Consider the following 56898-nt stretch of genomic DNA (forward strand, 5'->3'; position numbering starts at 1 on the left):
GGAGTGGTAGTTCAGTTGGTTAGAATACCGGCCTGTCACGCCGGGGGTCGCGGGTTCGAGTCCCGTCCACTCCGCCAAACCTGAAAAGGGTCACAGATTCGTCTGTGACCCTTTTTTTATTTGTGCTGTTCTATCGATGTGACCTTTCAGTGCTTGATGCTGACCTGCGCTGATGGCATGCCATCCAGCGCAGCGACTTTTGTTGAGTCGTTCAGACCGGATTGCTTGGTTACCCGGTCTGGCAGGCAAGCCACTCAGCGTGGGGCCAGGCGGATCGCACCATCGAGTCGGATCACTTCACCATTGAGCATGTCGTTCTCAATGATGTGCTGGGCCAGGCGGGCGTAGTCATTGGGTGTGCCCAAGCGAGAAGGGAAGGGCACGCTGGCGGCCAGGGCATCTTGCACTTCTTGTGGCATGCCGAACAGCATGGGGGTGCCGAAAATGCCTGGGGCGATGGTCATGTTGCGGATGCCATTGCGTGCCAGGTCGCGCGCGATCGGAAGGGTCATGCCGACCACGCCACCCTTGGAGGCGCTGTACGCAGCTTGGCCGATCTGCCCGTCGTATGCCGCCACAGAAGCCGTCGAGATGAGCACCCCACGTTCTCCGGTGGATTCGGGTTCGTTCTTGCACATGGCATCGGCCGCCAGGCGGATCATGTTGAACGTGCCGACCAGGTTGACCATGATGGTCTTGGAGTAGACGGCCAAGGCGTGGGGGCCATTTTTGCCAACGGTCTTTTCTGCGGGGGCGATGCCTGCGCAGTTCACCAGTCCCACCAACTTGCCCAAAGAGGTGGCTTTGGCCACCACGGCTTGGCCATCGGCCTCCTGGCTGACGTCGCATTTGACAAAGGCACCACCGATTTCGCGTGCCACCGCCTCGCCTTTATCGGCTTGCATATCGGCAATGACCACGGTTGCGCCGTTGGCAGCCAGCATGCGTGCTGTGCCTTCGCCCAAACCCGAGGCGCCGCCCGTGACGATGAAAACCCGATCCTTGATCTGCATGTTGTCTCCTTGATGGGAAGTGATGAGTGACGTTTACGTAAACGTCAATTATGGCATTGCCAACCCTGCGGGCAAGTTCTTGACGGCACAATGCCGGGCTTGCCCTGATGACGCGTCCTGTGCGCTTGATGGGCTCGTTTGCATCTGTTCGTTTTGAATCTTTCCATGAAATCTGTCTTGAATGCCTTGATGCAGGCCGTGCCTGCGCGCGCCCGTTGCGGGGTGCTCGGCCTGTGTGCCGCGCTGTTGCTGGCCGCCTGTTCGACGGCGCCTGAAATCAAACCAGGCACTGCCCGCAGTGACGGCAGCACTATGCCTGTGCCGCCCGCTGTCCCAGAGCCGCCACCCCGTCCTCCCCTGAAGGTCGGTCTGGCTTTGGGAGGGGGGGCGGCCCGCGGTTTTGCCCACATTGGCGTGATTCAGGTGCTGGAAGAAGCGGGCATCAAGCCTGATCTGGTGGTGGGTACGTCGGCGGGCAGTGTTGTGGCCGCGCTTTATGCCAGCGGCAAGACCGGGCCCCAGATGCAGCAGGTGGCTGAAACCATGGAAGAAGCGGCTATCACCGACTGGACGCTGCCCTTGTTCAGCCGGGGCATGCTCAAGGGCGAAGCCCTCGCACGGTATGTGAACGGCTTGCTGGGCAATCGCTCGATCGAGGACATGAAACTGCCGCTGGGCGTTGTGGCGACCGATCTGCAGACCGGGCAGGGCGTGTTGTTCCGCCGAGGTAACACAGGCACGGCGGTGCGTGCATCAAGTGCTGTGCCGTCGGTCTTCCAGCCGGTGAGCATTGGGGGTCATGATTATGTGGATGGCGGGCTGGTGTCGCCTGTGCCCGTGCGCTACGCCCGGCAGATGGGGGCCACCTACGTGGTGGCTGTGGACATCTCCAGCCCGCCTGAGGGCAATCAGGCCAATGACTCGCTGCAGATCCTGCTGCAAACCTTTGCCATCATGTCCAAGAGCATCAACAACTGGGAGCTCAAGGAGGCCGACCTGGTGGTTCGGCCGGCATTGTCGGGCGTGAAGAGCGCCGATTTTGGCGCTCGTCGCCGCTCCATTGAGGCAGGCCGTCTGGCCATGCAGCAGGCTTTGCCAGGCTTGAAGGCGGCGTTGGCAATGGCCCGTCAGCCCTGAATGGTGTTGCTGCGGGAGGGATCAATGCACAAAAAAAGCCCAGTCACTGACTGGGCTTTGAATGGATCCCTGAGCCGAAGGCATCGAAAAGACCCGAGGAGACAACTGCGAAACCAGGCTCCGAATTCTGTGGTCCCGCTGGCTTGCGCCAGCGGAGAACCATCAACGCTTCTTGGCAGCGGTGGTGCCGGTCTTGGCGGCGTTCACAGCGGTGGCAGCCACGGCGTTGAAGTTGGCTTCAGCCACGTCGGAAGCTTGCTTGACGGCCTTTTGCACCGATTCAAAAGCGTTGTTGGCAGCAGCCACAGCGCTCTTGATCACGGCCACGGCGGTTTCAGAGCCGGCGGGGGCGTTCTTGGAGGCGTTGTCCACCAGGCCCACGAACGACTTTTGAACTTCGCTGGTCTTGGATTCGACGGCCTTGCCGAACTCGGCGCCAGTGCCCGAAGCGATGTCGTACAGATGACGGCTGTAAGCAGCGGTCTTTTCAGCCAGGGGCTGGAACAGGCTGGCTTGCAGAGCCAGCAGTTCTTGGGCGTCCTTGACGTTCAGCACGGCTTGGGTGTGGCTGGCGGCTTCTTGCAGAGCAGCGCGCGAGGCGGTCACGTTCAGTTCAACCAGCTTTTCGATGCCTTCGAAAGCCTTGGTGGTCAGGCCGAACAGGGTTTCAACGTTGGCCTTGTGAGCAGCCAGGATTTGTTCAGTGGTCAGAGACATAGGGACTCCTATTAAAAAATGTGAATTGGAATTTCCTCTGCCCTGAACCGACTTAGTCATGTTGCAGTGCAGCATGGGTTGAAGTATGCGGGTGCTAATTCGCCTTGGCAAGTGTTTTTTGCTGCGTTGCAACAATTTAGATCTCATTTTCTAATTACTCACATCGGACACCAACGTTTCATGCAAGCCTTCTACGCGGATCACTTTGTCCTGCCATTGCCCGAAGGGCACCGCTTCCCAATGCAGAAATATCGCCTGCTCAGGGACCGTCTGGTGGACGAGTTGCCCGAGGTGGTGCTGTGCGAGGCACCTCGGGCGACCGATGGCGAACTGGCCCTGGCCCACGATCCGGCCTATGTCGACGCCGTGCAGACGGGCAGCCTCTCGGCGGCGGCTCAGCGCGAGATCGGTTTTCCCTGGAGCGAGGCCATGGCCGAACGTTCGCGTCGCTCGGTCGGTGCCACGGTGGCCGCCAGCCGCATGGCTTTTTCAGAGGGCATCGCCGCCAACCTGGCCGGGGGGACGCATCACGCCGGGGTGGCGCAGGGCGGCGGGTTCTGTGTGTTCAACGATCTGGCGGTGGCCGCCCGTCTGATGCAGGCCGAATGGTTCCGGCGCTCCAGGCGCGCACTGCAGGTGCTGGTGATTGATCTGGATGTGCACCAGGGCAATGGCACGGCGGCCATTTTTCGGGACGATCCGACGGTCTTCACCCTCTCGCTGCACGGCGAAAAGAACTTTCCGTTTCGCAAGGTTCCCGGAGATCTCGATGTGGACCTGCCAGACGGCTGTCGCGACGATGAGTACCTGCAGGCCCTGGAGCACGCCTTGCAGGAGGTGGAACACCGCTTTGATCCGGGTTTTGTGCTGTACCTGGCCGGTGCCGACCCACATGAGGGCGATCGTCTGGGGCGCCTCAAGTTGAGCCATGATGGTCTGGAGGCCCGTGACCGCAGGGTGTTCAGCTGGGCTTTCGAACGTGGCCTGCCCCTGGCCTTTGCCATGGGCGGTGGTTACGGCCACGATCTGCAGACCACAGTCCGTGCCCAGTTCAACACTTACCATGTGGCTGCGCAATTTCATGCGCGCTGGCAAAATCGTCGGCGATGAACACCGATGCCAACCCCACCGCTGCGGCCCGGCCCAGCCCTGAGCCCCGCAGTGCCTACGCCGCCTTTCGCACCATCACCACCCGCTGGATGGACAACGACGTTTACGGCCACGTCAACAACGTCGTCTACTACAGTTGGTTTGACACCGCGGTCAACGCCTACTTGATCGAGCAGGGGGTGCTCGACATCCATGCCGGCAGCACCATCGGTCTGGTGATCGAGACCCAGTGCAACTACTTTGCGCCCCTGGCTTTCCCGCAGAACATCGAGGCTGGCATCCGTGTCGCCCGGCTGGGCAGCTCCAGTGTGCGCTATGAGGTGGGCTTGTTTGCCGAGGGTGAGGCCTTGTGTGCGGCCAAGGGGCATTTTGTGCACGTCTACGTCGACCGGGAGACCCGCCGTCCGGTGCCTGTGCCCGAGCCCTTGCGTGCGGTCCTGACTGGCTTGAAGCGTTGAGGGACGGCAGAGTCGCCGCAGGCATTCGCCGCTCGGCAAGACTGCCTTTGCCCATCGCGCAGGCCCACTCGGCGCAGGCTCTCCCGCAGGTGCCACAATGAGGGTTGGCAAGGGCCTCGAGCCCCTCAAGACAACAGAGACAGATTCCCCGCTGTGCACCGTGGCCTTCCACCCGGCGCACCCCGAACCGCTGCGGCAGGCCAGCCGCGACACACCATGATCATCACCAGCCTTCTCGACACCGACCTGTACAAGTTCACCATGATGCAGGTGGTGCTGCACCAGTTTCCGGGGGCTCAGGTCGAGTACCGGTTCAAGTGCCGCAATCCTGGCGTCAACCTTGCGCGCTACGCCAACGAGATCCGCGACGAGATCCGCTCGCTGTGCAGCCTGCAGTTCCAGGATGCCGAACTGGCCTACCTGCGCTCGATGCGTTTCATCAAGAGCGACTTTGTCGATTTTCTGGGCCTGTTCCGGCTCAATGAAAAGTACATCACCATCACGCCGCTGCCCAGCGACGAGATCGACATCACGATCCGCGGGCCCTGGCTGCACACCATCCTGTTCGAGATCCCGGTGCTGGCCATCGTCAACGAGGTCTACTTTCGCAACACCCAGCCCGTACCCGACTTTCCGGAGGGGCGCCGCCGCCTCGACGTGAAGATCGCCCAGTTGCAAGGTGAAGGCCTGTCCAACCTCAAGATTGCCGACTACGGGACCCGGCGCCGCTTTTCGCGGGCTTGGCACGAAGAAGTGCTGCGCGTGCTGAACAGCCGCCTGAGTCATCAGTTCGCGGGCACCAGCAACGTGCTGGCCGCCATGCGCCTGGGCATCACCCCGCTGGGCACCATGGCCCACGAGTACCTGCAGGCCTGCCAGGCCCTGGGGCCGCGCCTGCGCGACAGCCAGGTGTTCGGGTTCGAATCTTGGGCCAAGGAGTACCGCGGTGACTTGGGCATTGCGCTCAGCGACGTCTACGGCATCAATGCCTTCCTGCGCGACTTCGACATGTATTTCTGCAAGCTGTTCGATGGCGCGCGCCACGACAGCGGAGACCCCTTCGCCTGGGGTGAACGCCTGATCGAACACTACCGCAACAACCGTGTCGACCCATGCACTAAGACCCTGATCTTCAGTGACGGCCTGACCATCCCGCGCACCATCGAGCTTTACCAGCAGTTTCGTGGCCGCTGCCTGTTGGCCTTCGGCATCGGCACCAACCTGACCAACGACCTGGGCTGCGAGCCCTTGCAGATCGTCATCAAGATGACCCGCTGCAACGGCCAGCCGGTGGCCAAACTGTCCGACAGCCCCAACAAGAACATGTGCGACGACGAGAAATACCTGGCCTACCTGCGCCAGGTGTTCGAGATCGCCCCGCCCTGAATCCACACGCCCACGGGGTGCTGGGCGGCCTTGATGCCTGGCCAGCACCATTTTTGCCCAACCGCCTGCCCGCAGCCCGCACGTTGATTGCCATGTCCAAACCCAAGATCCTGGTGGCCCGCGCCATCTTCCCTGAAACCCTGGAACGCCTCAGTGCCCATTTCGAGGTCGACGCCAACCAGGCCGATGTGCTTTTCACCCCGGAGGAGCTGAAGGCCCGCCTGGCCGACAAGCAGGGTGTGTTCACCACGGGCAGCGAGCGCATTGATGAGGGGCTGCTGGCCGCTTGTCCCGCCCTCAAGATCTGCGCCAACATGGCGGTGGGTTTCAACAATTTCGATGTCGACGCCATGACGGCCCGTGGCGTGCTGGGCACCAACGCCCCCGACGTGTTGACCGAGACCACCGCGGATTTCGGCTTTGCCCTGCTCATGGCCACGGCACGCCGCGTGACCGAAAGCGAGCACTTCCTGCGCCGTGGCGAGTGGACCCGCTGGAGCTACGACATGTTTGCCGGTACCGAAGTGCATGGCAGCACCCTGGGCATCATCGGCATGGGCCGCATCGGGCAGGGCATTGCCCGCCGTGGTGCTTTGGGTTTTGGCATGGACGTGATCTACCATAACCGTTCTCGCCTGTCGCCCGAGCTTGAAGCCGAGTGCAAGGCCCGCTATGTCGGCAAAGAAGAGTTGCTGCGCCGCGCCGACCACGTGGTGCTGGTGGTGCCCTACAGTGCCGCTTCGCACCACACCATCGGCGCGCCGGAACTGGCCTTGATGAAGCCCAGTGCCACGCTGATCAACATCGCCCGCGGCGGCATTGTGGACGATGCCGCGCTGGCTGTGGCCTTGCGTGAGCGCCGCATTGCGGCTGCCGGGCTTGACGTGTTTGAGGGCGAGCCCAAAGTGCACCCGGATCTGCTCACGGTGCCCAACGTGGTGCTGACGCCTCACATCGCCAGTGCCACGATCAAGACGCGCCGCGCCATGGCCGATCTGGCCGCCGACAACCTGATCGGCTACCTGGTGCACGGCAAGCCCCTGACCCCGCTGAACCCGGCCGTCTTGGGCGCCTGACCCCGGCAGCATGGTGGACCTGTTGATTTTCGGCGCCCTGTATGGGCTCCTGCTCGTCTTGCTGCTGGTGCTCCTGTTGCGCCGCCCCCCTCAGGCGGCCGAGGCGGTGTTGGAAGCCATCGCGGCCAGCGCCGAGCGCACCGAGCGTGAGCTGCGGCGTGAATTGGCGGACAGTGCCCGCGGCACCCGCCAGGAGCTGAGCCAGTCGTTGGCCACCTTCCAACAGACCCTGTTGCGCCAGGGTGCCGAGGCCACCCGCACCCAGAACGCCCAGCTCGACGCCTTTGCCCAGCAACTCACCCTGCTGCAGAAATTGCTCACCGACACCCTCGCCCAGCAGGTGCAAGGCCTGAGCGAGGCCAACGCCCGTCGCCTGGGCGAGCTGCGCGCCACCCTGGAGGCTGCTCTGGCCCAGTTGCAGCAAAGCAATGCCGCCAAGCTCGACGAGATGCGTCAGACCGTCGACGAGAAGTTGCAAAGTACCCTCGAAGCCCGCCTGGGGCAGAGCTTCAAACAGGTGGCCGATCGGCTTGATCAGGTGCACAAGGGGCTGGGCGAGATGCAGACCCTGGCCCAGGGCGTGGGTGATCTCAAACACCTGCTCACCAACGTCAAGACCCGCGGCATGTTCGGCGAGGCGCAACTGGCTGCCCTGCTGGAGCAGGTGCTGGCCCCCGACCAATACGCCGAGCAGGTGGTTACCCGCCCCGGCAGCCGCAACCCGGTGGACTTCGCCATCCGCCTGCCCGGGCGGTCCGAGGATGGCGCGCCGCTGTGGCTGCCGATCGACGCCAAATTCCCCAACGAGGACTACGAGCGCCTGCTCGATGCCCAGCAGCGTGCCGATGCGCCCGCCGCTGAACTGGCTGCCCGGGCCCTGGAGCTGCGCATCCGCACCGAGGCGCGCTCCATCGCAGAAAAGTACATCGAGCCCCCCCACACCACCGACTTCGCCATCCTGTTCCTGCCCTCGGAAGGCCTGTATGCCGAAGTGTTGCGCCGCCCGGGCCTGATCGAGGTCTTGCAGCGTGAGCACCGCATCACGCTGGCCGGGCCCACCACACTGATGGCCATGCTCAATTCGCTGCAGATGGGGTTTCGCACACTGGCCCTCGAGAAGCGCTCCAGCGAAGTCTGGCAGGTGCTGGGGGCCGTCAAGACCGAATTCAACAAGTTTGGTGAGGTGCTCAGCAAGGTCAAGGAGCAGACCCAGACCGTGCTCAACACGTTGGACCGGGCCCAGACCCGCAGCAATGTCATGAACCGGGCCCTCAAGAAGGTCGAGGCCTTGCCCGACCCCGAGGCCGCGCGCTGGCTGCCTGAGTTGGCCCAGCCCGGTGCACTGCCGTCACCAGACGCACTGGATGGGGGAGGTGAGCCCTCTTGAAGCGTCGTCTCAACCAGGAACTGGCCCGGCTGATCACGGCCCAGGTCTGCATCCATGCCGCCATGGCGGGCATGCGCATGGCCACACCCTTGCTGGCCTTGCAACAGGGCTACAGCGCGGCCTCGGTCGGGGTGCTGCTGGCGCTGTTCGCTCTGACCCAGGTGTTTCTGGCCTTGCCCGCAGGCCGCTTTGCCGACCGCCATGGCCTGCACCGGCCCCTGGCCATCTGCGTGGGCGTGTCCTTTGCGGGATCGGCCGTGGCGGTCGCCTGGCCGCACTTTGCGTCTTTGTGCCTGGCGGCGCTGTGCACCGGGGGGGCCGCCGGGGCCGCCGTCATTGCCTTGCAGCGCCATGTGGGGCGCCTGGCCGAGGGGCCGACCGAGCTCAAGAAAGTCTTCAGCTGGCTGTCCTTGGGGCCGGCGGTGTCCAATTTTGTGGGGCCCTTCTTTGCCGGCCTGATGATCGATCACTTCGGCTATCGCGCCGCCTTTGGTCTGATGGCCTTCCTGCCCCTGATGTCCTGGTGGTGGTCGCGTTCGGTGCGGGCGCTGCCCGCCGTGGAGCCACCGCCTGAGCACCGCCAGCGGCCGGCCTGGGAGCTGTTGCGCGACGTGGGCTTCAGGCGCCTGCTGCTGATCAACTGGTGCCTGTCCTCTTGTTGGGATGTGCACACCTTTGTCGTGCCCTTGCTGGGCCATGAGCGCGGGCTCAGTGCTTCGGTGATCGGCACCATCCTTGGGGCGTTTGCCGTGTCGGCCTCGGGCGTGCGGATGTTGCTGCCCCTGTTTGCCGAGCGCGTGCACGAATGGGCCGTGATCATGACGGCCATGTTGACCACGGCCTTGCTGTTCGGGGTTTATCCGCTGCTGCAAGGCCCCTGGGCCATGGGCCTGTGCTCGGTACTGGCTGGCTTTGCCCTGGGTTCGGTGCAGCCCATGATCATGAGCACCCTGCACCAGATCACACCCCACGATCGCCATGGCGAGGCGCTGGGCCTGCGGCTGATGACCATCAATGCATCCAGTGTGTTGATGCCCATGCTGTTTGGCTCAGCCGGCGCGCTGGTCGGGGTGGGGTCGGTGTTCTGGGCCTCGGGCCTGCTGGTGGGCGCCGGCTCCAAATTGGCGTGGGGCATGCGTGACGGGCCACATCATCCCTGACGGATGGGGTGTCGTGGGGCTTCGAGCCCCCCGGCTGCCGCGCAAGCCCTGCAACTCAAAGCCCGTAAAAAGCCTGGATCTGCTGCCAGGCCTGCAGTGGCTCGTCGGCGAAATGGAACAAGGCCAGGTCTTCCGGTGAAATGGTGCCTTCTTCGACCATCACATCAAAGTTGATCAGGCGCTTCCAGTAATCGGTGCCGAACAACACGATGGGCACGGGCTTGGCCTTGCGCGTCTGCACCAGGGTCAGCACTTCGAACAGTTCGTCCAACGTGCCAAAGCCCCCCGGAAACGCCACCAGGGCCTTGGCGCGCATCATGAAGTGCATTTTGCGCAGCGCGAAGTAGTGGAACTTGAAGCACAGACTGGGTGAGATGTAGGGGTTGCCTTTTTGCTCATGGGGCAGGGCGATGTTCAGCCCCACGTTCAGGGCGCCCATGTCGTGTGCCCCACGGTTGGCGGCCTCCATGATGCCGGGGCCACCGCCGGTGCAGATGTAGAGCCGGTCTTCCTTGGGGCGCTTGTCGCTCTCGGCGGCGACCAGGCGGGCGAACTGCCGGGCCAGATCGTAGTAGCGTGAATTGCGCACTGCCTGAACGGCTCGGGCAATGGCCCGTGGTTCGCCAGCGGCCTGGGCCTTGTCGAGTGCTTCCTGGGCTTCGTCTGGGGCCAGGTAGCGGGCGCTGCCAAACACGACCACCGTGTTGTTGATGCCCTGGGCCGCATGGGCCAGGTCGGGCTTGAGCATCTCCAACTGAAAGCGGATCCCCCGCGTCTCGCGGCGCAACAGGAACTCCGGGTCTGCGAAGGCCAGACGGTAGGCGTCTTCGTCAAGCGAATAGCCGTTGTTGGCATGGTTTTGCAGTTCGGCCCAGGCATCAGCCAGGCGACGGTCATTGAGTTGGGTATTGGCTTCCATGGAGATTCATTGTGCCGCTGCTTTATGCGTTTTATGTGCAGTGCACAACGGTTTTTGCTTAGGCGCCACAGGGTGGTTGACTGCTATGCTGCCACCCATGACAAATGCGGCTGCAGGGGCCGGCGCTGCAGGCGCGCCCCGTTTTTCCGAGCTGTTGCAACAGCGCGCCTTCATCCGGTTCTGGTTCACGCGGCTCAGCGCCACCACAGGCAATCAGATGCTGATGGTGGCCGTGGGTTGGCAGATGTATGAACTGACGGGCCAGGCCTGGGACCTGGGCCTGGTGGGGCTGTACCAGTTTCTCCCCGCATTGCTGCTGACCCTGGTGGCCGGCCATGTGGCCGACCGGGTGCACCGGGCCCGCATTGTGGCCGCCTGCGTGCTGGCGCAGGGCCTGGTGGCTGCTGTGCTGGTGGTGGCCACGTTGGGTGGCTGGGTCAGCCGCGACTGGCTGCTGTGGCTGTCGGTGGTGCTGGGCACGGCGCGGGCCTTCCAGATGCCCGCCCAGCAGGCCCTGACCCCCGTGCTGGTGCCGCCGGCCATGCTGCCTCGGGCCATGGCTTTTTCGTCAGCCGGCATGCAGGCAGCCATCATTGGCGGCCCCGCGTTGGGCGGGGTGATCTTTGTGGCCGGCGCCACCGCGGTGTACCTGTGTTGCGCGGCCCTGTTCGCCTTGGGCATCGTGCAGATCCTGCGGGTGCACTATGAGCACGACCCGCCGCCCCAGGAGCCGGTGTCCTTGGGCACGCTGATGGCCGGGGTTCGTTTCATCTGGGAGCGCAAGGTGGTGCTGGGGGCGGTGTCACTCGACCTGTTTGCGGTGCTGCTGGGGGGTGCTGTGGCCCTGTTGCCGATCTATGCCAAAGACGTGTTGCACGTCGGACCCTGGGGGCTGGGCCTGCTGCGTGCGGCGCCCGCAGCCGGCGCCCTGCTGATGTCGGTGCTGCTCACGCGCTGGCCCATGGACCGCCATGTGGGGCGCAAGCTGTTGCTGGCTGTGGCGGTGTTCGGTCTGGCCACGCTGGTGTTCGGTGTGTCCACCAGCCTGTGGCTGTCGCTGGCGGCGCTGGCGGTCTCCGGTGCTGCAGACATGGTCAGCGTGGTGGTGCGCCAGACCCTGGTCCAACTCGAAACCCCGGACGCCATGCGCGGCCGCGTGAGTGCGGTCAACTCGGTCTTCATCGGGGCCAGCAACCAACTGGGCGAATTCGAATCGGGGGCCACGGCTGCCTTGCTGGGCCCGGTGGGTTCGGTGGTGCTGGGCGGGGTGGGCACCGTGCTGGTGGCCGCTTTGTGGTTCAAGGGCTTTCCGCAACTGGCGCAACGTGACCACATGCAGGCCCGTCGCTGAGTACCGCTGTTTTCACCGTCAACAAGGGTTTTGAACATGAACGATTCCAAGCAGTCTGCGGCACCGTTGTTCGAGGTGCTGCCACGCGATCTCAGCGCCTATCGGCAAGGCAATGTGGGCATTGACTATGTGCACCGCTTCGAGTCGGGCCGCCCTGGCCCGCACGTGCTGATCAATGCCCTGACGCACGGCAATGAGTTGTGCGGCATGGTGGCCGCCACTCATTTGCTGGACAGCGGCGTGCGGCCTCTGCGGGGCACGCTGACGGTGTCGTTTGCCAACGTCGCCGCCTACGAGAGCTTCGACATCGAACGCCCCTTCGACAGCCGCCAGTTGGTGCACAACCTCAACCGCGTCTGGTCGGCCGCCGAGCTGGAGGGCCGCGAGGACAGCCCCGAGTTGCGCCGGGCCCGTGAGCTGCGGCCGGTGGTGTCTGCCGCTGACCATATTCTGGACATCCACTCGACCAGCCAGGATGTGCAGCCCTTCTGGGTGTACCCCGCCTATGCGCGCAATGCTGAAGTGGCCTTGGCCGTGGGCCTGCCGCCGGTGCACATGGTGATGCCCAGCGGCCTGGGTTCGGGCACCCCGCTGATCCAGCACGGGCGCCACGGCGAGGCGGCCAGCGATGCCGGCGCTGCCTTGGTGGTGGAATGCGGCCAGCACTTTCTGCAGTCGGCTGCCGACACCGCCACCGCAGCGGCCCTGGGCTTTCTGGCCCATTTCGGCCTGGTCGAGGCCCCCAACGGGGCCGTCCGCGAACGGCCCACCCCCCGGCGCTTCGAATTGCTGCAGACCTGCCTGGTGCAGACCTCTGATTTCGCCTTCGCGCGGCCTCTGGTCGGTTTTGAAAGCTTTGCCCAGGGTGAACTGATCGCCCGCGATGGCCCGCACGAAATACGGGCCCTGTGCGATGACTGCACCGTGATGATGCCCACCCGGGCCCCGGTGGTGGGGCGCGAAGCGGTGTACCTGACACGCCCCCTCTGAGCGGCGCCTCAACGGCCTTTCTGCAGGGTGAACTGCGCCATCGAAGCGCTCAGGCGGGTGGCCTGCTCGGTCAGGCTCTGAGCGGCGGCGGCGCCTTGTTCGACCAACGCGGCGTTCTGCTGGGTCATCTGATCCAGTTCGCCGATGGCTGAACTCACCCGGTGCAGTTCCTGCGTCTGCTCGGCGGTGGCGGCGCTCACTTCGGCCATCAGCGCGCTCACCTGCTGCACGCTGGCCACCAACTCATTCATGGTGTTACCCGCTGTGCCGACCAGGGTGGTACCGTCGCGCACCTTCTCGACGCTGGCACCGATCAGGTGCTTGATTTCGTGGGCCGCCGCGGCGCTGCGCTGGGCCAGGCTGCGCACCTCACCGGCCACCACGGCAAAGCCGCGGCCTTGTTCACCGGCCCGGGCGGCCTCGACGGCGGCGTTCAAGGCCAGGATATTGGTCTGGAAGGCAATGCCGTCGATCAGCCCCACGATTTCACCGATCTTCTGGCTGCGGGCCTGGATTTCGTTCATGGTGCCCACCACCTGCTGCACCACCGCCCCTCCGCGCCCGGCCACCTCGGTGGCAGCCCGCACCAGCGCCGTGGCCTGGTGGGTGTTCTCGGCATGGGTGCCGACCATGTGGCTGAGCTGGTCCATGCTGGCGGCGGTTTGTTGCAGCCGGCTGGCGGTGTGCTCGGTGCGTTGGCTCAGGTCCTGGTTGCCCAGGGCCACTTCAGCACTGGCCGTGTGGATGGACTCACCCGCATCGCGCACTTCCACCACCACCTGGTTGAGGGCGCCCACCATCCGGTTCAGGGCTTGCAGCAGGCTGCCGATCTCGTCCTGGCGCTGGTGGTCCATGCGCACGGTCAGGTCGCCCGCAGCCACGCGGGCCGCGGCGCGCGAGGCCTCGGCCAGCGGCTGCACGATGGAGCGGCGCAGCAGCCAGGCACAGGCCGCTGCCAGCAACAGCACTGCGGCAACGGCGATGGCGCTGATCCATTGGGCGCGTTGGGCATTGGCGATCATGCTGTCGGCATCGGCGCGCGCGCTGGCTTCCGACAGGCTCAGCAAGGTGTCCAGGCTGGTCAGGTAACTCTTCAGCACGGCCGCGTGATCGCTGATTTCCTTCTGGCTGATCACCTTGGACTCCAATGCGTTCTGCACCAGTTGTTGGCGCAGTTGCACATAGGCTGTCCGTTGCTTGAGGGCGCTCTCGACCGCCTGCTGGGTGGCGGCATCGGCACTGCCCGCCTGCTGCTGAATCGATTGGACCAGCGCATCGTCATGTTGCGCCTCGCTGCGCATTTCATTGGCCACCGGAAACACATCGTTCGAGCCCGTGGCCCGCAGCGCCAGTTCACCCAGCTTGATCGACTGGGTCTTCCAGTCGCGCACAGCGCGCTCCAGCGGCCAGCGTTGCTGGGCCAGACGCTGGGCCTGGGTGGTGGTGGCATCGCCGGTCAACCAGGTGGTTGCCCCCAGCAGGGCCACCGCCAGGCCCAGCAAGCCAAAGCTCAGGCCCAGCTTCTGGCCGATGCTGAAGCCATGGCGCGTGGTTGGGAGCGGCGGTGCTGAGGGCCCCGGGTTGTGGCTCAAGGGGCTGTTGCCTGGCTCAGGGCTCAGGCGGGGGTGGGCGTGCGAGGCGATGAGTTGGGTCATGCGAAATCGGGCGGGAGGTGGGATGGAATCAACAAAAAAGAAACTGCCAGAACCATGCCAGGTGAGGGGGTGGGAGGGTCGTGGCTGGGGCCTCAAAGCAAACAGCCCCAGGTCGCCAGGGCAAGGCGACGCGGGGCTGTTGACCCAAGGCCGGGAGGGGCTATTTCTCTTTGCCCATCACCAGATCCGGCAGGATGGTGACGATGTCAGGGAACACTGTGATCAGCACGATGCACACCACCAGGCAGGCAAAGAAGGGGATTGCGGCCTTGGCGATCACGTTGCTGTCCTTGCCCGTCATGTTCTGCAACACGAACAGGTTGAAGCCCACCGGTGGCGTGACCTCGGCGATCTCAACCAGCAGCACAATGAAGATGCCGAACCAGACCAGATCGAAGCCCGCCTTCTGGATCATGGGCAGCACCACCGCGCTGGTGAGCACGATCATGCTGATGCCGTCCAGGGCCGTGCCCAACACCAGGTACACCACCACCAGCACGCTGATCAGCGCAAAGGGCGACAGGTGCATCGACTCGACCCACTCGGCCAGCTCGCGCGGGATGCCGGTGAACGCCATGGTCTTGGTCAGGAAGGCGGCGCCTGCCAGGATGAACATGATCATGCAACTGGTGCGCGTGGTGCCCATCAGCCCTTCCTTGAAGTTCTGCCAGGTCAGCGAGCGGCTCCACAAGGCCAGGCCCAGTGAGCCCATCACGCCGTAGGCTGCGCATTCGGTGGCGGTGGCATAGCCGGCAATCAGCACCCAGCAGATGAACACGATCAGGGCCGCACAAGGGATCAGGTTGCCCGATTGGCGCAGCTTCTGCATGAAGCTGCTGGGCGGGTCGGCTGCAGGCACCTTGTCGGGGTGGCGCAGGCTCCACCAGCCGATGTAGCCCGAGAACAGACCCATCAGCAAAAAGCCCGGCAGAAAGCCAGCCAGAAAGATGCGGATGATCGAAGCATCTGCCGCCACCGCGTACACCACCATGGTGATCGAGGGCGGAATCAGAATGCCCAGTGTGCCGGCCGTGGCCAGCGAGCCCAGGGCCAGCTTCTCGTCGTAGCCGCGTTTCATCAGTTCAGGCAAGGCCACTTTCGAGATCGTGGCGCAGGTGGCTGCAGACGAGCCGGACACCGAGCCAAAGATGCCGCACCCCAGGATGGTGGTGTGCATCAGGCGGCCTGGAACCCGGTTGAGCCAAGGGCGCAGGCCCTCGAACATTTCTTCGCTGAGCTTGGTCCGGAACAGGATTTCACCCATCCAGATGAACAGGGGCAGGGCCGCGAGCTCCCAGCTGGCATTGCTTTCCCAGAAGGCTGAGAACAGGTTCTTGCCCGGCGCCGTGCTGGTGAAGAAAGCCTGACCGACCCAGCCGCAGATGGCCAGTGTCATGGCGATCCAGACGCCGCCCGACAGCAGCACCATCATGAGCAGCAGCAAGATGCCACCCACCATCAATATATCCATGTTGTACTTTCGTTATGGAGGGGGACGTGCTCAAACTTCGGACGAGAAGTCGCCGCGCGCATGGCGCTCTTCGACCTCGCGCACAAAGGTGGGCACGCCGCCGCGCAGCACGATCAGCAGTTCGTCCACCACGGCCACCAGCAGCAGCACCGAGCCGATGGCAAAGCTCATCTGCGGGATCCACATCGGGATGGGCAGCAGGCCTTGGGCAATGTCGTTGAACTCCCAGCTTTCGTAGGTGAACTGGCAGGCCGACCAGGCCAGGTAGGCCGTGGCCACCGAGCCGATCACCAGCGACAGGATCTCCAGCATGCGGCGCTGGCGGCTGGGTACCTTTTCCAGCAGCAGCGTCACACGCACAAAATCGCCGTGCTTGAAGGCATGGGGCATGGCAAAGAAGGCCGCAGCGGCACAGAACCAGGCCACCACGTCGTTCATGGCGCCGGTGCGCACGCCGAATTCACGCAGCACGCTCTGCGCGATCATCAGCAAGCAGATCAGCGCGATGAAACTGGCGCCCAGGGCGCCGCTGGCAAGGTAGAGGCGGTCGAGAAAGCGTCGCATCATTTCTTGGCCGCAGGGGCGGACTTGCGGTAGGCGGCAACAATGGCTTCACCGTCCGGGCCAGCCCGCTTGATCCAGTCGCTCAGCATGATGTCGCCCACCTGCTTGAGGTCAGCGGTCAGCTTGGCCGGCGGCGGCATGATCTTCATGCCCTTTTCGGCCAGGGCCTTTTTGTACCAGTCGTTCTTTTCCTGGCTCAAGGCCCAGCCGCGGGTCTCGGCCTCAGCGGCGGCCTTGGTCACCGCGGCCTGGGTGGCGGGGTCGAGGGCATCAAAGGATTTCTTGTTGACGATGATGGCGTCCTTGGGCAGCCAGGCCTGGGTGTCGTACCAGTACTTCAGGCTTTCGTAGGTCTTCGAGTCATAGCCCGTCGAGCCCGAGCTCATGTAGCTTTCAATCACGCCGGTGGCCAGGGCCTGCGACAGCTCGGCGGCCTGGATGGTCACGGGCTGGGCGCCGATCAGCTCAGCCACCTTGGCGGTGGCCGGGCTGTAGGCGCGCCACTTGATGCCGCGCAGGTCGGCCACCGAGGCGATCTCTTTCTTGGTGTAGATGCCTTGCGGGGGCCATGGCACGGTGTAGAGCAGCTTCATGCCCTGGGCATTCAGCAGCTTTTCCAGCACGGGCTTCTGGGCGTCATACAGGCGCTTGGATTCGGCGTACGACGAGGCCAGGAAAGGCACGCCATCGGTGCCGTAGATGGGGTTTTCGTTTTCGAAGTTGGCCAGCAGGATCTCACCGATCTGAGCCTGGCCCCCTTGCACGGCGCGCTTGATTTCGTTGGCCTTGAACAGCGAGGCATTCGCGTGCACAGTCAGCTTGAGCTTGCCGCCCGTGGCTTTGTCCACGTCCTGGGCAAAGTGGCTCAGGTTTTCGACATGAAAGTTGTTGGCGGGGTAGGCGGTGGGCAGATCCCATTTGGTCTGCGCCATGGTGGCGCCGGACGCCAGCACCAAACTGAGAGCCGTGAAAGAGAAATAGCGACGCTTCATGTGTGCTCCGGAAAAAAGTTTGACGTGAATGTAATCGGCCGGCAGATCGGCATCATGGGGGTAATTACTTAATGTCAATAAAACGTTAGTAAATTGTCATGGTGCTGCCTACAATCTGAGCATGCAACATCAATGCCAACCGGGAGGATGACCATGACAGCCAAGCCCACCGCTTCCCCCGCAGGCGCCACCGAGCGCGCCCTCATTGTGTCCTCTGCGCATCTGGTTTCCGAGCAGAGCGCCGAGATGAGCGAGTTCGAGTTCGGGCTGGTGGTGGCTGGCAATGCATTCCACCGCTGGATCGTGCATTGCATGAGTGCCGCCGGGCTGAAGGACCTGACCCCGCTGGATGTGTTGGTGTTACATCACGTGACACATCGTGCCCGCAACAAGCGCCTGGCCGACATCTGTTTCATCATGAATGTCGAGGACACCCACCTCATCAACTACTCGTTGAAGAAGCTGCAGAACCTGGGGGTGGTGATGGCCAGCAAGAACGGCAAAGAAGTGACCTACGCCTGCACCGAAGAAGGGCTGGCCCGGGTGGCCCGCTACCGGGAGATCCGGGAGTCGTGCCTGATTGGTGCCTTGCAGGCCGACGATGCACTGAATCGGGACATCGGCGATCTGGCGCGGCTGCTGCGCGTGCTCTCGGGCATGTACGACCAGGCAGCCCGAGCGGCGGCCTCGCTGTGAACCCCATGGCAGCGCCAAGACGGCTGGGCTTGATCCTGCTGGACACGCGCTTCCCGCGCTTGCCGGGCGACTTGGGGCGGCCCGACAGCTACCCCTGGCCCGTGATCACTCAGGTCGTGCCAGGCGCTGTGCCGGCCCAGGTGGTGTGCTCGGCGCAGGCCTTGCGTGACAGCGGGCTGGCTGAACGTTTTGTGGCAGCGGCGCGCCAATTGGTGGCTGACGGGGCGGATGCCATCACCACCAGCTGCGGCTTTCTGGTGCTGCTGCAGGCGCAGCTTCAGGCCTCGGTTCCCGTGCCGGTGCTGAGCTCCAGCCTGCTGGCCTTGCCCGCGCTGTTGGTCCGCCAGCCCCGTGTGGGGGTCTTGACCATCCGCGCCGATCGGCTGGGCCCCGAGCACCTGAGGGCCGCGGGGGTGCCTGCCGACCGCCTGGGCCACGTGGTCTTGCAAGACCTGCCCGAGGACGGGCATTTTGTGACCTCGATTCTGGGCAATGCCATCGCCCTTGACGAAGCCCGTGCCCGCCTCGAGGTGGTGCAGGCGGCGCAGGCTTTGCAGGCCCGGGCCCCGGATCTGCGCCAGGTGGTGTTGGAATGCACCAACCTGCCGCCCTATGCCCAGGCTGTGGCCGACGCCACAGCCTGGCAACTGAGTACCTTGCTGCAATCCCGTCGCCTGTTGGGCGATCGGGCGCTGGCGCAAGCCCCCTTCATCAACCCACTTGAAGCCGACTTCTGACCATGCAAGCCTCTGTCTCGACCCCTCCCCATCGCTGGCAATTCTGGATTGATCGTGGGGGCACCTTCACCGACATCGTGGCGCGCAAGCCACTGGCTGATGGGGGCTTTACCCTGGTCACGCACAAGCTGCTGTCTGAAAACCCCGAGCAATACCGCGATGCGGCGGTGGCGGGTATTCGCCATCTGCTGGGCTTGAAGGCCGGCGAGCCGATCACGCCCGAGCAGGTTGAATGCGTGAAGATGGGCACCACCGTGGCCACCAATGCGCTGCTGGAGCGCAAGGGCGAGCCCACGCTGCTGGTGACTACCCGGGGCTTTCGCGATGCCTTGCGCATCGCCTACCAGAACCGGCCGCGCCTGTTTGACCGCCACATCGTATTGCCCGAGTTGCTGTACACCGAGGTCATCGAAGCCGACGAGCGTGTGGGTGCTCAGGGTGAGCTGGTGCAGGCGCTCGACGAAGCCCGTCTGCGCGCCGACCTGCAGGCCGCTCACGACCGGGGGCTGCGCAGTGTCGCGATTGTCTTCATGCATGGGTACCGTTACACCGCCCATGAGAAAGCCGCCCAGGCCCTGGCGGCCGCGATCGGCTTCACGCAGATCAGCAGCTCGCACGAAACCAGCCCGCTGATGAAATTCGTCAGCCGTGGCGACACCACGGTGGTGGACGCCTACCTGTCGCCCATCCTGCGCCGCTATGTGGACCAGGTGGCCTCTGAAATGCCGGGTGTGCGCCTGTTCTTTATGCAGTCGTCGGGCGGTCTGACCGATGCCCACGTGTTCCAGGGCAAGGATGCGATCCTTTCCGGCCCGGCCGGGGGCATTGTGGGCATGGCCCGCACCGCCGGGTTGGCAGGTCATGACGATGTGATCGGTTTTGACATGGGGGGCACCTCCACCGACGTCAGCCACTTCCGGGGCGGCCTGCAAGGTGAATTTGAGCGTGAGTTCGAAACCCAGGTGGCTGGGGTGCGCATGCGCGCGCCCATGATGAGCATCCACACCGTGGCGGCTGGTGGCGGCTCGATCCTGCAGTTTGATGGCGCGCGCTTCCGGGTGGGCCCTGAAAGCGCCGGGGCCAACCCCGGCCCGGCCAGCTACCGCCGTGGCGGCCCCTTGGCCGTGACCGATGCGAACGTGATGGTGGGCAAGGTGCAGCCACGCTATTTCCCGTCGGTGTTCGGCCCGCAGGCCAACGAGCGGCTGGATGCCGAGGTGGTGCAGCAGCGCTTTGCCGAGCTGGCCCAGCGCGCCGGACGCACGGCCGAAGAGGTGGCCGAAGGCTTCATCCAGATCGCGGTACAGCAGATGGCCAATGCGATCAAGAAGATCTCGGTGGCGCGGGGCTATGACGTCACCCGCTACACCCTGCAGTGCTTTGGCGGTGCGGGCGGGCAGCACGCCTGCCTGGTGGCCGATGCCCTGGGCATGACTCGGGTGTTTGTGCACCCGCTGGCCGGTGTGTTGTCGGCCTATGGCATGGGCCTGGCCGACCAGAGCCTGATCCGCGAACAGGCGGTGGAATCGCGTCTGCAGGCCGAGGCCCTGCCCGACATCCAGGCCCGGCTGGACGCCCTGGCCCAGGGGGCCGAGACCGAGCTGGGCCGCCAGCAGGTCAGCGCCGGCGGCATCACCACCCACCGCCGCGTTCATGTGCGCTATGAGGGCAGCGATTCGGCCCTGGTGGTGGCGTATCGGCTCGGCGACACGGCTGAGCAGACGCTGGCGGCCATCCAGGCGGGCTTCGAGCAGGCTTACCGGCAACGCTTTGCCTTCCTGATGGTGGGCAAGGGCCTGGTGGTCGAGGCCGTGTCGGTCGAATCGGTGGTGGCTGGCGATGCCCCTGCCGAGCCGCGCCATGCCCTGAACCCGGTGCGCGAGGTGCCGCGCCGCGAAACCGTGCGCATGTACTCGGGTGGCCAGTGGCACGATGCCGCCCTGGTGGTGCGTGAAGACCTGCGTCCGGGCGATGTGATCCCGGGGCCGGCCATCATTGCCGAGAAGAACGCCACCACCATCGTCGAGCCGGGTTGGGAGGCCGCGCTCACGGCCCTGGACCACCTGGTGCTGGAGCGCCGGGAGGCGCGGGCCATCACCTACGCAGCCGGCACCACGGCCGATCCGGTGCTGCTGGAAGTGTTCAACAACCTCTTCATGAACATCGCCGAGCAGATGGGGTTGCAACTGCAGAACACCGCCTATTCGGTGAACATCAAGGAGCGGCTGGATTTCAGCTGTGCCTTGTTCGATGCCGCAGGCAACCTGATTGCGAATGCACCGCACATGCCGGTCCACCTGGGTTCGATGGGCGAGAGCATCAAGACCGTCATTCGCGAAAACGCCGGTCGCATGCAGCCCGGCGACGTGTACGTCCTGAACGACCCTTACCACGGCGGTACCCACCTGCCCGATGTGACGGTGATCACCCCGGTCTACCTGGCCCAGGCCGCCGACGAGCAGCCGCTGTTCTATGTGGGCTCGCGTGGGCACCACGCCGACATCGGGGGCATCACGCCCGGCTCGATGCCCCCGTTCTCGACCCGCATCGAAGAAGAGGGCGTGCAGATCAACAACTTCAAGCTGGTCGATCGTGGTGCCTTGCGCGAGGCCGAAATGGTGGCCCTGCTGCAAAGTGGCGAATACCCCAGCCGCAATCCGGCCCAGAACCTGGCCGATTTGAAAGCGCAGATCGCTGCCAACGAAAAAGGCGTGCAGGAGCTGCGCAAGATGGTGGCCCAGTTCGGGCTGGACGTGGTGCAGGCCTACATGGGCCACGTGCAGGACAACGCCGAAGAATCGGTGCGCCGGGCCATCACCCGCCTCAAGGACGGGCGCTTCACCCTGCCGCTGGACAATGGCGCCCAGATCGCCGTCAGCATCCGCGTGAACGGGGCCGAGCGCAGCGCCGAGATCGACTTCACCGGCACCAGTGAGCAGCAGATCAACAACTTCAACGCCCCCACGGCGGTCTGCATGGCCGCGGTGCTGTACGTGTTCCGGACCCTGGTGGACGACGACATCCCGCTCAATGCAGGCTGCCTGAAGCCGCTGAAGGTGATCATCCCCGAGGGCTCGATGCTGAGCCCCCGCCCGCCGGCCTCGGTGGTGGCGGGCAATGTGGAAACCTCCACCTGCATCACCAACGCCTTGATTGGCGCCCTGGGCCTGATGGGGGCCAGCCAGTGCACGGTGAACAACTTCACTTTCGGCAACGCACGCTACCAGTACTACGAAACCATCAGCGGTGGCAGCGGCGCCGGTGCGGTGTTTGATGCCCAGGGCCAGGTCGCGGGCGGCTTCGACGGCACCAGCGTGGTCCAGACGCACATGACCAATTCGCGCATGACCGATCCAGAGGTGCTTGAGTTCCGCTACCCGGTGCGCCTGGAAAGCTACGAGATCCGCCAGGGATCGGGCGGTGCCGGGCGCTGGCATGGCGGCAACGGTGGCGTCCGCCGCTTGCGCTTCCTGGAAGACATGACCGCCAGCATCCTGTCCAACGGCCGCCTGCGCGGTGCCTTTGGCATGGCCGGTGGCGAGGCCGGTGCCGTGGGCGTGAATCGCGTGCTGCGCAGCGACGGTCGTGTCGAGACACTGGAGCACATCGGCCAGGCCGAGATGAAGGCCGGCGATGTGTTCGAGATCCAGACCCCCGGCGGCGGTGGCTACGGCGTGGCCGACGCGGCCCGCTGAACAGGCAAGGCCACCATGTTCGGCACGGTCTTGCTCACAGGCTTCGAGCCCTTTGGTGGGGACCCGCTCAACCCCTCCTGGGAGGTGGCGCGCCAACTGGACGGCTGCGTGCTGGCCGGCGGGCAGCGTGTGCAGGCGCTGCAACTGCCCTGTGTTTTCAGCACGGCGTGGCCGGTGCTGCGCCAGGCCATCGAGGCCGGGCCTGCCCCCTTGCTGGTCATGGCGCTGGGCCTCGCGGCCTCACGCACCGAGTTGTGCATGGAGCGGGTCGCGCTGAATTGGGTGGATGCGCGCATCCCCGACAACGCGGGTGAGCAGCCGTTGGATCAGCCCATCCTGCCCGAGGCACCGCTGGCCTGGCGCAGTCGCCTGCCGGTGAAGGCCATGGTGCAGGCCATGCAGGCCGTGGGCGCACCTGCGGCGGTGTCCTATACCGCCGGCACCTTTGTGTGCAATCAATTGCTGTTTCTGTTGAGTGACTACCTGGAGCAGCACCCGGGCCTGCGTGGGGGCTTCATGCATGTGCCGCCGTTCGGCCATGAGGCAGGGCAGGGGGGCGTGCCCATCGATGTGCAGCTCAAGGCCGTGCAAGCGGCTCTGGAGGCCGCGCTGGCCCACCAGCACGATGCCGTGATGGTGGGGGGTACCCTCGACTGAAGGGGCCCGTGGGGTCAGATGGCCCCGTTTGGGGCTGCGGCCTCACAGCGCTGAACAGCATCAGGGCTTGCTGCCCTCCGGCTCGGGTGTGCCGGGGTAGGCCTGACCCTGCACAGTCAGTCCTTGATGTGAAAGCTGCCGGGCCCGGCGCGGGCCGATACCAGGCACGCGGCGGATCAGTTCCGACCAATCGGCGAAGGGGCTTTGCTGGCGCTGGCTCAGGATTTTTTGCGACAGGGCCGGCCCCACATGCAGCAGGCTGTCAAGCTGGGCCTCGCTGGCCTGGTTGATTTCGAGCTCGGCATGGGCCGTTGTCCCCAGAAACAGGCTCAGGGCCCAGGCGCCGAGCAGGGTGCGAATCAGTGGCCGGCAGCCGTGCCGCAACAGATTGGACATGGGGGGCTCTCCAGGAGGTGGCGAAGCCTTTGATTAGAGGCGTGCTGCTGCCCCCCTGGGGGCTTGCACCGCCACGCCAATGGTGTGCGGTTGAAAACCCCGTTCAAGCGTCTTTCAGACAACGCCCGAGTGGACACTCAGCTCACAGTTCCTCGACCCGCTGGGCCGGGTAGCTGTCCCAGGATTGGCAGCCCGGGCATTGCCAGAAGTACTGCTTGGCTTCAAAGCCGCATGCCGCGCAGCGGTAGCGGACCAGCGGCTTGGCCGCGTGGTCGAGGGCGCGTTGCACCTGGGGGTGGAACTGCTCGTGGCTGAGCTGCTCCCCGGCCAGCCAGCGCGCGGCGGCCACCAGTGAAGGCTCTTTGTCCAAGTGTTGCACGTAGCGCTCGCGGGCCACTTCACTTGGTACGCCCTGGGCCTGGCTCAGGGTGACCAGCGCTTCCAGCAGGTCCAGTGAAGGGTGTTCCTGGTAGATGGCGTCGAGCTGGGCCAGGGTCTCCGGGCCGCGCTTGGCGGCCTGGGCGCAGTCAGCCCACAGGGGCGCTGCCAGCGAGAGGTGGCTGGGGGCCACGCGGGCCATGTGCTGCAAGGTGTCGCAGGCGTCGCTGTGCAGGCCTTGCAGGGCCTGCAGGCGGGCCGTTTCGATGTAGGCGCGCGGGGCCTCGGGGGCTGTGGTGCGGGCTTCCGCCAAGCGTTCCAGCGCGCCCGGCACATCCTGTTGCGCCACCAGGCTGAGGGCCTGCTCACACAGGTAATGGGCCTGGCGGGCATTGAAGCGACCTTGGCCAGCCTGGTCCATGCGCTGGGCAATGCCGGCAGCCTGGGGCCAGTCGCGCGAGCGTTCGCAGATGGCCAGCAGGGCCAGGCGGGCCTGGCTCTCGAAGGGGGTGCCCTCCAGCTTGTGCAGCGCCGCTTCGGCACGGTCCAGCAGGCCGGCTTTCAGGAAGTCGAGGGCCAGCGCGTGCTGAGCACGCTCACGGTCGGTGCGGCTCAGGTCGGCGCGGCTGAGCAGGTGCTCGTGCACGCGCACGGCGCGTTCGTACTCGCCACGCCGCCTGAACAGGTTGCCTAGGGCAAAGTGCAGCTCCGAGGTGTCCGGATCGTTTTGGACGGCTTCGATGAAGGCGTCGATGGCTTGATCCTGTTGCTCGTTCAGCAGAAAGTTCAGGCCCTTGAAATAGGCTTTGGGCGCCTGGCGGTTTTCCAGGCGCAATTGGCGGATATCGAAGCGTGAGGCGCCCCATCCCAGCACAAAGGCCAGCGGCAGGCCCAGCAAGAGCCAGCTGAGATCAAATTCCATGAGGGGGTTCGTGCTCGTCGACAGAGGGTGGGGGGGCCACCGGGGCTTGAGGAGGGGCTGCCTGGGCGGCCGGCTGTTGGGCGGTTTGATCCTGGTGCTTGCGTGCGGCACTGCGGTGTTTCCACCATCGGGGCACCATGCCCAGCACGCCCGCCACCACACCCAGCGTGAAGGCGGACAGTACCACCAGAACCAGCGGCGCCCGCCATTGGGTGCCGAAGAAGAAGTGGACGGTTGCGTCTTGCTGGTTGTTCAGCGCGAAGGCAAACAGGGTAAAAAAAATGGCTGCCTTGAGCAGCCACATGAGGTATTTCATTCATCTCCTCAGTGACGAGGAGATTCTAACGAGGGATGACCGGCATGCAGGCCTTGCTGCATCGTCGGGGCATCACTTCGGGTCACTTGGGCTCTTGGCCCAGTTCCTCGGTGCGCTTGTCCACGGCTTCACGCAGGGCCTTGCCCGGCTTGAAGTGGGGCACGCGCTTGCTCGGGATGGCCACGCTTTCGCCGCTGCGCGGGTTGCGACCCATGCGGGGCGGGCGGTGGTTGATCGAGAAGCTGCCGAAGCCACGGATCTCGATCCGGTGGCCACGCACCAGTGCATCGCCCAGGGCGTCAAGAATGGTCTTGACGGCGTGTTCGGCGTCCCGGTGTGTCAATTGGCTGAACCGGTTGGCCAGCTCTTCAACAAGGTCGGATCGGGTCATGGGTTCAGTCTGAAAAAGAAAAAGGGCCGGTTTTGCAACATGTGCAAAACCGGCCCCGGGGCCGGCTGATCCGTCAGGATCAGTTGTTGCCGCCGTCCAGCTTGGCGCGCAGCAGAGCGCCCAGGCTGGTGGTGCCGGCGCTTTCGCGGGCCGATTGCTGGCTCAGCGAAGCCATGGCTTCTTGCTGGTCAGCAGCGTCCTTGGCCTTGATCGACAGCTGGATGTTGCGGGTCTTGCGATCCACGTTCACCACCACAGCGGTCACTTCGTCGCCTTCCTTCAGCACGTTGCGAGCGTCTTCCACGCGGTCACGCGAGATTTCGCTGACGCGCAGGTAGCCGACGATGTCTTCGCCCAGATCGATTTCAGCGCCACGGGCATCAACCGTCTTGACCTTGCCGGTCACGGTCTGGCCCTTGTCGTTCACGGTCACGAAGGTGGTGAACGGGTCGGAGTCGAGCTGCTTGATGCCCAGGGAGATGCGTTCGCGGTCCACGTCCACGGCCAACACGATGGCTTCGACTTCTTGGCCCTTCTTGTAGTTGCGGACAGCGGCTTCGCCAGCTTCGTTCCACGACAGGTCGGACAGGTGAACCAGGCCGTCGATGCCGGCAGCCAGACCCACGAACACGCCGAAGTCGGTGATCGACTTGATCGGGCCCTTGACGCGGTCGCCGCGCTTGGTGTTTTGCGCGAACTCTTGCCACGGGTTGGCCTTGCACTGCTTCATGCCCAGGCTGATGCGGCGCTTGTCTTCGTCGATTTCCAGAACCATGACTTCGACTTCGTCGCCCAGGGTGACCAGCTTGCTGGGGGCGATGTTCTTGTTGGTCCAGTCCATTTCGGAGACGTGCACCAGGCCTTCGATGCCGGGTTCGAGTTCAACAAACGCGCCGTAGTCGGCGATGTTGGTGATCTTGCCGAACAGGCGAGTGCCTTGCGGGTAGCGACGGTTGACGCCCATCCAAGGATCGTCGCCCATTTGCTTGAGGCCCAGGGACACGCGGTTCTTTTCGGTGTCGAACTTGAGGATCTTGGCAGTGATTTCTTGGCCGGCTTGCACCACTTCGCTCGGGTGGCGGACACGGCGCCATGCCATGTCGGTGATGTGCAGCAGACCGTCGATGCCGCCCAGGTCAACGAATGCACCGTATTCGGTGATGTTCTTGACCACGCCATTGACGATGGAGCCTTCTTTCAGGGTTTCCATCAGCTTGGCGCGCTCTTCGCCCATCGAGGCTTCGACCACGGCACGGCGCGACAGCACGACGTTGTTGCGCTTGCGATCCAGCTTGATGACCTTGAATTCCAGGGTCTTGTTTTCGAAGGGCGACAGGTCCTTGATCGGACGGGTGTCGATCAGCGAACCCGGCAGGAAGGCGCGGATGCCGTTGACCAGGACGGTCAGACCGCCCTTGACCTTGCCGCTGGTGGTGCCGGTGACGAATTCGCCGGATTCCAGGGCCTTTTCCAGGGCCAGCCACGAGGCCAGACGCTTGGCCTTGTCGCGCGACAGGATGGTGTCGCCGTAGCCGTTTTCGATGGCGTCGATGGCCACCGACACGAAGTCACCCACTTGGACTTCGACTTCGCCCTTGTCGTTCTTGAACTCTTCCAGAGGCACATAGGCCTCCGACTTGAGGCCAGCGTTCACGACCACGAAGCTGTGCTCGATGCGCACGACTTCGGCGGTAATGACTTCGCCTGCACGCATTTCAGAGCGTTGCAGAGATTCTTCAAAAAGGGCGGCAAAAGATTCAGACATGAAATTTCCTAGTCCGCAAGCAGGAAATGCGAAGGCACCATTGCCATCGCTAGGGGCTGATTGCGGCGGTTTTTTGCGGGCTGACCCGCGGGTTACGTTGACGAACCCCACCGCCTGTGCGCTGACGCGCGAAGGGGGCTGTGGGGGCCTTCACCGGCCGTGCTATGTCAATGACAATGACAATGACAATGACAATCGCACGGCTCGGTTTTGCTCAGGTGGCGGCTGTGGGGCCGATGGCCTGGCGTTGCAGCCAGCCTTTCAACACCTGAGACACCGATTCTTCGATGGTCAACTCGGAGTTGTCGAGCAACTGCGCATCAGGCGCGGGCTTCAAAGGGGCGACAGCCCGGTTTTGATCCCGGGCGTCACGGGCTTCGAGGTCCGCGCGCAACTCGCTGAGATTAGCAGAGATCCCTTTTGAAATCAATTGCTTGTAGCGGCGCTCGGCGCGGCATGCCGCGCTGGCCGTCATGTAGAGCTTGTAGGGGGCGTCTGGAAAGATCACCGTGCCCATGTCGCGGCCGTCAGCCACCAGACCCGGCAGGGCGCGGAAGCTGTGCTGCAGGTCCACCAGGGCCAGGCGCACTGCGGGCAGGGCCGAGACCTTGGAGGCGTTCATGCCGGCTTCTTCGGTGCGGATGGCTTCGGTCACATCGTCGTTGCCGAGCCACACCTTGCCATCGTCAAAGCGCACCGGCAGGGTGCGGGCCAGCTCGGCAATCGCTGTTTCGTGCTCGGTGCTGATGGTCAGGCCGGCGCGCAGCGCGGCCAGCGCGGTGATGCGGTACATGGCCCCCGAATCCAGAAAGTGGTAGCCCAGGCGGGCGGCCACCGCCGCTGCCACGGTGCCCTTGCCCGAAGCCGTGGGGCCGTCGATGCAGATCACCGGGATGCGTTGGGCCGGGGTGCTGACCAGGTCGAACAAGGCCTCGAAATAGTCCGGGAAGGTCTTGGCCACGCACTTGGGGTCTTCGATGCGCACGCTGACGCCATCGGGGTTGAAGGCCGCCAGCGAGAAGCACATGGCCACGCGGTGGTCGTCGTAGGTGTGGATGCTGGCGCTGCGCCATTGGCCTGCAGGCAGCGGGTGCACGCGCAACCAGTCGGGGCCTTCTTCAACCGTGGCGCCCAGCTTGCCCAGTTCGGCTGCCATGGCGGCGATGCGGTCGGTTTCCTTGACACGCCAGCTCGCGATGTTGCGCAAGGTGGTGGGGGCGTCGGCATACAAGGCCATCACGGCCAGTGTCATGGCAGCGTCGGGGATGTGATTGCAGTCGAGGTCGATGCCCTTCAGCGGCCAGTGTTGGCGCGAGATCTCCAGCCAGTTGGCCCCGCCATCCACCTGGGCGCCCATCAGGCGCGCCGCCTCCACAAAACGGATGTCGCCCTGGATCGAGTCCAGCCCCACGCCCTGGATACGCACCTTGCCGCCCACCTGATGGGGCTGGGCCAGGGCGCCCAGCGCCACAAAATAGCTGGCCGAAGAAGCATCGGCTTCGACGTGGATGTCACCGGGCGACCGGTAGCGGCTGCCCGCCGGGATCGTGAAGCGGGCCCAGCCCTCGCGCTGCACCTGGATGCCGAAACGTTGCAGCAGGTTGAGTGTGATCTCGATGTAGGGCTTGCTGATCAGCTCGCCCACCACCTCGATCACGATGTTCTGCGTGGCCGCCAGCGGCAGGGCCATCAGCAAGGCCGTGAGGAACTGGCTGGACACATCGCCTCGCACGGGGATGGGGCGATCGAGCTGAAGCTTGGGCGGGTGGATGTGCAGCGGGGGGTAGCCCTCATTGCCGGTGTAGTCGATCTGGCAGCCGAGCTCGCGCAGGGCGTCGACCAGGTCGCCGATCGGGCGCTCGTGCATGCGCTTCACGCCGCTCAGCTCGAAATCACCGCCCAGCAGGGCCAGCGCGGCCGTGAGCGGACGCATGGCGGTGCCGGCATTGCCCATGAAGAGCTTGGCCTGGCGTTGACCCAGTTGCCCGCCCAGGCCGTCGATCTCGAGCACGCTGCCTTGCTGGCGCAGGCCGCAGCCCAGAGTGCGCAGCGCATCGAGCATCACGCGGGTGTCGTCCGAATCGAGCAGATCATGGATGCGCGTGGTGCCCGCACTCAGGGCCGCCAGCAGCAGCACGCGGTTGGAGATGCTTTTCGAGCCGGGCAGGGTGACGGCGCCGCCAGCACTGGCGAGCGGGGGCAGGTCGAGGAATTCGGTGCTGAACATTATTTGGCGGTGCGGGGGGCTGCCAGGCGCCATTGGGCACGGACCTGGCTGGCGCGGTCGATGAGGGATTCCAGGGCGGGGCCCTGATCGGCTTCAAGTTGGGCTTCAAACTCGGCCAGTGCGGCCTTGAAGTGGCGCATCTGGGTCAACAGCTCTTGCCGGTTGGAGCGCAGGATGTCGCGCCACACCTTGGGGTCGCTGGCCGCAATGCGGGTGAAATCCCGGAACCCGGGGCCACCCAAGGCCAGAAAATCGTCACCCGTCGGCTGGTTGGCAATGCCGTTGATGTAGGCAAACGCCAGCAGGTGGGGCAGATGGCTGACCGCCGCAAAGGCGGCATCGTGCTGCTCGGGCGACATGTGGATCACCTGCGAGCCGATCGCCGTCCACACCGTGGCGGCCTTTTGAAGGTGGGCCGTCAGCGTTTTTTCGAGCGGCGTCAGGATGACCTGGCGGCCTTTGTACAGGTCGGCATCGGCATGCTCGATGCCCGACACCTCTTTGCCCGCAATCGGGTGGGCCGGCACAAACGAGCCGATCTGGTCGCGCAAGGCCGTGCGGGCCGCCTGCACCACGTCGGTCTTGGTGGAGCCCACGTCCATGATCAGCATGTCGGGCGTGACCAGGTGCTTGATGGCCTTGAGCGTGGCCTCGGTGGCCGACACCGGCACCGCCACGATCACGATGTCGGCCCCGGCCACGGCCAGCAGTGCCGAGGGTGCGGCCAGGTCGATCACGCCCATCTGGCGGGCTTTTTCGGTGGTGGAGGGCGACTTGCTGTAGCCCACCACCCGCTTGACCAGGCCTGCACGCTTGAGGGCCAGCGCAAACGAGCCGCCCATCAGGCCGCAGCCGATCAGGCCCAGTTGCTCAAACATGGCCTGCTCCGGTGTGGGGTGTGGGCGTCATCAGGCAGCCCCGACGGGGTAGGAGCCCAGCACCTTGTAGAAGGCGCACAGGCCGCTCAACTCTTCGAGGGCCTTGGCCACGTTGGGTTGCGAGGGGTGGCCATCGAGGTCGATGTAGAAGTAGTACTCCCAGTGGCCGGTGCGCGCCGGGCGCGATTCAAAGCGGGTCATCGACACGCCATGGGTCTTCAGCGGCACCAGCAGGTCGTGCACTGCGCCGGGCCGGTTGGGCACCGAAACCACCAGGCTGGTGCAGTCGCGGCCCGTGGCAGGTGGGGTGGCCAGGGTCTGCGGCAAGGCGATCACGGCAAAGCGCGTGCGGTTGTAGGCCTCGTCCTGGATGGCGTGGGCCACGATGTGCAGGCCGAACAAGGTGGCGGCGCGCTCGCTGGCCAGGCCGGCCCAGGCCGGGTTGGTGGCCGCCAGGCGGGCGCCCTCGGCGTTGCTGGACACCGGGCGGCGTTCGGCATGGGGCAGGTGCTTGGACAGCCAGGCCTGGCACTGCGCCAGAGCCTGCGGGTGGGCCAGCACGGCTTCGATGCCATCGAGCGAGGCGCTCTGGCGCAGCAGGTTGTGCCGCACCAGCAGGCTGACCTCGCCGATCACATGGGTGGGGGTGTGCAGGAACAGGTCGAGCGAGCGGGTGACCACGCCCTCGACCGAGTTCTCGACCCCCACCACGCCGTACTGGGCGCTGCCCGCGGCCGTGGCGTGGAACACCTCGTCAAAGTTGGCGCAGTACATCAGGTCGGCGGCACCGCCAAAGAACTCGATGGCGGCCTGCTCGCAAAAGGTACCGGCAGGGCCCAGCACGGCCACGCGCTGCGGTGACTCCAGGGCCAGGCAGGCCGACATGATCTCGCGCCAGATGGCGGCCACATGCTCATCCTTGAGCGGGCCGGGGTTGGCGGTCTTGATCTTTTCGATCACCTGGGCCACGCGGTCGGGGCGGAAGAAGGGCGTGCCTTCGCGCTTCTTGACCTCGCCCACCTGTTCGGCCACATGGGCACGCTGGTTGAGCAGGCTGAGCAGTTGCTGGTCGAGCGAGTCGATCTGGACGCGCAACTCACCCAGGGTGGGCAAAGGGGCGTTGGAGGGCTGGGTCATGACGGTGTCTCTGGGCTTGGGGCGCTCAGGCCTTGGTTTTTTCGAATTCGCGCAGGTAGTCGACCAGCGCCTGCACGCCGGCCAGCGGCATGGCGTTGTAGATGCTGGCCCGCATGCCGCCCACCGACTTGTGGCCCTTGAGCTGCAGCAGCCCGCGTGCCTTGGCGCCGGCCAGGAAGGCGTCGTTCAGTGATTCGTCGCGCAGGCGGAAAGGCACGTTCATGCGCGAGCGGCCTTCGAGGGCCACCGGGTTGGTGTAGAGCTGCGACTGGTCGAGGAAGCCGTACAGCAGCTCGGCCTTGGCCTTGTTGCGGGCCTCCATGGCGGCCACGCCGCTCAGGCCGGCTTCGGTCTGGCGCTTGAGCCATTGGAAGGTCAGGCCGGCGATGTAGATGCCGTAGGTGGGTGGCGTGTTGTACATCGACTGGTTGTCGGCCACCAACTTGTAGTCAAAAGCGCTTGGGCAGGCCTTGAGCGCATGGCCCAGCAGGTCTTCGCGCACCACCACCAGGGTCAGGCCGGCGGGGCCGATGTTCTTCTGTGCGCCGCCAAAGGCCATGCCCACGCGGCTCCAGTCGACCGGGCGCGACGCGACGTGCGACGAGAAATCGATCACCAGCGGGGCGTCGCAGCCCAGGGCCTTCAGATCGGGCAGCTCTTGAAACTCCACGCCGTGGATGGTCTCGTTGCTGCACAGGTGCACATAACGCGGCGCCTTGCTGAGCTGCCAGCTGGCCGGGGCCGGCAGGCTGGTGTGGCCGTCGGCCTGGTTGCTGGCGGCAATGTGCACCTCGCAGTACTTGCCCGCTTCTTTCTGGCTTTTGTCGCTCCAGGCGCCGGTCACCACAAAGTCAGCCGATTCGCCGCGCGACAGGTTCAGCGGCACGATGGCGTTCTCAGCCAGGCCACCGCCCTGCATGAACAGGATCTTGAAGTTCGCCGGCACCGCCAGCAACTCGCGCAGGTCGGCTTCGGCCTGTTCGTAGATGCTGATGAACTCTTTGCCGCGGTGGCTCATCTCCATGACGCTCATGCCGCTGCCGTGCCAGTCGAGCATTTCGGCGGCAGCTTGCTGCAGCACCTCTTCGGGGATCGCGGCCGGGCCGGCCGAGAAGTTGTAGGGACGCGTCATGAACAGAACCTGTAACAAAAAGACCCGGGGCCCAGCGGGCCCCGGCGGGTGGGCATCAAAAGGCGCTTGCGGGTCAGGCCTCGCCGGTGGGCTCAGTACCCTCTTCGCCGTCGGCACTGTCTGCGCCATCGGCTGCCGGGGCATTGGCATCGTTTTCAACAATGCGCTGCAGGCCGGACAGGCGTGAGCCTTCGTCCAGCGCGATCAGGGTCACGCCTTGGGTGGCACGGCCCAGTTCGCGGATCTCGCCCACGCGGGTGCGCACCAGCACGCCCTTGTCGGTGATCAGCATGATCTCGTCATCGGCATGCACCAGCGTGGCGGCCACCACCTTGCCGTTGCGCTCGCTTTGCTGGATGGCAATCATGCCCTTGGTGCCGCGACCGTGGCGGGTGTACTCGGTAATCGAGGTGCGCTTGCCGTAACCGTTTTCGGTGGCGGTGAGCACGCTTTGCTGCTCGTCTTCGGCCACCAACATGGCGATCACGCGCTGGTGTTCTTCGAGCATCATGCCGCGCACGCCGCGCGTCTGACGGCCCATCTGGCGCACGTCGTTTTCGTCAAAGCGCACCGCCTTGCCGCCGTCGCTGAACAGCATCACGTCGTGCTTGCCGTCGGTCAGCGCAGCACCGATCAGAAAATCGCCCTCGTCCAGGTTCACGGCAATGATGCCGCCCTTGCGCGGGTTGCTGAACTCGTCCAGCGGGGTCTTCTTCACGGTGCCCATGCTGGTGGCCATGAAGATGAAGTGATCGGCCGGGAAGCTGCGGTTTTCACCGGTCAGCGGCAGCACCACGTTGATCTTTTCGCCTTCGGCCAGCGGGAACATGTTGACGATCGGGCGGCCACGCGAGCCGCGCGAACCGGCCGGTACCTCCCACACCTTGAGCCAGTACATGCGGCCGCGGTTGGAGAAGCACAGGATGTAGTCGTGCGTGTTGGCAATGAAGAGCTGGTCAATCCAGTCGTCTTCCTTGGTGGCGGTGGCCTGCTTGCCGCGGCCCCCCCGCTTTTGCGAGCGGTACTCGGACAGCGGCTGGCTCTTGATGTAGCCGCTGTGGCTGAGCGTGACCACCATGTCGGTGGGCGTGATCAGGTCTTCGGTGCTCAGGTCTTGGGCGCTGTGCTCGATCTCGCTGCGGCGTGCGCCCAGCTTGGTCTGGCCGAACTCGGTCTTCACCACGCTCAGTTCGTCGCCGATGATGGTCGACACGCGCTCTGGCTTGGACAGGATGTCGAGGAAATCATCGATCTCGGCCATCACGTCCTTGTACTCGGCCACGATCTTGTCCTGCTCCAGGCCGGTCAGGCGCTGCAGTCGCATCTGCAGAATCTCTTGGGCCTGGGTTTCAGAGAGGCGGTACAGGCCGTCGGCCTGCATGCCGAACTGCAGCTCCAGCCCGTCGGGGCGGTAGTCGTCGGCGTTGACCACGCCACCGTCGGCACGGGTGCGGGTCAGCATCTCGCGCACCAGCTTGCTGTCCCAGCTCTTGAGCATCAGCTCGGCCTTGGCCACCGGCGGGGTGGGGGCGTTGCGGATGATGGCGATGAAATCGTCGATGTTGGCCAGCGCCACGGCCAGGCCTTCCAGCACGTGGCCGCGCTCGCGGGCCTTGCGCAGGTTGAAGATCGTGCGGCGTGTCACCACCTCGCGGCGGTGCTGCAGGAAGACCTCGATCAGGTCCTTCAGGTTGCAGAGCTTGGGCTGGCCATCGATCAGGGCCACCATGTTCATGCCGAAGGTATCCTGCAGCTGGGTCTGCTTGTACAGGTTGTTCAGCACCACCTCGGGCACTTCACCGCGCTTGAGCTCGATCACCAGGCGCATGCCTGATTTGTCGGACTCATCCTGGATGTGGCTGATGCCCTCGATCTTCTTTTCGTGAACCAACTCGGCCATGCGCTCTTGCAGGGTCTTCTTGTTCACCTGGTAGGGCAGCTCGTCCACGATGATGGCCTGGCGCTGGCCGCGGTCGATGTCCTCAAAGTGGCAGCGCGCGCGCATCACCACCTTGCCGCGCCCGGTGCGGTAGCCGTCCTTGACGCCGTTGATGCCGTAAATAATGCCGGCCGTTGGGAAGTCAGGCGCCGGGATGATCTCCATCAGGTCATCCACCGTGGTCTCGGGGTGGCGCAGCATGTGCAGGCAGGCATCCACCACCTCATTGAGGTTGTGCGGCGGGATGTTGGTCGCCATGCCCACCGCGATACCGGCCGAGCCGTTCACCAACAGGTTGGGCAAGCGGCTGGGCAGCACCAGGGGTTCTTTTTCGCTGCCGTCGTAATTGGGCCCGAAATCGACGGTTTCCTTGTCGATGTCAGCCAGCATCTCGTGGGCGATCTTGGCCAGGCGGATTTCGGTGTACCGCATCGCTGCCGCGTTGTCGCCGTCCACCGATCCAAAATTACCTTGACCATCCACCAACATATGGCGCAAGGAAAAATCCTGGGCCATGCGCACAATGGTGTCGTACACCGCGCTGTCACCGTGCGGGTGGTATTTACCGATCACGTCGCCCACGATACGCGCCGACTTCTTGTAGGGCCGGTTCCAGTCGTTGTTCAACTCGTGCATGGCAAAAAGCACGCGCCGGTGAACTGGCTTCAAGCCGTCTCTGGCATCGGGCAGCGCACGCCCCACAATCACGCTCATCGCGTAATCGAGGTAGCTGCGCCGCATTTCCTCTTCGAGACTGATGGGCAGAGTTTCTTTGGCGAACTGGGTCATGAGAGGTGGTGTTTGCGGCAGGAAAGGCTCATTTTACGGGCAACGCCCTGTCGCGAACTAGCAACAAACCGTGCATATTGCGCGCTTGTCCTGCACGCAGCTTGAGCCAGACCCTGAGCCGCGGCGGACGGGTGTGGCACAATTTAAACAACGTTTTTGGTGGTGGTCACTGGAAGCGTACGTATTTGCCGCGCGGCTGCGGCTTTTTCCCCAAGAGGAGAACCATGAAGAAACTGAACAAAGTGGCGATGTTGTTTGCCTCCGCTGCCCTTGCAACCGCTGCTGGCGCTCAAACCGTCGACAACTGGAAAAACGGCACCGGCGAACTCGTCTGGAAGAACGGCACCAACGAACTGTGCTGGCGTGATGCCAACTGGACCCCGGCAACTGCCGTGGCTGGTTGCGATGGCGCTATCGCTCCGAAGGCTGCTCCGGCTGCTGCTCCTGCCGCTGCCCCCGCAGCTGCTCCGGCCGCTCCGAAGGCTGCCGCTCCTGCTGCCGCTCCGGCCGCAGTCGCTGCAACCAAGGTGACCTACGCTGCTGACGCTTTCTTCGACTTCGACAAGTCGGTTCTGAAGGCCGAAGGCAAGGCTAAGCTGGACGATCTGGTCGGCAAGGTCAAGGGCATCAACCTGGAAGTCATCATCGCCGTCGGCCACACCGACTCGGTGGGCTCGGTGGCCTACAACCAGAAGCTGTCGGTTCGCCGCGCTGAAGCCGTGAAGGCTTATCTGGTGTCCAAGGGCATCGAAAAGAACCGCGTGTACACCGAAGGCAAGGGCAAGAGCCAGCCTGTGGCTGACAACAAGACCGCCGAAGGCCGCGCCAAGAACCGTCGCGTGGAAATCGAAGTGGTTGGCACCCGCGCCAAGTAATCCCCTTCGGGTTACAACAAAAAGCCCCGGCAACGGGGCTTTTTTTATGTCTGCTTGAATCACAATTGCCCCATGACTGAAGCACAGACCTCCGCGCCCACCCTCAATGCCGACCCGGCCGAACTGGCCAAGTTTTCAGATCTGGCCCACCGCTGGTGGGACCCCGAAAGCGAGTTTCGCCCCCTGCACCAGCTCAACCCGCTGCGCCTGGACTGGATCAACGCCCAGGCCCCGCTGGTCGGGCGCAAGGTGGTCGACATCGGCTGCGGCGGCGGCATTCTGTCCGATTCAATGGCCCGCAAAGGCGCCGACGTGCTGGGCATCGACCTCGCCTCGAAGGCGCTGCGCGTGGCCCAGCTGCATGCACTCGAAGCCGGCACCACCGGCGTGCAATACCGAGAAATCAGCGCCGAAGCCCTGGCCCTGGAGCAACCCGGCCAGTTTGACGTGGTCACCTGCATGGAAATGCTCGAGCACGTGCCCGACCCCGCTTCGGTTGTGCAAGCCTGCGCCACCCTGGTCAAGCCCGGTGGGCATGTGTTCTTCTCCAGCATCAACCGCAATGCCAAGGCCTTTTTGCTGGCCATCGTGGGCGCCGAATACGTGCTGAACCTGCTGCCCCGCGGCACCCACGAATACGCCAAGCTGGTGCGTCCCAGCGAGCTGGCCGCCTACTCGCGTGCCGCCGGCCTTGATTGGCAGCAAACCCGCGGCCTGGGCTACAACCCACTCACCCGCCGGTACTGGCTGAACGACGACACCAGCGTGAACTACATGGTCTCGACCCGCCGCTCCACCGCCGCCTGAAGCAGAAGAAGGCCCCCTGCATGTTGTTTGACCCCACCCTTCAAGCCGTTCTGTTTGACCTGGACGGCACCCTGATCGACAGCGCCCCCGACCTGGGCGCCGCCGCCGACCAGATGCGCCTGGCCCGCGGCCTGCCATCGCTGCCCTACGAGCGCTACCGCCCCATGGCCGGCGCCGGGGCTCGCGGCATGCTGGGCGAGGCCTTTGGCGTGACCCCCGACCACCCCGACTTTGCCGCCCTGCGCGAAGAGTTCTTTCAAAACTACGAAAGCCGCCTGACCCAGGCCACCACCATCTTTGATGGCGTGCCCGAGCTGCTGGCCCAACTGGTGGGCCGCCAACTGCTTTGGGGCGTGGTCACCAACAAGTCGGCCCGCTTTACTGAGCCGCTCACCCGCGCCATGCCGCTGTTCAGCACCGCCTCGGCCATCGTCAGCGGCGACACCACCCCCCACGCCAAACCCCACCCCGAGCCCCTGTTTGAAGCCGCCCGCCGCCTGGGCGTGCCCCCCGAAAAATGCTTGTACGTGGGCGACGACGAGCGCGACATCATCGCCGGCCTGGCCGCCGGCATGGGCACCGTGGCCGCCTGCTACGGCTACCTGGGCCAGCGCACCGACACCGCTCAGTGGGGCGCCCACGCCGAAATTAAATCTCCGCTCGAGCTCTTGCAATGGCTGCCCGCAGCCTAAAATAGAGAACTCTGGGGCTGCACTGGTTTCGACGTGGGTTCGGACGCGCAGCAGGGCATGTCGAGGTTCAGTCACCTCGTTAAACAGCTGAAAAAAACTAACTGCAAACGACGAACGTTTCGCACTCGCCGCTTAAACACCGGTGAGCCTCACAACAGTCGGCCAATGGGCTGGGCAAGGGTGCCGCAAGGCGTCCAGGCTGTGGGGTAATTTTCATTGGCTGGCTCTGTGTCGGGTACCTTGGCATGGGGCGAGAAAGTAGGGTGCTGGCGTCTTGTACAGCGTGCGACTGCGCGGTACAGGGTGTGAGACTCAAATCAGATCGCTAAACATGTAGAACTGTTCGAAGAAGGCTTGCGGACGGGGGTTCAAATCCCCCCAGCTCCACCAACATAACGGCTAAGGGCGCTCATCAATATCTGGTGAGTGCCCTTTTTCTTTGGGGCCATCTCTTTCCCATGTCGTTGCGTGATGGCCATGGTTCCAACAACCTCTTTGCATGCGCAGGTTAAGGGAATCTTTTTACCGTTGAGGGCAGCGGCTGTCTTCCGGCGGATGAGCTTGCACATCTGGCGATGCTGTGGCGACATGAATATGGGCCATCTGCTTGCAACAAGTCTGTCCGTTGCCGCCGCATAATTGACCTTTTTAAAAAAATAAAGCTGAACCTTGCAGTGGTCATTAGTGATCTTTGCAAGGCTAGGCAATTAGCGGGAGCTGCATGTCGAATCAGTTTTTTGAGAAGCCAATTCTCAACTCTCCGTACGGGTATCCTGGTCGCCATTGGGAGCTTGACGGTACTGGGCAACCAACCCAGCAGATTGTCGAGACTCGCCGCCGCGCTGAGTTCATTACCCCGATCCCCAAGGCCAAGAAGCAAAAGGGCGTCGCTAAGCAAGACGCTCTGCTGTTTGATGATGAGCTGTCCACGCAGAAGCAGGCCTACGACCACACTGCCGTCATCAACTCGGTGCGGCAAGAGGTGGACAAATGGCGTGCACTCAAGAACCCAGCCGACTGGCGCGTCACGCCCGAAACCGCGCGTCTGCTGCAACACTGGCGCCACCATCAGTTCAGCAGCATCCGTCCGTTCTTTTGCCAAGTAGAGGCTGCCGAAACAATCATCTGGCTCACCGAAGTTGCCCCTCAAGTCGGCAAGATCGGCCAGACCTTTCTCGACCATCTGGCCAACGCCAACAACGACGCCAACCCGGAACTGATGCGGTTGGCCTTGAAGCTGGCGACCGGTGCGGGCAAGACCACGGTGATGGCCATGATCATCGCGTGGCAGACCGTCAACGCTGTGCGCCGACCCGGCAGCAAGAAGTTCACGCGCGGCTTCCTCGTTGTTGCGCCCGGCTTGACCATCAAGGATCGTCTTCGCGTCTTGCAGCCCAACGATCCAGAGAGCTACTACGCCAGCCGGGAACTCGTACCAAGCGACATGCTGGATGACCTGAACCGGGCAAAGATCGTCATCACCAATTACCACGCGTTCAAACTGCGAGAGCGCATTGAGCTGTCGAAAGGCGGGCGCCTCTTGCTGCAAGGCCGGGGCGGCGATGAACTGAATACCCTCGAAACCGAAGGCCAGATGCTCCAGCGCGTCATGCCTGACCTGATGGGAATGACCAATGTGCTGGTCATCAATGACGAGGCCCACCACTGCTACCGCGAGAAGCCGGACGCAGAGCTGGATGCGCTGAAAGGTGATGAGAAGAAAGAAGCCGACGAGAACAACGAAGCCGCCCGCATGTGGATCACCGGCTTGGAGGCAGTCAACCGCAAGCTTGGCGTTGCCAAGGTGGTGGACCTGTCGGCCACGCCGTTTTTCCTGGCTGGTTCCGGCTACGTTGAAGGCACCTTGTTCCCATGGACCATGAGCGACTTCTCGCTGATGGACGCCATCGAGTGCGGCATCGTCAAGCTACCCCGTGTGCCCGTGGCTGACAACATCCCCGGTGGCGAGATGCCGAAGTTCCGCAATCTGTGGGAACACATCCGCACCCGCATGCCAAAGAAGGGGCGGGGTGCTGCGAAGTCGCTCGATCCGCTGAGCCTGCCGGTTGAGCTGCAAACGGCGCTTGAAGCCCTGTATGGTCATTACAAGAAGACCTTCGACTTGTGGCAAGCCGCTGGCATCAAGGTGCCGCCTTGTTTTATCGTGGTGTGCAACAACACGTCCACGTCCAAGCTGGTTTACGACTTCATCTCCGGCTTCAACCGCGAGAATGAAGATGGCAGTTCCACCCCAGTCCCTGGGCGGCTGGAACTGTTCCGCAACACCGACGAGTACGGCAATCCCTTCGGCCGCCCCCGCACGCTGCTGATCGACAGCGAGCAACTGGAGTCCGGCGACGCGCTGGACGACAGCTTCCGTGCTGCTGCAGGTCCTGAGATCGAACAGTTCAAGCAAGAAGTCTTTGAGCGTGGTGGCGCCTTGGCAGATGAACTTCGCTCAGGTAAGGACTTTGACGACGCACGCCTGCTGCGCGAAGTGATGAACACCGTGGGCAAGGCTGGTCGGTTGGGTGACTCAATTCGCTGCGTTGTCTCCGTGTCCATGCTGACCGAAGGCTGGGACGCCAACACTGTCACCCACGTGCTGGGCGTTCGTGCCTTTGGCACCCAGTTGCTGTGCGAACAGGTGATTGGCCGCGCCCTGCGCCGCCAGTCCTACGACCTGAACGAGGAAGGCCTATTCAACGTCGAATACGCCGACGTGCTGGGCATTCCGTTTGACTTCACAGCCAAGCCGGTGATCTCCAAACCCCAGCCGCCTCGTGAGACGGTGCACGTGCGTGCACAGCCAGACCGCTCCGCCTTGGAGATTCAGTTCCCCCGTGTGCAGGGCTACCGGGTGGAGTTGCCCGATGAACGACTGACGGCGGAGTTCACAGCAGATTCCGTGCTGGTGCTCACGCCCGACTTGGTTGGCCCCTCCATCACACAGAACGCGGGCATCATTGGCGAGACCGTTGACCTCAGCCTGGATCACTTGGCTGACATGCGGCATTCCACCTTGCTGATGCACCTCACCAAGCGTCTGCTGATCAACCATTGGCGCGACCCTGGTGACGAACCCAAGCTTCACCTTTTTGGCCAGCTCAAGCGCATCACTAAAGAGTGGCTGGATACCTGCCTAGATTGCAAGGGCGACACCTACCCAGCGCAGCTGATGTACCAGGAACTGGCCGACGAGGCCTGCAATCGCATCACAGCAGCCATCACCAAGGCCGAGCAAGGTAACAAGCGCCCCATCAAGGCGGTGCTGGACCCTTACAACGCCACCGGCACCACCCGATTCGTCAACTTCAATACGTCAAAGACGGAACGCTGGGAAACCAACGGACCGCCACCCAAGTGCCATGTGAACTGGGTGATTCTTGACAGCGATTGGGAGGCTGAGTTCTGCCGCGTGGCTGAGCGCCACCTGCGCGTGGTGGCCTACGTCAAGAACCACAACCTGGGCCTTGAAGTTCCTTACCGCTACGGCTCGGAGACGCGCAAGTACCGACCCGACTTCATCGTGCGAGTTGACGACGGCAATGGGCCCGACGACTTGCTGAACCTTATCGTCGAAATCAAGGGTTACCGAGGCGAAGACGCCAAAGACAAGAAGCTGACCATGGACACCTACTGGGTGCCCGGCGTCAACAACCTGGGGGCCTACGGTCGCTGGGCCTTTGTCGAGTTCGTCGACGTGTACCAAATGCAGCATGACTTCGCCAAGAAGGTCGAAGCCGAATTCAACAAGATGATCGACGCCGTTGCCCCGGCCACCGAATCAGTACCCGAGGGCGCACTCTGATATGGCCACCAAGAAGAACATTCCGTTGAGTGTTGAAACGCTCAAGCACGAAGACGCCACCCGCAAGAACATCCCCACGGCCGAATACCAGTCGGTCATGAAGAAGGAGCAGCAGAGCCCGGTGCGCGTGGCCTACCCGCGCGAGCGCGAAGGCCGCAACCGCGATCTGGACCCGCAGCTGATGTGGCGCGGCAAGGACGAGCAGGATTGGTCTGACCTTGTTGTGCATGCGCCGCCGCTGTACATCCAGGAGAAGGTGCACCCCAAGGTCTTGATAGACGATCTCAAGCGGCAGACTGAACGTGCGCAAGACACTAACGCGCCGCAGGTAGATATGTTTGCCGATTTCAACGGCCTGCCCAACGAAGACGCCAAGACTGAGTTCTATGCTCATGATGCGCATTGGGCCAATCGCATGATCCTGGGCGACAGCCTGGCGGTAATGGCGTCACTGGCTGAGCGCGAAGGGCTGCGCGGCAAGGTGCAGTGCATCTACTTCGACCCGCCTTACGGTATCAAGTTCAACAGCAACTTTCAGTGGAGCACTACCAGCCGCGATGTGAAAGATGGCAATGCCGGGCACATAACGCGCGAACCCGAGCAGGTGAAGGCTTTCCGCGATACGTGGCGGGATGGAATCCATTCCTATCTCACATATCTCCGGGATCGCCTGACGGTTGCACGCGATCTGTTATCTGAATCAGGTTCAATCTTTGTGCAGATTGGCGATGAGAACGTGCACAGGGTCCGAGCAGTGATGGACGAAGTGTTTGGCGAGGAAAACTGCGTCTCAGTGATTTCATTCAAGAAAACTGGCAGTCTCACAGACAAAACCTTGTCATCGGTATGCGATTATTTGGTCTGGTACGCCAAGTCACGGACACAGTGCAAGTTTCGCGCACTTCAGACGACGCGTGATGGCAGTGAGTCAACCAGTTTTCGCTACTACTGGGATGTAGACGGAAGTGTCCTCACTGAGGCGCAAAGTAGTGCTGCGGGCATTTCCTTAAAGAATCGGCACTTGGCGCAAAGTGTTTCGCTTTCGTCGCAACATGACAGCAAGACTCGATCTGATGTATTTGATTTTCGGGGGAAAAAGTTCAAGCCTCCAGCCAATAGGCAGTGGAGTGTTGACTATAGTGGATTAGAAAGACTGTGCAAGGCCAGCCGAATTTTTCAAGTTGGTGAGAATCTGAGATACGCGTATCTTCTGGCGGATAACCCGTCGCTCCCATTGAATAACATTTGGACCGATGGCGGGTCGGGCAGTTTCACGGAAGAACAGGTCTATGTTGTTCAGACTGCAACGAAAATCCTACAGCGTTGCATATTAATGGCAACCGACCCTGGCGACTTGGTACTGGACCCAACGTGCGGTAGTGGTACGACCGCATACGTGGCCGAACAATGGGGGCGTCGCTGGATTACCGTTGACACGTCACGCGTGGCACTAGCACTGGCCCGCGCCCGCATCATGGGTGCGCGATACCCATATTATCTTTTGTCGGATAGTCGTGATGGGCAGCGAAAAGAGGCAGAGGTCACTCGCACCGCACCATCAAGCGCCCCCGTGCGGGGCAACGTGCGCCAAGGCTTCGTCTATGAACGCGTACCGCACATCGCGCTGAAATCCATTGCTAACAATGCAGAGATTGACGTGATTTACGATCAGCATGAGGTGATGTTGAAGCCTTTGCGAGAGCAACTTAATCAGGTCTTGGATAAAGATTGGGCGGAATGGGAAATTCCACGTGAGGCTGATGCCAAGTGGCCGGATACTGTCAAGAGGACGCATGCCCAATGGTGGAGCCAGCGCATTTCCCGCCAGCAAGCAATCGATGCCTCCATCGCCGCAAAAGCCGAGTTTGAGTACCTTTATGACAAGCCCTATGAAGACAAGAAAAAGGTCCGAGTAGCCGGGCCATTCACTGTGGAGAGCCTGTCGCCCCACCGCGTGCTAGGTGTGGATGAAAACGACGAGTTAATTGACCCCAACGACCCGAAGGTTGCTGAGCAACAGGCCGAGTACAACGCTGCGCGTAGCTTCGTCCAGATCATTCTTGAAAACCTCAAGACCGCTGGCGTGCAGCAGGCCCACAAGGAAGACAAGATCGTCTTCACATCGCTGGTGCCTTGGCCGGGCGATCTGGTCTGCGGTGAAGGCCTCTATGAAGACAGCGCGGGCGAGAAACGTGCCGCCATTTTCATTGGGCCAGAGTTCGGTACGGTGTCCCGCCCTGACCTCGTGTCTGCTGCACGCGAGGCTGGCGACGCAGGCTTCGACGTGTTGATCGCCTGCGCCTTCAACTACGACGCGCATTCGTCCGAGTTTGAGAAGCTGGGTCGCATTCCGGTGCTGAAGGCACGCATGAACGCCGACCTGCACATGGCTGAAGACCTCAAGAACACGGGCAAGGGCAACCTGTTCGTGATCTTCGGCGAACCCGATATTGACATCCTCGATGCTACCGAGGGCCAGGTTTGCGTCAAGGTCAACGGCGTGGACGTGTTCCACCCTAATACTGGCGAGGTGCGCAGCGATGGTGCCGACGGCATCGCCTGCTGGTTCATCGACACCGACTACAACGAAGAAAGCTTCTTCGTCCGTCATGCTTACTTCTTGGGGGCCAACGACCCCTACAAGGCGCTCAAGACAACGCTGAAGGCCGAGATCAATGAAGAAGCCTGGGCGACCCTGAACAGCGACACGTCGCGCCCATTCGATAGGCCAAAGTCTGGCCGCATTGCCGTGAAGGTGATCAATCACCTGGGTGATGAGGTGATGAAGGTGTTCAAAGTCTGAGGCGCACGAATGGACCTGCACAACGTCAAGGTACGTCTACAAGAACATTTGAGTGACGGACTGGTCACGATTGTGGGGTCGGGCTTGTCTTGTGCCGAAGGGCTGCCGGGCATGGGCGAGTTGGCAGCGTACCTGCTTGCGCATGTCGGCGGCGGGTTGACTGGCGCTGACGCCACTGCCTGGGCATCAGCATCGGCGCTGTTCGCCACAAAAGGGCTTGAAGGGGCGCTACTTGCCGTGCCACCTACCCCCGCTGTTGAGTCAGCGATTGCGACCGCTACCGGAAAACTGATCGCAGAGCGTGAGCGTACTGTCGTGTCGGAGGTGTTTACGGGCACGCGAAAGCTTCGACTGACCCGACTGCTGCCGCACTTGGTCAAGCCCGCAGCCGGTCTGACCATCGTCACGACGAACTACGACCGTCTGGTGGAGATTGCGGCGGAGGAGGCAGATATTGGTGCCGACACGATGTTTGTGGGCCGCTTCGCGGGGCAACTGAACGAGCGCGAAAGCCAGTTGAGTTTCTGCCGCAAGGTCACAGTCAAACAGCGCCCAGCTGCTGCAACGTTTCACTATCGTCCTCGTGCACTGATATGCAAGCCCCACGGCAGCTTGGATTGGTACGCGAGGGCTGGTCGCCCAGTTTTTTATCCCGGTGATTTGGTTGATGCTGTTCGATTGATCATCACGCCAGGGCACAACAAATTTCGCAACGGATATGACAGTCCTTTTGATCATCACCGATCCAAAGCCAACGAGGCGATTGATCGCGCAAGCAGATTCCTCGTGCTTGGTTACGGATTCAATGATGACCATCTGGAGACGCATCTGTCGCCTTGCATCAAAGGGGGTAAGCCCACGTTGATGCTGACTCGGTCGCTGTCCACTGTGGCGAGGCAGTTGGCGCTTATGCACGCGAATGTCATTGCCCTTGAATATGCCGAGGTGTCAGGCGTTGCTGGGACTACGGTCATCATTGAGCAAAAAGAGTTCTTCTTTCCGGGAGTCGGAATGTGGGACGTAGATTCATTCGTTACGGAGGTTCTTGAACCATGACTGCTACGCCCGCAGCACTGCAATTCGCCGAGGCAGATTTGCTTGGCCGTGTTTCCTCTGTCGATACCAGCCGAGTGGCTGTCGATGTCTCGAATTCAGTGTTGCTGACCCGGATCGGCATCGGCAACCTGATCGCTATCAAGGGCAGCACTGAGCGCGAGTTCCTGATTGCCATCACCGAGCGGGTGACGCGGAGTCTTAGCGATGCGCTGCCAGACGAGTTGCCTGCAGATGGAGATGACTTGCCTTTGACCGCCGTTCCAACGGACACAGTACGAGGCGCGTTGATTGGCACCTTTCGGACTGTCGATGGCGAGAAGAAGAATACGTTCAAGCGGGGCGCGGATAGCTTTCCGCAGATTGACCGGGAATGCTACGTTGTGGAGGGAGCAAACCTCCAGCGATTCATGGGCATCCTTGGCGCGGACTACCCGCCCAATGAACGATTGAAGTTGGGGGTGTTCGTTGCAGACAGAACTGCGGAGGCCATTGCCAGCGGCGACAAGTTCTTTCAAAGGCACGCCGCGATTTTGGGCAGCACGGGCTCCGGGAAAAGCTACGCGGTGGCATTGATTCTTGAGAGGGCGGCTCAGCTCAAGTACCCGAACATTCTGGTGTTCGACATGCACGGGGAGTATGCCCCGCTGGCCGATGAGAGCAAGGGCGGTTTCGCCACGCGGCTACGCATCGCTGGCCCAGGTGACCTGGCAGCACCTGCGGATGATGCGTTGTTTCTGCCCTATTGGCTGCTGAACCGTGACGAGATGCTGTCGATGATCCTCGACCGCAGCGACCAGAACGCCCCCAATCAGGCGTCGCGGTTCACCTCGCATGTGAGGGCGTTAAAGGAGAAGACGCTCAAAGCCGAAGGCAAGAATGACGTTGCCAAAACTTTTACCGTTGACTCCCCGATTCCATACGCGATCAGTGACCTGCTGGATATTTTGAATACTGACAACACTGCAAAGGGTGTCGGCAAGACTGGCCCAGTCAAAGGAGAGTGGGAAGACAAGCTAACGCGGTTCATTTCTCGAATGGAGGCCAAGCTCGAAGATCGGCGCTATGGTTTTATGTTTACGCCGCCTGCCGCTGCGAATACCTACGACTGGCTCGCCGCGCAGATTGCCAAGCTGCTCGGATCGAGCGGCGGCAAAGGCATCAAGATCATCGACTTCTCGGAAGTTCCATCGGATGTTCTTCCTGTGGTTACTGGCACGCTCGCGCGGTTGCTCTACGACGTGCAGTTCTGGATGGCCGCCGAAAAGCGCACGCCCGTCACATTGCTGTGCGACGAGGCCCACTTGTATCTACCGGTGCGCGACGATGCCGATGCTGTGCAGCGCCAGGCCCTTGGGGCCTTTGAGCGGATCGCAAAGGAAGGCCGCAAGTACGGGTTCTCATTGCTGGTGGTGAGCCAGCGTCCTTCAGATGTCAGTAGGACGATCCTGAGCCAGTGCAACAACTTCCTGTCCCTGCGTCTGACCAATGATGCGGATCAAGGGGTTATCAAACGTTTGATGCCCGACTCATTGGCAGGCCTGACCAGCGTGCTGCCGTTGCTCGACACCGGCGAGGCGCTGATGCTGGGGGATGCGGTCCTACTTCCATCGCGGATCAAGTTGGACCTTCCGACTGTCGCGCCAGATAGTGCTACGCGTGACTTCTGGAAGGACTGGGGTGCACAGGCGCCTGATGTGGCTGCACTTGCAAAGGCCGTCGAGGCCTTGCGCAGCCAAACAAGAAACACTGGCGCATAAGCGACCACAGACAGGGAGAAGACTACATGCTCGTCTACAGCAGCCGATTTCACCTCGAACCCAAAGATGGGCCCCAGCAAATCGTGGAGTGCGTTGCCCGCTGGATGGGCAAGCGCACGGGCGGCTATGTTGAAGGGCGGCAACTTGTAGCCGGTTTACGTCAGCGGTTGAGAGACGGTAGCATGGTGGTTTCGCGGGCGACCTATGGTCCGGAGAGCGACCCTGCGTACCCTTTGTTGTTCTGTGCGCAGCTATCGCACGGAGATAACGAGGTGGCTGGGCGTCGTTGGTTCACGGAGGTTGGACTGCGACAACTGGATGAGCACGGACCTGTTGAATGCACCATATTGTTGCGGACTGATGAAATCAGCGCCCGTGTAACAGCGCCTATTCAGGTCACTCGGCCTCGATTGGTGCAGACTTTGATGGAATCGTGTGAGCCTAGTGGCGACACTCCAGGGTTGCGGATCAAGCGGTTGGATGAATCTAGTGCAGCGGCATTTTTGGTGGAGGTCGAGCGCGAAGCGCGACAGTACCCCATTGTGGTTGTCAGTGCCAATCGTGATGGTGTATACGCTGTGCAGCCCGAGCGTCTGCGCACTTTGTTAGTGGGTATCGCCGAAGTTGTTGAAGTGCCAGCGGGGGTAGATACCTTCAAGATCGAAGAGGTATTGAGCAGCCGCTACGGCGCTTGGGGTGGTGCGATCAACGTGCTTTTTCAGGCGCGGACCAGCGACCGCGGTGTTTATTGCGATCGAACCCTGTACCGCCCCGCAGACTTGGCAGATTTGACGGCCGACGGAAAGAACCTCGATTCTGAGATTCTGGCGTCAGTTACTCACCGCACCAACCTGCCGTATTCGTGGAAGCATATTTCCTTGGATGTGGTCAGCCAGGCTGCGTTGCGCAGTCAACTCGCGGCGAGCATCCAAAAGGCCAAGAACAGCGATGAGGCTAATGAATACGCCGCATTGCTTGAGGAAGCCGACAAAGAGTTGCTTGCCAAAGACGGGGAAGTGGCAGCACTTCGCCAGGACCTTGAAGACAAAGCGTCACTGGCCCATCGTTTGCAGGCCGACATTGACGGCTTGAAGCACGCGCTGAACGGCCGCCAATCGTCGGGGGATGCAACTGAGGATGAGATTGCTGCCATCAAGCCACTGCGGGATGCTGTGGCCTCTCTGGTGAATGGAGAGCCAAGCTTGGAGCAATCGCTGACGATCATCAGTACGTTTTTCCCTGATCGCGTTGTCGTGCTGGATTCGGCCTATGAATCCGCTCAGGACTCCAAAGAGTTCATTTACGGCAAACGCGCTTTCGACCTGCTTTGGAGCTTTGTCAATGACTACTGGTCGGCTCTTGCTAGTGGGCAAGGCGACATGATCGGCAAGCGGGCCTTCGGGGCAAATGATTACGCCCAAAACGAGGGTCAGGCGTTGAGCAAACTTGGTAAGAGGAGACGGACATTCAACTACCGTGGCACTGACATTTCGATGGAGAAGCATCTCAAGATCGGCATCAAAGACAGCGTGGCCGAAACTCTGCGTGTCCATTTTGAGTGGATCGGCGCGGAAAAACGGCTGGTCATCGGCCACTGCGGCAAGCACCTTGATTTTTGATCGCGGGAGACAGCACGATGGACTTCCGCATTGCCGATACTTTTACTGACAGCCTCGCCAGACTCACCGGCGATGAGCAGAAAGCGGTGAAGACGACTGCGTTCGACTTGCAGTTGAACCCGGCTCACCCGAGCATGAGCTTGCACAAGATAGAGCAGTCGAAGGACAAGAATTTCTGGTCGGTCAGGGTCAGCAGCGACATTCGCGTGATCGTGCACAAGACAGCCACCAGTTTCCTGCTCTGCTATGTTGATCATCACGATAAGGCCTACAAGTGGGCAGAGCGCCGAAAGCTGGAAGTGCATCCCAAGACGGGTGCCGCTCAGTGGGTCGAGATTCGCGAACGCGTTGAAGAAGTCGTAGTTCGCACTGGCGAGGTGGCAGTGGCGCCTGATGGTGTCAAGGCCAAGGCACCGAAGCCGGTTAGCGTTCCAAAGGCAAAGAGCTTGTTGTTTGACAGGCGCACTGATGACGAACTGTTGAGCTATGGCGTTCCACCCGAATGGCTGGCTGATGTGCGCAAGGTGGATGAAGACAGTCTATTGGTGCTGGCTGACCATCTTCCTGCCGAGGCTGCCGAGGCCTTGCTAGAACTGGCAACGGGCGGAGCGCCGAAGCCAGTGGCGGCGATCCAACCGGGGGCCGATCCATTCAGCCACCCGGATGCACAGCGCCGATTCCGGGTCATGAAAGACGTGGAAGAACTGGAACGGGCGCTCGACTTCCCATGGGAGAAGTGGACCGTCTTTCTTCACCCGGCTCAGCGGCAATGGGTTGAGCGCGACTACACCGGGCCTGCCCGAATCTCCGGCTCGGCCGGTACTGGCAAGACCATCGTGGCATTGCACCGTGCCGTTCACTTGGCCCGACAGCATCAAGACAGCCGGGTGCTCCTGGCGACGTTTTCCGAGACCCTGGCCAGTGCCTTGGCTACCAAGCTGCAAAACCTGATCAGTAATCAACCGAGGTTGGCCGAGAGGCTGGAGGTTCAGTCCATGTCGGCCATTGGCGCTCGCTTGTATGCGGCGCATTGGGGAAAGCCGAAACTGGCCTCTCAGGCACAGATCGTTCGGGTCTTGCTTGACGCTGCAAAGGCTGATACCACCCTGAAGTTTGGCCAACGCTTCCTGCTTGGTGAGTGGAATGATCTTGTTGATGCTTGGCAGTTGAAGACGTGGGAGGCCTACAAGGATGTGAAGCGGCTTGGGCGCAAGACCCGGCTTTCGGAGTCCCAGCGCGTTGCTCTATGGGCTGTTTTCGAGCGAACGCAAGAAGCGTTGAAACAGGCCGGACTGATCACGCATGCGGAGATGTTCAGCCGCCTGGCAGGGAAAGCCGCGACGCTGCCACATCAGCCCTTCGACTTCGTGGTGGTTGATGAGGCGCAGGATGTGAGCATCGCTCAGCTGAAGTTTCTGGCAGCGGTCAGTACCAGCCGAGGGCAAGTTCGCCCGAACAGCTTGTTCTTTGCCGGTGACCTGGGGCAGCGAATCTTTCAACAGCCGTTTTCGTGGAAGTCGCTGGGTGTCGATATCCGGGGGCGGTCACGCACGCTGCACATCAACTACCGAACTTCGCATCAAATCCGGGCCCAAGCCGACCAATTGCTGGGACCGGATGTCACAGATGTGGATGGCAACAGCGAGGACCGTCGCGGCACGGTATCCGTCTTTAACGGACCTGCCCCTGACATTCGTTCGTTCAAGTCCGAGGTCGCGGAGTGCAAGGCGGTTACCGCATGGATTCTTGACCGGGCGAAAGATGGATTGGCTTCGCACGAGATAGGTATCTTCGTTCGCTCTGATGCCCAGATACCGCGGGCGGTGGCTGCCGTTACCGCTGCTGGTATTCCGTTCAACGTGTTGGACGAGCATGTGGAGACAGCCAACGGGCAAGCCAGTGTCTGCACCATGCACTTGGCAAAAGGGCTGGAGTTCCGCGCAGTGGTTGTGATGGCCTGCGACGACGAGGTGATCCCATTGCAGGAACGCGTCGAGGCAGTCACGGACGACGCTGACATTGAAGAGGTCTACAACACCGAGCGGCATTTGCTCTATGTAGCCTGCACTCGGGCTCGAGATCGGTTGATGGTGACCAGTGCCCTGCCCAGTTCGGAGTTTTTAGAAGATCTCCTACCCAAGTGACTTGTAGTTGGCTCAACCAGAGGGTGATTCAATGTGGGGCTCGCAAAACCACTCGCCTAAAGCCTAATCTCATACAACCGATCCTGAACCTCCTGCACATCAAAGGCATCGGCATCAAATGGCCGCCCAATCCATTCCGTCATCTCGAGATGCCCCGGATGCGCTGGATCGGCAATGGCTTGCAGGAATTCGGCGTAGCCTGGCGCCCCGCCAATGTCTTCAGGCGGGCATGCCCCCGCGCCGGCCAGGCACATGGGGAACTGCAACTTCAGGGCGGCGGGCAGGGTATCAACCCGCTCGATTTTGATCTTGTGGGCCCAGTGATCGCCAAAGTCGTAGACCCAGGTGAACGTGCTGCCACCGTCAAGCGCCTTGTTCAGGGTCACTTTGGATTCGTCGTCCATTGACTCGTCGGGCCAATCCGGGTCTGGCTCGCCATATCGGCCTTCCGCAAACTCAAACTCATGCAGGTGGCCGCCGCCCCAGCCCATGGCACGCAGCAGCACCCCATGCAGCTTGGGCAGGCGGATGCTGGCTGGTACCAACACGCGCCGCCAGACCTTGGGGCGCACGCCCTGCAATTCGACTTTGAGCTGCAGTACCTTGGCGTTTCGGGTGCTGACCCCGGCGGGCTTGGGCGAGGGGCTTTTCGATGAGGTGGCCATGGTCCACATTGTGCCGAGAGGCTGCACGGTGTCCGCCGTCTGACCCTGGTCAGGCGCCGCTGATGGCGGTAGGCGGGGGCAACGCCGTGATGCGCTCGATCAGGTGCATCAAGACCGTTCCGGAAGATCTTGACGCATTGAATACTCGGTACCGCGGATCGCGCGAGGAAAATGCCAATATGAACCAACGCGTCTGGCAGAGGTCACTGGGTGCTTGAACCCCTGCCAGGCCTCAGAAAGATGAATACATGACCATCGTTCGAGGGGTGACTATCTTGGCCGCCCCGTGTTGTGGGGCGCGTTATGTGTTTCCCCGGTACGTTTCCATCAACTTTTCCGCGTTCGAGTATTGGACTGACGGGTGGCTGGAGCGCTCCTTGATGCCCAACGACCAAGGCCTGCGTCGCTGCAATTGTGGCCAGTATGTTTTGACGAAAAATTTGGTGGAAATCGAGACGGCCGAATCCAGTGACCTTCCACGCATGGATCATGTGCCTGAAGAGCAATTGCCTAACTGCATTGCCCATGCCCAAGCTCAAGACCTGGAGGTGGCTGCAAGGCTGGGGTATTGGCACTTTCTCAATCATCCGTACAGGGATAGCTATCGCCAGCATCGTGATGTGGAGGAGGCGACAACTTCCTTGACACGCACCGCGACGACGAAGGCCGCCTGGCTGGCGGCCAACCCGGATCGCAGAATGTGGTGGGACAAGTTGAAGGGGCGAAAGGCGCCCAGTTACAGCAGGCCAGCAGGTAGCCCGTTCACCCAGCCCGCTTTTGAGCCCACGGCCGAGCAGCGCGAAAACATGGTGCGGCTGAGCGAACTTTTGCTGGCATGGGACGCCACCGCACCGCGGCCCAGGTACCCCCTGGAGCTGGCCGAGTTGTACCGCGAGTTGGGGCGTTTTGATGAGGCCGAGAAGCTGCTACAAACCCTCGACGAAAGTTGGGACGGCGTGACCAGCCAGGTGATCACCACCTTGATCAAAGAGCGGCAATCGGCGCCTACGCGCTACATGATGTGATCAAGTGAGCGCTGCCAGGGCAGGCCTGATGCAGATGTGGCAAGCGAGGTTGTCAAAGCACACCCACTGCGCAGCAGGCGACGTTCCTGACGCGGCTGGATCGGGGGCGACAACTCGGGCAGAACGTCGGCTGGGACGTGGGCAGTGATTTCAACCCCTCCTGGTCAGAAGCCGGGCTGGCGGGTGATGAATGATGAAATCCGCAAAGACCGTGGTGGGCCCTTGGCAAATCATCATCGCCCAAGCCCCTCACACGCCTTGAGTGAGGCAGAACGCCAGGAACTGCTGCGCGTGGCCAACGAGCCGCGCTTTGCCAGACACATCCAACATTCCCGTTCGGGAAGGTTTTTTGTGATCTGGGTTGAGATGGCAATCGCCATTCCCGATCGGGAAATATCACTCGCACATAGCATGGTCCTGGACGATAATTTACCGAACGGGAAATTGATCAAGCCATGACATCCATCCAATCACCTCAGCAACTCGGCTCTGCACTTCGTGCCGCCCGCAAGCGGCTCGGGCTGACTCAGCCCCAGCTGGCGCTGGCAGCGGGGGTGGGGGTGCGCTTCATTGTTGACCTTGAGGCTGGCAAGCCCACCGTGCGGCTGGAAAACGTGTTGCGGGTCATTGATGCGCTGGGCGGAGAAGTCCACTTGAGCGGCTTGCCATCGGTTGCGGTTAACGATCAACGTGAGGGTGATGACCATGGCGCATGAGCTTGACGTCTGGCTGTTCGCCGAACGTGTCGGCACACTGGCTCTGATGGATGGCCGATTGAATTTCTGCTACACACCGGCTTGGCTTTCGCATCAAAACGCAGTCGCCTTGTCCGCCTCGCTGCCCCTGCAAGCAGGGCCGTTCGACGATCGTAAAACGCGCCCATTTTTTGCGGGTCTGCTGCCTGAAGGGCAGATGCGCCGACTGATTGCTCAGCAGTTCCAGGTGTCCGGCCAGAACGACTTTGCCTTGCTGGACCACATTGGCGGCGAGTGCGCCGGAGCCGTGACCTTTCTTGAGCCCGGGCAGGCCTTGCCTGCGGCGACGGGTAACGATGACGTTCAATGGCTGAGCGACGACGAAGTCATTGCCATCCTGGATGAATTACCTCGCCGCCCCATGCTGGCGGGCAAAGACGGGTTGCGACTTTCACTGGCTGGCGCCCAAGACAAGCTGCCGGTGGTTTTTGATGGTGCCCGTATCGGGCTGCCGATGGGCGGCGCGCCCAGCTCTCACATCCTGAAACCCGCCATTCACGCCGTTCAAGATAGCGTGATCAACGAGGGATTCTGCATGGCACTGGCTGAGGCCATGCAGCTCAAACCTGCGAAATCAAAAGTGCATCGGGTGCTGGATCGCTCGTTTCTGCTCGTTGAGCGCTACGACCGACTCATCGATGGCCAAGGGTACCGACAACGCCTTCATCAAGAGGATTTCTGCCAGGCACTGGGGGTGGTGCCAGAGATGAAGTACCAGAATGAGGGGGGCCCGGATCTGGCCCAGTGCTTTGATTTTGTTCGCCGCGCGACGCGGCCCAGTGCGCCGCAGATCCTGCGACTGCTCGACTGCGTGATTTTCAATGCGTTGATCGGCAATCATGATGCGCACGCCAAAAACTTCTCGCTGCTGTATTCAGGCAAGGCCCCTGTTCTGGCACCGTTCTACGACACACTTTCGACGGCGGTATATCCAACGCTGACGCCCAAGATGGCGATGAAGATCGGAGGCAAATACAAATTCGGCGAGATCCAGGCCAGGCATTGGGAGCGGTTCGCTGAAAGCGTCGGGCTGACCAAAGCGCTGGCCAGAAGGCGCATTTTGGAGTTGGCTAAGTCGCTGCCAGCCATGGCACGCAAGCTCCAGTCTGACTCTGGGCACGGTTTTGCCGGAAACGCCGTGGTTGAGCAAATCAATGTCTTGATTGAGCAGCGCTGCGCTTTGACGATTCGGCGGCTCACCCAACCGGACGATGGCAGTGCTGCACCTGACTGAATGCGGACGCGGGTTTGATTTCGCAAACGGCAATGGAGTCAGCAGCGGTTTCATAGCCCTATGGCCAACCCACCGGAGATCACGACGGCATCGAGCGTCCGCAGCTTTGGAGCTGTCAATCCCCGGTTTGGGCTCGCGCCGTGGCTTTCGCAACTTACCAAAATCTCGATATTGCGAGCTTTCAGTGCTCGTGGTGCGCTGGGTTCTGCCCCCCCCGCGCCTCCCTCATCAACCCACTCTCATCCGTCACCACCCCGATCACCTTGGCCAGTTGCCGGCTCACGCTGATGTAGGCGTGGCCCAGGCGGCTGTCGAAGTACAGTGAGTCGCCGCGGTTCAGGGGCAGGCATTGGCCGTCTTCAAAGTGCACTTCGATGGCGCCTGAGAGCACGTAGACAAACTCTTCGCCGGGGTGGCGGGCAAAGTCTTGCGGGCCGGTGATGCGGCGGGCCTGCACGGTGCCCGGAGGGGCTTGTGGCGACCCCGATCTGACAATCAGGTGGCGGCGGCCCAGTTGTCTAGCTGCAGACCTGGCACTTTGGCAAATTCTCGGGTGTTGTTGGTGACCAGCAGGGCCTGCTGGCTCAGGGCGTGGGCGGCAATCATGGTGTCCAGCGCCCCAATGGGGGTGCCACGCCGTTCGAGGTCTGCACGCAGATCGCCGTAGGCCCACACCGCTGCGTCGTCAAACGGCAGGATGGAGAGTGGGGCCAAAAACATCTCCAACGCTTGGCGGTTGCGGGTCGAGCCGCTCTTGGCCACACCAAATGCCAGTTCGGCCGCGACCACGCTGCACAGTCCGACATCGCCCATGCGGTACTGCTGAAAACGCGCCAATACGGCAGGGGGCTTGGCGTTGATGATGTAGATACAGATGTTGGTGTCCAGCAGGATCATGGGCCAATCTCGTCCCGCTGCTGGGTTTCAGGCTGCTCCCGAACAAGTTCAAAGCCAGGCTCAAACGTGGCCAGCCCGGCTTGCAGGGTTTGCCAGGGGTCGTCTGCGGGCAGCAGCAGTACCCCGTTGCCAAAATGCTTTACCACGACTTCGGTGCCTGCGAAGCGGTATGCCTTGGGGAGCCGTACGGCTTGGCTGCGGCCAGATTGAAAGAGGCGTGCGGTGTCCATAAAGGGCTCCTTGATGGTAATGATCAATGGTAGGTACCTTCGGCGGCGTTGTCCAGCAGGATGCCGGCGGCCTCACTGCAGCGGGTGGAATCGCCTCCTGCGTCTCTCCAAAAGGGCTTCTGCCCCGAGTCGCCTGGGATTCAAAGCACCGTGGAGAGCGCCGAATGCCCCTCACTCCCCCCGCGCCTCCCTCATCAACCCACTCTCATCCGTCACCACCCCAATCACCTTGGCCAGTTGCCGGCTCACGCTGATGTAGGCGTGGCCCAGGCGGCTGTCGAAGTACAGCGAGTCGCCGTGGCCCAGGGGCAGGCATTGGCCGTCTTCAAAGTGCACCTCGATGGCGCCTGAGAGCACGTACACAAACTCTTCGCCGGGGTGGCGGGCAAAGTCTTGCGGGCCGGTGATGCGGCGGGCGTGCACGGTGCCCAGGGTGGGGATCATCTTTTTGCCCACGGCCTGGGTGCCCAGAAATTCGTAGGCAAAGGCGGGGCCCTGGTAGACCACGCCCTGGCCGGCGCGGGTCAGCACGGGGCCTTGTTGCAAGGGGCTGGGGGGCGGGTGCTGGGTGTCTGAGAACATCGAGCCCATGTCCATCTGCAGGGCCTGGCCCAGGGCGGCAAAGTTGTCGTAGCCCAGGGCCAGTTGGCCGCGCTCGGCGCGCGAGATGGTGGTGATCGACACGCCCGATCGCTCTGCCACCTGGGCCAGCGTCCAGCCTTTTTGTTTGCGGGCCTGGCGCAGGCGTTGGCCAAAGGTGTCCCGGTCCAGGGCGTTTTGTTGTGCGGGGGCGGGCATGGTGGGTGGGCGTGGTTTGTGCGCTGATTCTGCCAGGGGCGGGTGGTGCGCGGTGGGTACCGTTGTGCCTTGTTTTTGGCTTGAAAATTTGCGTATATGCAAATTTATGCCTAGACTGGGCGCCATGACTACCCCCACTTCTTCATCGTCCTCAAGCCCTTCCTCCCCGGTGCATGCCGATTTTCTGGTGCTGGGGGCCGGTATTGCGGGCGCCTCGGTGGCGCATTGGCTGGCGCCGCATGGCAAGGTGATCGTGCTGGAGCGCGAAGACCAGCCCGGCTACCACTCT

Annotated in this window: 49 protein-coding genes, 1 tRNA gene, 1 other RNA gene and 1 pseudogene (1 of these 52 running past the window's edge); 29 read left to right on the plus strand and 23 right to left on the minus strand. The window is 62.6% G+C overall.

Features of this window, described 5'->3' with window-relative positions:
- Positions 1-77 (plus strand) — tRNA-Asp (locus AC3WUT_RS10350).
- Between the two features lie 177 nt (positions 78-254).
- Here AC3WUT_RS10350 and AC3WUT_RS10355 read toward each other — a convergent pair.
- On the minus strand, positions 255-1013 hold the full coding sequence (locus tag AC3WUT_RS10355; protein WP_492346989.1) for a 3-hydroxyacyl-CoA dehydrogenase: 759 nt from the start codon (positions 1011-1013) through the stop codon (positions 255-257).
- Between the two features lie 189 nt (positions 1014-1202).
- Here AC3WUT_RS10355 and AC3WUT_RS10360 point away from each other — a divergent pair, with 189 nt between their 5' ends.
- Positions 1203-2150 carry a patatin-like phospholipase family protein gene (locus AC3WUT_RS10360; RefSeq protein WP_492347065.1) on the plus strand — a complete coding sequence of 316 codons (948 nt, stop codon included), beginning with the start codon at positions 1203-1205 and terminating at the stop codon, positions 2148-2150.
- Positions 2151-2312: 162 nt separating this feature from the next.
- On the opposite strand, the gene AC3WUT_RS10365 is transcribed toward AC3WUT_RS10360, so the two are convergent.
- On the minus strand, positions 2313-2867 hold the full coding sequence (locus tag AC3WUT_RS10365) for a phasin family protein (protein WP_492346990.1): 555 nt from the start codon (positions 2865-2867) through the stop codon (positions 2313-2315).
- A 180-nt stretch (positions 2868-3047) separates the two neighbouring features.
- On the opposite strand from AC3WUT_RS10365, the gene AC3WUT_RS10370 reads away from it, so the two are divergent.
- The 6 genes from AC3WUT_RS10370 (at position 3048) to AC3WUT_RS10395 (ending at position 9444) form a co-directional block, all read left to right on the plus strand.
- Positions 3048-3977 carry a histone deacetylase family protein gene (locus tag AC3WUT_RS10370; RefSeq protein WP_492346991.1) on the plus strand — a complete coding sequence of 310 codons (930 nt, stop codon included), beginning with the start codon at positions 3048-3050 and terminating at the stop codon, positions 3975-3977.
- Positions 3974-4435 carry an acyl-CoA thioesterase gene (locus AC3WUT_RS10375; RefSeq protein WP_492346992.1) on the plus strand — a complete coding sequence of 154 codons (462 nt, stop codon included), beginning with the start codon at positions 3974-3976 and terminating at the stop codon, positions 4433-4435. Before AC3WUT_RS10370 ends, AC3WUT_RS10375 begins: the two co-directional genes overlap by 4 nt.
- A gap of 216 nt (positions 4436-4651) precedes the next feature.
- The gene (pncB, locus tag AC3WUT_RS10380) at positions 4652-5821 is read left to right on the plus strand and encodes a nicotinate phosphoribosyltransferase (protein ID WP_492346993.1); all 1170 of its coding nucleotides are present in this window, start codon (positions 4652-4654) and stop codon (positions 5819-5821) included.
- A 92-nt stretch (positions 5822-5913) separates the two neighbouring features.
- The gene (locus AC3WUT_RS10385; protein WP_492346994.1) at positions 5914-6897 is read left to right on the plus strand and encodes a 2-hydroxyacid dehydrogenase; all 984 of its coding nucleotides are present in this window, start codon (positions 5914-5916) and stop codon (positions 6895-6897) included.
- A 10-nt stretch (positions 6898-6907) separates the two neighbouring features.
- The gene (locus AC3WUT_RS10390; protein ID WP_492346995.1) at positions 6908-8284 is read left to right on the plus strand and encodes a DNA recombination protein RmuC; all 1377 of its coding nucleotides are present in this window, start codon (positions 6908-6910) and stop codon (positions 8282-8284) included.
- Entirely contained in the window at positions 8281-9444 is a 1164-nt protein-coding gene (locus AC3WUT_RS10395; protein WP_492346996.1) for an MFS transporter, read from the plus strand. The genes AC3WUT_RS10390 and AC3WUT_RS10395 overlap by 4 nt, the downstream gene beginning before the upstream one ends.
- A gap of 55 nt (positions 9445-9499) precedes the next feature.
- Here AC3WUT_RS10395 and AC3WUT_RS10400 read toward each other — a convergent pair whose 3' ends face one another.
- The gene (locus AC3WUT_RS10400; RefSeq protein ID WP_492346997.1) at positions 9500-10363 is read right to left on the minus strand and encodes an LOG family protein; all 864 of its coding nucleotides are present in this window, start codon (positions 10361-10363) and stop codon (positions 9500-9502) included.
- 97 nt (positions 10364-10460) lie between these two features.
- Here AC3WUT_RS10400 and AC3WUT_RS10405 point away from each other — a divergent pair, with 97 nt between their 5' ends.
- Both AC3WUT_RS10405 and AC3WUT_RS10410 read left to right on the plus strand, forming a co-directional pair.
- The gene (locus AC3WUT_RS10405; protein ID WP_157443661.1) at positions 10461-11714 is read left to right on the plus strand and encodes an MFS transporter; all 1254 of its coding nucleotides are present in this window, start codon (positions 10461-10463) and stop codon (positions 11712-11714) included.
- Positions 11715-11750: 36 nt separating this feature from the next.
- On the plus strand, positions 11751-12704 hold the full coding sequence (locus tag AC3WUT_RS10410) for a M14 family metallopeptidase (protein ID WP_492346998.1): 954 nt from the start codon (positions 11751-11753) through the stop codon (positions 12702-12704).
- A gap of 8 nt (positions 12705-12712) precedes the next feature.
- On the opposite strand, the gene AC3WUT_RS10415 is transcribed toward AC3WUT_RS10410, so the two are convergent.
- From AC3WUT_RS10415 to AC3WUT_RS10430, 4 genes are all read right to left on the minus strand, one after another.
- Complete coding sequence (locus tag AC3WUT_RS10415) at positions 12713-14359, minus strand: methyl-accepting chemotaxis protein (protein WP_492346999.1); 1647 nt, start codon at positions 14357-14359, stop codon at positions 12713-12715.
- A gap of 160 nt (positions 14360-14519) precedes the next feature.
- Entirely contained in the window at positions 14520-15830 is a 1311-nt protein-coding gene (locus tag AC3WUT_RS10420) for a TRAP transporter large permease (RefSeq protein WP_492347000.1), read from the minus strand.
- A 30-nt stretch (positions 15831-15860) separates the two neighbouring features.
- Positions 15861-16394 carry a TRAP transporter small permease gene (locus AC3WUT_RS10425; protein WP_492347001.1) on the minus strand — a complete coding sequence of 178 codons (534 nt, stop codon included), beginning with the start codon at positions 16392-16394 and terminating at the stop codon, positions 15861-15863.
- Positions 16394-17386: a TRAP transporter substrate-binding protein gene (locus AC3WUT_RS10430; RefSeq protein ID WP_492347002.1), complete on the minus strand. Its 993-nt coding sequence runs from the start codon at positions 17384-17386 to the stop codon at positions 16394-16396. Before AC3WUT_RS10430 ends, AC3WUT_RS10425 begins: the two co-directional genes overlap by 1 nt.
- A gap of 147 nt (positions 17387-17533) precedes the next feature.
- Here AC3WUT_RS10430 and AC3WUT_RS10435 point away from each other — a divergent pair, with 147 nt between their 5' ends.
- Genes AC3WUT_RS10435 through pcp form a run of 4 tightly spaced genes read left to right on the plus strand, consistent with a single transcriptional unit; the run spans position 17534 to position 23171 of the window.
- Positions 17534-18082 carry a winged helix DNA-binding protein gene (locus tag AC3WUT_RS10435; RefSeq protein ID WP_492347003.1) on the plus strand — a complete coding sequence of 183 codons (549 nt, stop codon included), beginning with the start codon at positions 17534-17536 and terminating at the stop codon, positions 18080-18082.
- Positions 18083-18087: 5 nt separating this feature from the next.
- A complete protein-coding gene (locus tag AC3WUT_RS10440; protein ID WP_492347004.1) occupies positions 18088-18819 on the plus strand; it encodes an aspartate/glutamate racemase family protein in 732 nt (243 codons plus the stop codon).
- A 2-nt stretch (positions 18820-18821) separates the two neighbouring features.
- Entirely contained in the window at positions 18822-22514 is a 3693-nt protein-coding gene (locus tag AC3WUT_RS10445) for a hydantoinase B/oxoprolinase family protein (RefSeq protein WP_492347005.1), read from the plus strand.
- Between the two features lie 15 nt (positions 22515-22529).
- A complete protein-coding gene (pcp, locus tag AC3WUT_RS10450) occupies positions 22530-23171 on the plus strand; it encodes a pyroglutamyl-peptidase I (protein ID WP_492347006.1) in 642 nt (213 codons plus the stop codon).
- Positions 23172-23231: 60 nt separating this feature from the next.
- Here the strand turns inward: pcp and AC3WUT_RS10455 are convergent, their stop codons facing one another.
- The 10 genes from AC3WUT_RS10455 to gyrA form a co-directional block, all read right to left on the minus strand.
- Positions 23232-23567, minus strand: coding sequence for a ComEA family DNA-binding protein (locus tag AC3WUT_RS10455; RefSeq protein ID WP_492347007.1), 336 nt, complete (start codon positions 23565-23567; stop codon positions 23232-23234).
- A gap of 142 nt (positions 23568-23709) precedes the next feature.
- The gene (gene lapB, locus AC3WUT_RS10460; protein ID WP_492347008.1) at positions 23710-24867 is read right to left on the minus strand and encodes a lipopolysaccharide assembly protein LapB; all 1158 of its coding nucleotides are present in this window, start codon (positions 24865-24867) and stop codon (positions 23710-23712) included.
- On the minus strand, positions 24857-25183 hold the full coding sequence (locus AC3WUT_RS10465) for a LapA family protein (protein WP_492347009.1): 327 nt from the start codon (positions 25181-25183) through the stop codon (positions 24857-24859). Before AC3WUT_RS10465 ends, lapB begins: the two co-directional genes overlap by 11 nt.
- A gap of 82 nt (positions 25184-25265) precedes the next feature.
- A complete protein-coding gene (locus AC3WUT_RS10470) occupies positions 25266-25574 on the minus strand; it encodes an integration host factor subunit beta (protein ID WP_027477601.1) in 309 nt (102 codons plus the stop codon).
- 79 nt (positions 25575-25653) lie between these two features.
- The gene (rpsA, locus tag AC3WUT_RS10475; RefSeq protein ID WP_492347010.1) at positions 25654-27339 is read right to left on the minus strand and encodes a 30S ribosomal protein S1; all 1686 of its coding nucleotides are present in this window, start codon (positions 27337-27339) and stop codon (positions 25654-25656) included.
- A 214-nt stretch (positions 27340-27553) separates the two neighbouring features.
- On the minus strand, positions 27554-29566 hold the full coding sequence (locus AC3WUT_RS10480; RefSeq protein ID WP_492347011.1) for a bifunctional 3-phosphoshikimate 1-carboxyvinyltransferase/cytidylate kinase: 2013 nt from the start codon (positions 29564-29566) through the stop codon (positions 27554-27556).
- Entirely contained in the window at positions 29566-30444 is an 879-nt protein-coding gene (locus AC3WUT_RS10485) for a prephenate dehydrogenase (RefSeq protein ID WP_492347012.1), read from the minus strand. Before AC3WUT_RS10485 ends, AC3WUT_RS10480 begins: the two co-directional genes overlap by 1 nt.
- Before the next feature lie 30 nt (positions 30445-30474).
- Positions 30475-31581, minus strand: coding sequence for a prephenate dehydratase (gene pheA, locus AC3WUT_RS10490; RefSeq protein ID WP_492347013.1), 1107 nt, complete (start codon positions 31579-31581; stop codon positions 30475-30477).
- A gap of 25 nt (positions 31582-31606) precedes the next feature.
- Positions 31607-32713: a 3-phosphoserine/phosphohydroxythreonine transaminase gene (gene serC, locus AC3WUT_RS10495; RefSeq protein ID WP_492347014.1), complete on the minus strand. Its 1107-nt coding sequence runs from the start codon at positions 32711-32713 to the stop codon at positions 31607-31609.
- Between the two features lie 73 nt (positions 32714-32786).
- Entirely contained in the window at positions 32787-35441 is a 2655-nt protein-coding gene (gene gyrA, locus AC3WUT_RS10500; protein ID WP_492347015.1) for a DNA gyrase subunit A, read from the minus strand.
- 224 nt (positions 35442-35665) lie between these two features.
- Here gyrA and ompA point away from each other — a divergent pair, with 224 nt between their 5' ends.
- From ompA to ssrA, 4 genes are all read left to right on the plus strand, one after another.
- Entirely contained in the window at positions 35666-36316 is a 651-nt protein-coding gene (gene ompA, locus AC3WUT_RS10505; RefSeq protein ID WP_492347016.1) for an outer membrane protein OmpA, read from the plus strand.
- A gap of 72 nt (positions 36317-36388) precedes the next feature.
- Positions 36389-37123 (plus strand): bifunctional 2-polyprenyl-6-hydroxyphenol methylase/3-demethylubiquinol 3-O-methyltransferase UbiG, encoded by a 735-nt coding sequence (ubiG, locus tag AC3WUT_RS10510; RefSeq protein WP_492347017.1) that lies wholly within the window; start codon positions 36389-36391, stop codon positions 37121-37123.
- Between the two features lie 20 nt (positions 37124-37143).
- Positions 37144-37815 (plus strand): HAD family hydrolase, encoded by a 672-nt coding sequence (locus AC3WUT_RS10515; protein ID WP_492347018.1) that lies wholly within the window; start codon positions 37144-37146, stop codon positions 37813-37815.
- Positions 37816-37828: 13 nt separating this feature from the next.
- Positions 37829-38205, plus strand: a transfer-messenger RNA (tmRNA) gene (gene ssrA / locus AC3WUT_RS10520).
- On the opposite strand, the gene AC3WUT_RS10525 is transcribed toward ssrA, so the two are convergent.
- The gene (locus AC3WUT_RS10525; RefSeq protein WP_492347019.1) at positions 38184-38522 is read right to left on the minus strand and encodes a hypothetical protein; all 339 of its coding nucleotides are present in this window, start codon (positions 38520-38522) and stop codon (positions 38184-38186) included. The genes ssrA and AC3WUT_RS10525 overlap by 22 nt on opposite strands.
- 14 nt (positions 38523-38536) lie before the next feature.
- Here AC3WUT_RS10525 and AC3WUT_RS10530 point away from each other — a divergent pair, with 14 nt between their 5' ends.
- The 6 genes from AC3WUT_RS10530 to AC3WUT_RS10555 are packed head-to-tail and all read left to right on the plus strand — an operon-like array spanning position 38537 to position 51005.
- Positions 38537-41626 carry a BPTD_3080 family restriction endonuclease gene (locus AC3WUT_RS10530; protein WP_492347020.1) on the plus strand — a complete coding sequence of 1030 codons (3090 nt, stop codon included), beginning with the start codon at positions 38537-38539 and terminating at the stop codon, positions 41624-41626.
- A gap of 1 nt (position 41627) precedes the next feature.
- Positions 41628-44429 (plus strand): site-specific DNA-methyltransferase, encoded by a 2802-nt coding sequence (locus AC3WUT_RS10535; RefSeq protein WP_492347021.1) that lies wholly within the window; start codon positions 41628-41630, stop codon positions 44427-44429.
- Between the two features lie 9 nt (positions 44430-44438).
- Positions 44439-45485 (plus strand): SIR2 family protein, encoded by a 1047-nt coding sequence (locus AC3WUT_RS10540; protein ID WP_492347022.1) that lies wholly within the window; start codon positions 44439-44441, stop codon positions 45483-45485.
- Positions 45482-47242 carry an ATP-binding protein gene (locus AC3WUT_RS10545; RefSeq protein WP_492347023.1) on the plus strand — a complete coding sequence of 587 codons (1761 nt, stop codon included), beginning with the start codon at positions 45482-45484 and terminating at the stop codon, positions 47240-47242. The genes AC3WUT_RS10540 and AC3WUT_RS10545 overlap by 4 nt, the downstream gene beginning before the upstream one ends.
- 26 nt (positions 47243-47268) lie before the next feature.
- The gene (locus AC3WUT_RS10550) at positions 47269-48861 is read left to right on the plus strand and encodes a hypothetical protein (protein WP_492347024.1); all 1593 of its coding nucleotides are present in this window, start codon (positions 47269-47271) and stop codon (positions 48859-48861) included.
- A 17-nt stretch (positions 48862-48878) separates the two neighbouring features.
- On the plus strand, positions 48879-51005 hold the full coding sequence (locus tag AC3WUT_RS10555) for a 3'-5' exonuclease (RefSeq protein WP_492347025.1): 2127 nt from the start codon (positions 48879-48881) through the stop codon (positions 51003-51005).
- Positions 51006-51061: 56 nt separating this feature from the next.
- Here AC3WUT_RS10555 and AC3WUT_RS10560 read toward each other — a convergent pair whose 3' ends face one another.
- Entirely contained in the window at positions 51062-51670 is a 609-nt protein-coding gene (locus AC3WUT_RS10560) for a plasmid pRiA4b ORF-3 family protein (RefSeq protein ID WP_492347026.1), read from the minus strand.
- 380 nt (positions 51671-52050) lie between these two features.
- Here AC3WUT_RS10560 and AC3WUT_RS10565 point away from each other — a divergent pair, with 380 nt between their 5' ends.
- From AC3WUT_RS10565 to AC3WUT_RS10580, 4 genes are all read left to right on the plus strand, one after another.
- The gene (locus AC3WUT_RS10565) at positions 52051-52695 is read left to right on the plus strand and encodes a hypothetical protein (protein ID WP_492347027.1); all 645 of its coding nucleotides are present in this window, start codon (positions 52051-52053) and stop codon (positions 52693-52695) included.
- Positions 52696-52881: 186 nt separating this feature from the next.
- A complete protein-coding gene (locus AC3WUT_RS10570; protein ID WP_492347028.1) occupies positions 52882-53154 on the plus strand; it encodes a hypothetical protein in 273 nt (90 codons plus the stop codon).
- Positions 53151-53411, plus strand: coding sequence for a helix-turn-helix transcriptional regulator (locus AC3WUT_RS10575; RefSeq protein WP_492347029.1), 261 nt, complete (start codon positions 53151-53153; stop codon positions 53409-53411). Before AC3WUT_RS10570 ends, AC3WUT_RS10575 begins: the two co-directional genes overlap by 4 nt.
- Entirely contained in the window at positions 53395-54684 is a 1290-nt protein-coding gene (locus AC3WUT_RS10580) for a type II toxin-antitoxin system HipA family toxin (RefSeq protein WP_492347030.1), read from the plus strand. Before AC3WUT_RS10575 ends, AC3WUT_RS10580 begins: the two co-directional genes overlap by 17 nt.
- 181 nt (positions 54685-54865) lie before the next feature.
- Here AC3WUT_RS10580 and AC3WUT_RS10585 read toward each other — a convergent pair.
- The 4 genes and pseudogenes from AC3WUT_RS10585 to AC3WUT_RS10600 all read right to left on the minus strand — a co-directional run.
- Positions 54866-55147, minus strand: a pseudogene (locus AC3WUT_RS10585) (cupin domain-containing protein); the annotation flags it as partial.
- Positions 55148-55179: 32 nt separating this feature from the next.
- Positions 55180-55581 (minus strand): type II toxin-antitoxin system tRNA(fMet)-specific endonuclease VapC, encoded by a 402-nt coding sequence (vapC, locus tag AC3WUT_RS10590; protein ID WP_492347031.1) that lies wholly within the window; start codon positions 55579-55581, stop codon positions 55180-55182.
- Positions 55578-55811, minus strand: a complete 234-nt coding sequence (locus AC3WUT_RS10595) for an antitoxin (RefSeq protein WP_492347032.1) — start codon at positions 55809-55811, stop codon at positions 55578-55580. Before AC3WUT_RS10595 ends, vapC begins: the two co-directional genes overlap by 4 nt.
- A gap of 171 nt (positions 55812-55982) precedes the next feature.
- Entirely contained in the window at positions 55983-56609 is a 627-nt protein-coding gene (locus tag AC3WUT_RS10600; RefSeq protein WP_492347033.1) for a helix-turn-helix domain-containing protein, read from the minus strand.
- A gap of 124 nt (positions 56610-56733) precedes the next feature.
- Between AC3WUT_RS10600 and AC3WUT_RS10605 the strand changes: the two genes are divergently transcribed.
- Positions 56734-56898 carry the 5' portion of an NAD(P)/FAD-dependent oxidoreductase gene (locus AC3WUT_RS10605; protein WP_492347034.1) on the plus strand. 1014 nt of this gene lie beyond the right edge of the window, so only the first 165 of its 1179 coding nucleotides appear in the window; it begins with the start codon at positions 56734-56736; the stop codon falls past the right edge of the window.

This window comes from Curvibacter sp. EU05-FHT14A10, from assembly GCF_058791075.1.

Coding starts and splice junctions, on each gene's coding strand:
- serC (WP_492347014.1), bottom strand. CDS start 32,713: ATGACGCGTCCCTACAACTTCTCGGCCGGCCCGGCCGCGATCCCCGAA.
- AC3WUT_RS10435 (WP_492347003.1), top strand. CDS start 17,534: ATGACCATGACAGCCAAGCCCACCGCTTCCCCCGCAGGCGCCACCGAG.
- AC3WUT_RS10390 (WP_492346995.1), top strand. CDS start 6,908: ATGGTGGACCTGTTGATTTTCGGCGCCCTGTATGGGCTCCTGCTCGTC.
- AC3WUT_RS10545 (WP_492347023.1), top strand. CDS start 45,482: ATGACTGCTACGCCCGCAGCACTGCAATTCGCCGAGGCAGATTTGCTT.
- AC3WUT_RS10400 (WP_492346997.1), bottom strand. CDS start 10,363: ATGGAAGCCAATACCCAACTCAATGACCGTCGCCTGGCTGATGCCTGG.
- AC3WUT_RS10485 (WP_492347012.1), bottom strand. CDS start 30,444: ATGTTTGAGCAACTGGGCCTGATCGGCTGCGGCCTGATGGGCGGCTCG.
- AC3WUT_RS10465 (WP_492347009.1), bottom strand. CDS start 25,183: ATGAAATACCTCATGTGGCTGCTCAAGGCAGCCATTTTTTTTACCCTG.
- AC3WUT_RS10560 (WP_492347026.1), bottom strand. CDS start 51,670: ATGGCCACCTCATCGAAAAGCCCCTCGCCCAAGCCCGCCGGGGTCAGC.
- AC3WUT_RS10565 (WP_492347027.1), top strand. CDS start 52,051: ATGCCCAACGACCAAGGCCTGCGTCGCTGCAATTGTGGCCAGTATGTT.
- AC3WUT_RS10555 (WP_492347025.1), top strand. CDS start 48,879: ATGGACTTCCGCATTGCCGATACTTTTACTGACAGCCTCGCCAGACTC.
- AC3WUT_RS10425 (WP_492347001.1), bottom strand. CDS start 16,394: ATGCGACGCTTTCTCGACCGCCTCTACCTTGCCAGCGGCGCCCTGGGC.
- AC3WUT_RS10360 (WP_492347065.1), top strand. CDS start 1,203: ATGCAGGCCGTGCCTGCGCGCGCCCGTTGCGGGGTGCTCGGCCTGTGT.
- AC3WUT_RS10370 (WP_492346991.1), top strand. CDS start 3,048: ATGCAAGCCTTCTACGCGGATCACTTTGTCCTGCCATTGCCCGAAGGG.
- rpsA (WP_492347010.1), bottom strand. CDS start 27,339: ATGTCTGAATCTTTTGCCGCCCTTTTTGAAGAATCTCTGCAACGCTCT.
- AC3WUT_RS10410 (WP_492346998.1), top strand. CDS start 11,751: ATGAACGATTCCAAGCAGTCTGCGGCACCGTTGTTCGAGGTGCTGCCA.
- AC3WUT_RS10575 (WP_492347029.1), top strand. CDS start 53,151: ATGACATCCATCCAATCACCTCAGCAACTCGGCTCTGCACTTCGTGCC.
- AC3WUT_RS10535 (WP_492347021.1), top strand. CDS start 41,628: ATGGCCACCAAGAAGAACATTCCGTTGAGTGTTGAAACGCTCAAGCAC.
- AC3WUT_RS10515 (WP_492347018.1), top strand. CDS start 37,144: ATGTTGTTTGACCCCACCCTTCAAGCCGTTCTGTTTGACCTGGACGGC.
- AC3WUT_RS10355 (WP_492346989.1), bottom strand. CDS start 1,013: ATGCAGATCAAGGATCGGGTTTTCATCGTCACGGGCGGCGCCTCGGGT.
- ubiG (WP_492347017.1), top strand. CDS start 36,389: ATGACTGAAGCACAGACCTCCGCGCCCACCCTCAATGCCGACCCGGCC.
- AC3WUT_RS10530 (WP_492347020.1), top strand. CDS start 38,537: ATGTCGAATCAGTTTTTTGAGAAGCCAATTCTCAACTCTCCGTACGGG.
- AC3WUT_RS10430 (WP_492347002.1), bottom strand. CDS start 17,386: ATGAAGCGTCGCTATTTCTCTTTCACGGCTCTCAGTTTGGTGCTGGCG.
- AC3WUT_RS10445 (WP_492347005.1), top strand. CDS start 18,822: ATGCAAGCCTCTGTCTCGACCCCTCCCCATCGCTGGCAATTCTGGATT.
- AC3WUT_RS10570 (WP_492347028.1), top strand. CDS start 52,882: ATGAATGATGAAATCCGCAAAGACCGTGGTGGGCCCTTGGCAAATCAT.
- AC3WUT_RS10480 (WP_492347011.1), bottom strand. CDS start 29,566: ATGTTCAGCACCGAATTCCTCGACCTGCCCCCGCTCGCCAGTGCTGGC.
- pncB (WP_492346993.1), top strand. CDS start 4,652: ATGATCATCACCAGCCTTCTCGACACCGACCTGTACAAGTTCACCATG.
- gyrA (WP_492347015.1), bottom strand. CDS start 35,441: ATGACCCAGTTCGCCAAAGAAACTCTGCCCATCAGTCTCGAAGAGGAA.
- AC3WUT_RS10440 (WP_492347004.1), top strand. CDS start 18,088: ATGGCAGCGCCAAGACGGCTGGGCTTGATCCTGCTGGACACGCGCTTC.
- lapB (WP_492347008.1), bottom strand. CDS start 24,867: ATGGAATTTGATCTCAGCTGGCTCTTGCTGGGCCTGCCGCTGGCCTTT.
- AC3WUT_RS10415 (WP_492346999.1), bottom strand. CDS start 14,359: ATGACCCAACTCATCGCCTCGCACGCCCACCCCCGCCTGAGCCCTGAG.
- ompA (WP_492347016.1), top strand. CDS start 35,666: ATGAAGAAACTGAACAAAGTGGCGATGTTGTTTGCCTCCGCTGCCCTT.
- AC3WUT_RS10375 (WP_492346992.1), top strand. CDS start 3,974: ATGAACACCGATGCCAACCCCACCGCTGCGGCCCGGCCCAGCCCTGAG.
- AC3WUT_RS10595 (WP_492347032.1), bottom strand. CDS start 55,811: ATGGACACCGCACGCCTCTTTCAATCTGGCCGCAGCCAAGCCGTACGG.
- AC3WUT_RS10420 (WP_492347000.1), bottom strand. CDS start 15,830: ATGGATATATTGATGGTGGGTGGCATCTTGCTGCTGCTCATGATGGTG.
- pcp (WP_492347006.1), top strand. CDS start 22,530: ATGTTCGGCACGGTCTTGCTCACAGGCTTCGAGCCCTTTGGTGGGGAC.
- AC3WUT_RS10455 (WP_492347007.1), bottom strand. CDS start 23,567: ATGTCCAATCTGTTGCGGCACGGCTGCCGGCCACTGATTCGCACCCTG.
- AC3WUT_RS10540 (WP_492347022.1), top strand. CDS start 44,439: ATGGACCTGCACAACGTCAAGGTACGTCTACAAGAACATTTGAGTGAC.
- AC3WUT_RS10385 (WP_492346994.1), top strand. CDS start 5,914: ATGTCCAAACCCAAGATCCTGGTGGCCCGCGCCATCTTCCCTGAAACC.
- AC3WUT_RS10600 (WP_492347033.1), bottom strand. CDS start 56,609: ATGCCCGCCCCCGCACAACAAAACGCCCTGGACCGGGACACCTTTGGC.
- AC3WUT_RS10580 (WP_492347030.1), top strand. CDS start 53,395: ATGACCATGGCGCATGAGCTTGACGTCTGGCTGTTCGCCGAACGTGTC.
- vapC (WP_492347031.1), bottom strand. CDS start 55,581: ATGATCCTGCTGGACACCAACATCTGTATCTACATCATCAACGCCAAG.
- AC3WUT_RS10405 (WP_157443661.1), top strand. CDS start 10,461: ATGACAAATGCGGCTGCAGGGGCCGGCGCTGCAGGCGCGCCCCGTTTT.
- pheA (WP_492347013.1), bottom strand. CDS start 31,581: ATGACCCAGCCCTCCAACGCCCCTTTGCCCACCCTGGGTGAGTTGCGC.
- AC3WUT_RS10470 (WP_027477601.1), bottom strand. CDS start 25,574: ATGACCCGATCCGACCTTGTTGAAGAGCTGGCCAACCGGTTCAGCCAA.
- AC3WUT_RS10365 (WP_492346990.1), bottom strand. CDS start 2,867: ATGTCTCTGACCACTGAACAAATCCTGGCTGCTCACAAGGCCAACGTT.
- AC3WUT_RS10550 (WP_492347024.1), top strand. CDS start 47,269: ATGCTCGTCTACAGCAGCCGATTTCACCTCGAACCCAAAGATGGGCCC.